The following is a 57,671-nucleotide window of genomic DNA, read 5'->3' on the forward strand; positions in this document are numbered from 1 at the left end:
CCACCCAGCCTCCCGCCGCCCACCGCGGCCGATGCGAGCACGGCGCGTCCGGTGATCGTCACCCATCCGCTCGACCGCAGCGTGAGCGCGGGATCGACCGTGCAGTTCAGCGTGCGTTCGACCGGAAGCGGACTCGGCTACCAGTGGCGGCGCAACGGCACGCCCATCGCGGCGGCCAACGGCGCGAGCTACGGCTTCGCCGTCACGCTGGCCGACGACGGCGCACGCTTCGACGTGATCGTCCGCAACGCCGCCGGCAGCACCACCAGCGATGCGGCCACGCTGCGCGTGCAGGCGGCGGTGGCGCGCACGCCGGTGGCAGGCCATCCGCGGCTCTGGATCCGCGACCAGGACCTGCCGCGGCTGCGAGCCTGGGCCAACCCTGCCAACCCCCTGTTCGGCGCGGCGAACGGCAATGCGCTGTACCGGCTCGCGATCACCGCGCGCGACCGCATCGAGTCGGGCGTGGTCCCCGCGCAGGACAACGGCGGCAGCACCTACACCCCCTACGCCACCGAGAGCTACGCGGCGCTGATGGCCTTCATGAGCCTCGTCGACACCGACCCCGTGCGCAACCCGCGCTGGATCGCGGCGGCCAAGACCGCGCTGTTCGCCGTCATCGACCAGGCCGACCAGGGCGTGGGGCCCGGCAAGTTCCGCAGCGACTCCTTCGCCGCCTCCGACCGCGGGCGCTGGAGCGGCGAGGCCTTCCCGCTCACGGTGGACTGGCTCTATCCCGCGCTCGGCGCGGACGAGAAGCGGCGCATCCGGCGCGTGTTCCTGCGCTGGTGCGCGGAAAACCGCGACGGCTACCCGTCCGTCACCTACTACCACAGCCATCCCTCGTCGGTGCCCGCGGGCGCCGCGCGCCGCAACAACCCGCTGCTGCTGGACCTGGGCGATCCGAAACGGAGAGCGGTCCGTTTCGCGATGAACAACTACCTCATGGCGCACGCGCGCAACATCTTCATGATGGCCAACGCGATCGACCCCGCGGACGACCGGGCCGACCCGGCGCTCGCGAACGACGCCGACGGGCGGCTGGGCGACTTCATGCACGAGGCGATCGGCACCCACCTCTACATGACCGACTACGCCTACCGCAACGACGGCTTCGGCGGCATCAGTCCCGAGGGCATGGAGTACGGCGAATCGATCGGCTTCTACTACGGCCTGATGCTGGCCATCCACACCGCCGGGATGGACGACACCACGCTCCACGGCGACAAGGTCTCGCTCGACAACCATCCCCTCCTGTCGAGGCTGATGCCGGGGTTCTTTCACAGCCTGAGCACGCGCAAGGTGGCCAGCCCCTACGGCCAGGTCTACCAGCCGGCCTGGTTCGGCGATGCGGAGCAGCTGTACTTCATGGATCCGATGCGCGTGATGGGCCCGCTGTCGCTCTACAGCCGCTACGCGGGCCGGGCCGACGCCCTGGAGAGCGCCAAGTGGCTTCAGTACACCGCGGCGCCGAACAACCCGGGCAGCCTGGCGGCGCATGCCAACAACGACGACAACATCATCCAGTCGATCTTCTACTTCCTGATGTTCGACCCCGGCCAGCCTGCGCCCGCCGACCCGCGCGGCGCGCTGCCCACCGACCACTTCGCGCCCAGCCTCGGCCGCCTGCAGGCGCGCACGAGCTGGAACGACGGCGCCGACGTGCGGCTCGTGAACCTCAAGCTCAGCTACAACACCATCGACCACCAGCACGGCGACGGCAACATGTTCGACTTCTGGCGCAAGGGAGAGTGGCTCACCAAGGAGCTCTCGGCCTACGGGGCCGGCGCCGCGATGTCGCACTTCAAGAACACGCTGGCGATCCAGAACAATCCGCTGGCCCCGGTCGGCGGCTACCACGCGCCCTTCCTTGCCCAGGGCAGCCAGTTCATCGGGGGCGCGCACGACGGCGATCCCGGCGTGCTCGTGCGCGGGGTGACGAACGACTACCTGCTCTTCACCGGCGACGCGACCAACCTCTACAACCATGGCGGCAGCGGCGCCGCGGGACGCGAAGTGAGCCATGCCAGCCGCACGCTGATGTGGCTGAAGCCGGACACCGTGGTCGTGATGGACCGCGCCAGCACCACGCGCGACGGCCGCTTCAAGCGCTTCTGGCTCAACCTGCCGAGCAACGGCGCGGCGCCGGTGCGGGTGGGATCCGCCGTGGCCGCGACCACGCCGGGCGGACAGCAGTTGCACGTGAACACGCTGCTGCCCGAGCCGGCGGGCGCGAGCACCGCCATCGAAGGGCCGGCCTTCACGCCGCCCGACCAGTTCTGGAAGGCCACCCTCGATCCCATGTCGGCGGACAAGACGAACTGGACCGGCGCCTGGCGCCTGCGCGTGGAGGCGGCCGGCCATCCGCGCGCCGTCAACTTCCTGCACGTGCTGCAGGGCACCGATGGCGGCGTGGCGCCCCAGCCGACGCAGCGAGTCCAGAGCGACCAGGGCAGTGCATTCAGCGGCGCGGTGGTGGGCGGGACGGCCGTGCTGTTCGCGAGCGACCTCTATGCGCCGGTGACGTCCAGCTCCTTCGTGCTGCCGGCTTCCGCGACGCGCGTGCTGGTCACCGGCCTGGTGCCGGGTGGCGGGTACACGGTGAACAGCAGCGCGGTGGTCAACGGCCGCCGCTTCGACCTGGCCAGCGGTGGCGCGCGGCAGGCCAATGCACTGGGCGTACTCGAGTTGGAATGAATCGCCCCGGGCGGCATGTACGCCACCCGGCGTATTTGCCCGGCGGGCCCTGGCCCGCAGACTCTTCTCCACCATTTCACACCCAGGAGAAGAGTCCCATGCAACAACGCCGCTTCACCCTCAAGGCGCTCACGGCCGCCGTCGCGCTCGCCAGCCTGCCTGCCGTCTCGGCCTTCGCGGCCGACACCATCAAGGTCGGCGTGCTGCATTCGCTGTCGGGCACCATGGCCATCTCCGAGACCGTGCTCAAGGACACGGTGCTGATGGCCATCGACGAGATCAACGCCAAGGGCGGCGTGATGGGCAAGAAGCTCGATCCGGTGATCGTCGACCCCGCCTCCAACTGGCCGCTGTTCGCCGAGAAGACCAAGCAGCTGCTGGGCCAGGACAAGGTGTCGGTGATCTTCGGCTGCTGGACCTCGGTGTCGCGCAAGTCGGTGCTGCCGGTGGTCGAGGAGATGAACGGCCTTCTCTTCTACCCCGTGCAGTACGAGGGTGAAGAGCTCAGCAAGAACGTCTTCTACACCGGCGCCGCGCCCAACCAGCAGGCCATTCCGGCGGTCGACTACCTGATGAGCAAGGAAGGCGGCGGCGCCAAGCGCTGGGTGCTGCTGGGCACCGACTACGTGTACCCCCGCACCACCAACAAGATCCTGCGCGCCTACCTCAAGAGCAAGGGCGTGAAGGACAGCGACATCGACGAGAAGTACACCCCCTTCGGCCACAGCGACTACCAGACCATCGTCGCCGACGTGAAGAAGTTCTCGCAGGGCGGCAAGACGGCGGTGGTGTCGACCATCAACGGCGACTCCAACGTGCCCTTCTACAAGGAACTGGGCAACGCCGGCCTGAAGGCCAAGGACGTGCCGGTGGTCGCCTTCTCGGTGGGCGAGGAAGAGCTGCGCGGCGTCGACACCAAGCCGCTGGTCGGCCACCTGGCCGCATGGAACTACTTCATGTCGATCAAGAACCCGACCAACACCGCCTTCATCAAGCAGTGGAGCGACTACGCCAAGGCCAAGAACATCGCCGGCCACAAGGACAAGCCGCTGACCAACGACCCCATGGAAGCCACCTACATCGGCGTGCACATGTGGAAGCAGGCGGTCGAGAAGGCCAAGAGCACCGACACCGACAAGGTGATCGCTGCCATGGCCGGCCAGACCTTCACCGCGCCCTCGGGCATCGTCTCGAAGATGGACGAGAAGAACCATCACCTGCACAAGAGCGTGTTCATCGGCGAGGTGCAGGCCGACGGCCAGTTCAAGGTGGTGTGGAAGACCCCGGCGCCGGTCAAGGCCAAGCCGTGGAGCCCCTACATCGAGGGCAACGACAAGAAGAAGGACGAGCCGGACGGCAAGTCCAAGATGTAAGGGACGGGCGCATGCTGCTGCAGCGAATCGTTCAGGGAGTGTTCGCTGCGGCGGCAGTGCTGTGCGCGGGCCAGGCCGCGGCCCTCACCGCGGACGAAGCGAAGGCCATCGCCTCGGGTGACACCGAGGCCCGGGTGGCCGCGCTGAACCAGGCGGTGACGAACGCCGATGCGAAGACCGCGGCCTTCATCCAGGCCATGGCGGACGATGCCGTCCGCTACACGGCGGACAAGGTCTTCGTCGTGAAGAACGACAAGGGCTATGACCCCGTCACCGGTGCGGAGCTCAAGCTGCCCGACGACGCCGAAGAGGTCATCAACAACAACCTCATGCGCAGCGCACTCGACGCTGCGCAGGCTGCGCTCAAGCTCGCGAGCCCCGACGCCGCGGTGCGTGCGGAAGGCGCCAAGGGCCTGCTGAGCTCGCCCGACGAATCGCGGCTGCCGCTGGTCGAGAAAGCGCTGGCGGCGGAGTCTGACGCCCGCATCAAGGCCACGCTCGAACTCGTGCGCGCTGCGAGCATGCTGTCGAGCCCCGACAAGGCGCGCCGCATCGAGGCCATCAAAGCGCTCGGCGAAAGCAAGAGTCCCGACACCAAGCTGTTGCTCAACGAGCGCCTGGGCGAGGAGCAGGACCCCGAGGTGAAGTCCGCCATCGTCACCGCCATCGCTTCCATCGACGCGTCGCTGGTCTGGGGCGAGCGCATCGGCGCCGTGTTTAGCGGCATCAGCCTCGGCTCCGTGCTGCTGCTCGCCGCGCTGGGCCTGGCCATCACCTACGGGCTGATGGGTGTGATCAACATGGCGCACGGCGAGCTGATGATGATCGGCGCCTACGCCACCTACGTCATGCAGGGCGTGTTCCAGCGCTACATGCCCGAGGCCGCCTTCGGCTGGTACCTCGTGGCCGCTATCCCGGTCGCGTTCATGGCATCGGCGCTGGTCGGCGCGGTGCTGGAGCGCGGCGTGATCCGCTTCCTCTACGGCCGGCCGCTCGAGACCCTGCTGGCCACCTGGGGCATCAGCCTGATGCTGCAGCAGCTCGTGCGCTCGCTCTTCGGCGCCCAGAACGTGGGCGTCGAGAACCCGGGCTGGATGAGCGGCGGGCTCACCATGCTGAGCAACGTGACGCTGCCCTGGAACCGCATCTGCATCATCATCTTCGCGGTCCTGGTCCTCCTGGCCATGGGCTGGCTGATCGGCCGTACGCGACTGGGCCTGTTCGTGCGCGGCGTCACGCAGAACCGTCCCATCGCCTCCTGCATGGGCGTGAACACGGCGCGCATCGACACCTATGCCTTCGCGCTGGGCTCGGGCATCGCGGGCCTGGCGGGCTGCGCGCTCTCGCAGATCGGCAACGTCGGCCCCGACCTGGGCCAGAGCTACATCGTCGACTCCTTCATGGTGGTCGTGATGGGCGGCGTGGGCCAGCTCGCCGGCACCGTGTACGCGGCCCTGGGCCTGGGCGTGCTCAACAAGTTCATCGAAGGCTGGGCCGGCGCCGTGCTGGCCAAGATCGCGGTGCTGGTCTTCATCATCATCTTCATCCAGAAGCGGCCGCAGGGCATCTTCGCAGTCAAAGGGCGGAGCGCCGAGGCATGAGCGGGGTCGTACTTCCTTCCAAGGCGCCGCTCCTGAGCGGCAAGGGCTGGACGGCCTTCTTCGTCGCCCTGATCGCCGTCTGCGCGCTGGCGCCGGTGCTCAACCTGCTGGTGCCCGCCGGCAGCGCGCTGCACATGAGCGACTACGCCGTTGCGCTGGTCGGCAAGATCATGTGCTATGCCATCTGCGCGCTGGCGATGGACCTGATCTGGGGCTACACCGGCATCCTCTCGCTGGGCCACGGCCTTTTCTTCGCGCTGGGCGGCTACATGATGGGCATGTACCTCATGCGCCAGATCGGCCGCGACGGCAACTACAAGAGCGACCTGCCTGACTTCATGGTCTTCCTCGACTGGAAGACGCTGCCCTGGCACTGGACCTTCAGCGACAGCTTCATCGCCACGCTGATCCTGATCGTCGCGGTGCCGGGCCTGGTCGCCTTCGTCTTCGGCTTCTTCGCCTTCCGCTCGCGCATCAAGGGCGTGTACTTCTCGATCATCACGCAGGCCATGACCTTCGCGGCGATGCTGCTCTTCTTCCGCAATGAGACCGGCTTCGGCGGCAACAACGGCTTCACCGACTTCAAGCGCATCCTGGGCACGCCGATCGCCACCCAGGAGATGCGCATGACCCTGTTCGCGCTCACCGGGCTGACGCTGCTGGGCTTCTTCCTGCTGTCCAGATGGCTGATCGCCAGCAAGTTCGGCCGCGTGCTGCAGGCCATCCGCGATGCCGAGTCGCGCGTCATGTTCTCGGGCTACAACCCGCTGCCGTACAAGCTCACGATCTGGGTCATCTCGGCCGTGATGTGCGGCGTGGCCGGTGCGCTCTACGTGCCGCAGGTCGGCATCATCAACCCGGGCGAGATGAGCGCGGCCAACTCGATCGAGATCGCCATCTGGGCCGCGGTCGGCGGCCGTGCCACGTTGATCGGGCCGATCGTCGGCGCCTTCATCGTCAACGGGGCCAAGAGCTGGCTCACGGTGGCCTATCCGGAGTACTGGCTGTACTTCCTGGGAGCGCTGTTCATTGCTGTCACGCTGTTCCTGCCGAACGGCATCGTGGGCCTGGTGAAGAAGTGGGCCGGACGGGAGAAGCGGGTGCCCGCCGAGGAGCCGAAGCAGCGCGCCGTCGCTGTGGAGCAGGGCGCAGAGCCGGCATCGCTGCCGGTGCAGGCCGAAGGAGCCCGAGCATGACGCCCGACCTGATGGACGCAGGCGCCGAGCGCCTCGCCAGGCACAGTCACGACAGTGACTTCGGCCAGCTCACCGCCTCGGGCGGCCGCGAGGCCGGCTACGGCCGGCATGCGACGCCGGGCGAGGTCGACCTCACCCACGGCCGCATCCTCTACCTGGAAGACGTGAGCGTGAGCTTCGACGGCTTCAAGGCCATCAACAAGCTCTCGCTGGACATCGCCCCCGGCGAGCTGCGCTGCGTGATCGGCCCCAACGGCGCCGGCAAGACCACGATGATGGACATCATCACCGGCAAGACCCGGCCCGACGAGGGCACCGTGTTCTTCGGCAGCACCATCGACCTGCTGCGCCACAAGGAAGCCGATATTGCGCAGCTGGGCATCGGGCGCAAGTTCCAGAAGCCGACCGTGTTCGAGCAGCTCACCGTGTTCGAGAACCTGGAGCTGGCGCTCAAGACCGACAAGGGCGTGAAGTCCTCGATGCTGTTCAGCCTGGACTCCGCGCAATCCGACCGGCTGGCCGAGGTGCTGCACACCATCCACCTGGCCGACAGCGTTTCGCGCATGGCCGGCAACCTGAGCCATGGGCAGAAGCAATGGCTGGAGATCGGGATGCTGCTGATGCAGGACCCGAAGCTCCTGCTGCTGGACGAGCCCGTGGCCGGCATGACCGACGAGGAGACGGCGCGGACCGCCGAGCTGTTCCTGCACCTCAAGGGCAAGCATTCGCTGATGGTGGTGGAGCACGACATGAGCTTCGTGCGGACCATCTCCGAGATCGTGACCGTGCTGTGCGATGGGTCCGTGCTGGCGCAAGGCACGCTGGACGAAGTGCAGGCGGACGAGCGGGTGATCGAGGTGTACCTCGGACGCTAGCGAGCAAGACAGAGACACGACATGCTCAAGGTCAAGAACATCCACCAGTACTACGGCGGCTCCCACATCCTGCGCGACGTGAGCTTCGAGGCTCACCTCGGCAAGGTCACGGTGCTGCTGGGCCGCAACGGCGTCGGCAAGACCACGCTGCTGAAATCGCTGATGGGCCTGGTCCCCATCAAGAGCGGCAGCATCGAGTTCAACGGTGCGGCCATCCAGAAATGGACGCCCTACGAGCGCGCCCGCGCCGGCCTGGGCTTCGTGCCCCAGGGCCGCGAGATCTTCGCGCGGCTCACGGTCGAGGAAAACCTGCGCATGGGACTGGCCTATCGTTCCGCCGGCACGCCCATTCCCGCCGAGCTGTACGAGCTGTTCCCGGTGCTCAAGCAGATGAAGAACCGCCGCGGCGGCGACCTTTCCGGCGGCCAGCAGCAGCAGCTCGCGATCGCTCGGGCGCTGGCGCCGGGGCCCAAGGTGCTGGTGCTCGACGAGCCCACCGAGGGCATCCAGCCCAGCATCATCAAGGACATCGGCCGCGTGATCCGCATGCTGGCCGACCGCGGCGACATGGCCATCGTGCTGTGCGAGCAGTACTACGACTTCGCCCAGGCGCTGGCCGACGACTACCTGGTGATGGAGCGCGGCGAGGTGATCGCGCGCGGCCTGGGCAAGGACATGGAAGCCCAGGGCGTGCGGCAGCTGGTCGCGATCTGAGCCATGCGCGATCTCTGACGAGTCCATGTCAGGCCGCAGCGCGAAGGCGTTACGCTAGCGGCCGTCGCACTTCGCTCCGTCGCCGCCTTGTCCACACGTCCGCCCCGCCTGCCTCCGCGAGCACCTTGCCGGGAGGCTGCATGGAAGCGCTGATCGCGCTGATGGTCGACCATGTCCTGGCCGTGGTCTTCATCGCTACCTTCGCCGCCCGGGTGGGCCTGCCGGTGCCGGCCGCGCCCGTGCTGGTGGTGGCCGGCGGCATCGCGGCGATCGCCGAGCCGGTGCTGATCGTCGCCATGGTCGGCGCGACGCTGCTGGCCAATGTGCTGGGCGATGCCGTCTGGTTCTATGCCGGGCGGATCTACGGCTACCGCTTCATGCGGCTGCTGTGCAAGATCTCGATCTCGCCCGACTCCTGCGTGCGGCGCAGCGAGTCGCTGATCACCCGTTGGGGCGGCCTGTCGCTGGTGGCGGCCAAGTTCGTGCCGGGCGTGTCGGTGGTGGCGCCGCCGATGGCCGGCGCGCTGGGCATGAGCTCGCTGCGCTTCCTGGCCTTCGAGACGGTGGCTGCGCTGCTGTGGGCCGGCGTGTTCCTGTGCCTGGGCTGGGTGTTCCGCGAGCAGATCCAGGCGGTGCTCGATGCGCTGGCCAATGCCGGCGGCGTGGCGACCGCGGCGCTGGTGGCCGTGCTGGCCGCGATGCTGGCGCGCCGCTGGTGGCGCCGGCGTTCCTTCCTGCGCGCGACAACCATGCCGCGCGCCACCATCGAGGAACTGGCCGCGCTGATGGGGCAGGAGATGCCGCCCGTCCTCATCGACGTGCGCGGCGAGGCGGGCGTGCAGGTCGATCCGCGGCGCATCCCCGGCGCGCTGGCGATCCCGCTCAAGACCCTGCAGCAGCGCGGCGAGGCGCTCCCCTTCGATGCGGGCCAGCGCGAGATCATCCTCTACTGCAACTGCCCCAACGAAGTCTCCGCCGCGCTGGCCGCCCAGGCGCTCATGCGGCGCGGGCTGATGCGCGCGCGGCCGCTGGCGGGCGGCCTGGAAGCCTGGGTGGCGGCGGGTCATCCGACCGCGCCGCATTGAGCGGGCGCGGTCCGGCCGGTCCGGCTCAGTGCTGGAGGATCTTCGAGCGGAACTGCTGCGCGCGCTCCGAGCGCGCCGACGGGTTGCCGAAGAACTCTTCCTTGGCGCAGTCCTCCACGATCGCGCCGCGGTCCATGAAGAGGGTGCGGGAACAGCTCGAAATGCTGGAACACCATGCCCACGCGCGAGCGCAGCTTGTTGAGGTTGATCTTCGGGTCGCCCACCGACACGCCGTCGACCGTGATGCGGCCCTGCTGGAAGGGCTCCAGCGCGTTGACGCACTTGATGAGGGTGGACTTGCCCGAGCCCGATGGCCCGCAGACCACCACCACCTCGCCCTTGCGAACGGTGGTGCTGCAATCGTTCAGCACCTGGAAGGCGCCGTACCACTTGTCGACGTGACTGATCTCGATCATGGCTTGTCCTGGCGGGTGAGGAGTCGGTGGAGGGTGTTGGCGACGACCTGCGTCGCCTTGCGCAGTTCGTCCAGCGGCACGCGCTCGTCGGCGCGGTGGCCGTTGGCTTCCAGGAGCGTCTCGGGGCCGGCGCCGTACATCACGGTGGGAATGCCGGCCTCGCTGTAGAGGCGCGCGTCGGTGTAGAGCGGCACGCCGATCGGCGTCACCGGCTTGCCCATCACCGCGCTGGCTTCCTCGCACAGCAGATCGGCAAGCGCCTGCGCGCCCGGCGCGGGCGCGAAGGGCCGGGCCAGCAGGATCCGGCGGATGTCGGCCGAGATGCCGGGCAGGGGGCGGCAGGCGGCTTCGATCACCTCGCGCAGTTCGGCCTCCACCGCTTCCGGCGATTCTTCCGGGACGATGCGGCGGTCGAGGCGCAGGCTCAGCACATCGGACACCACGTTGGTGTTGATGCCGCCGCTGATCAGGCCCACCACCAGGGTCGGGTGCGTGATGCCGGGCGTGCGCGAAGGGCGCTGGACGAGGGCGTCGCGGTGGCGGTAGAGCGCCGGCAGCAGGGTCGCGGCGGCCTCGATCGCATCGTGGCCGGTGTCGGGCCGTGCCGCGTGCGCCGACTTGCCGCGCAGCGTCACCTCCAGGTGAAGGCAGCCGTTGTGGGCCACCACCACGTGGTGCGAGAAGGCGGCCGACAGCACGCAGTCGGGGCGGCTCAGGCCCTGGGAAAGGATCCATCCCGGGCCGGTCATGCCGCCTGTTTCCTCGTCGTAGGTGAGGTGCAGCTCGACCGTGCCGGCCAGCGCGGTGCCCGAGGCGGCCAGGGCCTTGAGCGCACGCAGCGCGAAGGCATAGGTCGTGAAGTCGGACTTCGACACCGCCGCCCCGCGGCCGTAGAGCCAGCCTTCGCGCACCTCGCCGCCGTAAGGGTCGACGCTCCAGCCGTCGCCGGGCGGCACCACGTCGCCATGCGCATTGAGCGCCACCACGGGGCCGTCGCCGAAGCGATGGCGCACGATCAGGTTGGTCACGCTGCGCATGCCGTGCGCGGCGGCGGATTCCGCCGGCACCGGGTGGCGCTCGACCTCGAAGCCCATGGCCTCGAGCAGGCCGGCGGTGAGCTCGGCATGCGGCGCGCAGTCGCCCGGCGGGTTGTCGGACGGGCATTGCACGAGGCGGGCGAGGGTGCGCACCTGCTCGTCGAAATGCGTGTCGATGAAGTGGCGCAGCGTCTCGCGCGCGTGGGTCGGTTCGTTCATGGATGTCAGAGGAAGCGGTCGATGCGGAAGGGAGTGATGTCGATGTCGGTGCGGCCGCGCACGATCAGGTCGGTGACGAGCCGCGCGGTGACCGGCGCCAGCGTGTAGCCGTTGGAGGTGACTGCGTTGAAGAAGCCCGGCACGCCCGGCACCTCGCCGATGATCGGCGCGCCGTCGATGTTGACGTTCATGCCGGCCCAGCAGCGCACCACGTGCAGGCCGCTCACGGCCGGCAGCACCTGGCGCGCCACCCACAGGTTGCCCTCGATGCTGGCGCGCTCGGCGCGGTTGAGCCGCATGCCGGCATGGAAGGCCGCGGTCCAGCCGCCGCCGATGATCAGGCCGCCGCTGGCCGCCTGCTTGAGGCTCAGGTGCCGGTCGGCATGCGCGACGAGGTGATCGACCCGGGGCGGCGCGGGCTCGGTGACGATCATCTGCAGCGGCGCGCCCTTGACCGGGATGTTGACGCCCAGCATCTGCCCGATGGTGCTCGACCACGCGCCGCTGGCATTGACGATGCGGCCCGCATGGAGGGTGCCGCGCGAGGTGTGGACCACGAAACCCGCGCCGTCGCCCGGCCGGCGCTCGATGTGCTGCACGTCGCAGCCGCGCAAGAGGCGCGCACCCCGCTGCTGCGCGCGCCGGGCGACCGCGTAGGTGGCGCGCAGCGGGTTGATCTTGCCCTCCATCGGGCAATGGGCCGCGCCGAGCAGTTGCTCGGAGAGGGCGGGCGAAAGCCGCCGCAGCCCGGCGCCGTCGATCACCTGCGTGTCGATGCCGTGGCTGCGCTCGAGCGCGGCCTTGGCCTCCAGGAAGCGCATGCCGGCCTCGCTGTCGGCGACCATCAGGCCGCCGGTGATCTTGACCTCGAGGTCCTCGCCGCAATCGGCCTCGATCTCCTGCCAGAGCCGCACCGACATCGGCCCGAGCGGCAGCGTGGCGGCCGCGGGGCCGCCGCCGGCCTGGGCCTTGGCGCCGAAGTCGAAGGACAGCAGCTGCACGTGCAGGCTGCCCGCGTTCGCGCCCGAGGCTTGCAGGTTGGTGTCGTCCCGGTCGGCCACCGTCACATCCTGGCCGGCCTGCGACAGGTAGTAGGCCAGGCAGGAGCCCAGCACCCCGGCGCCGATCACCAGCACGTCGGTGCGCTGGGGCGTGAAGGGCGCATGCTCCACCGGCCGCGCGAGGTTCGGCGTGATGGCGGGCTTGTGGCCGCCCCACTCGGGCTTCTCGAAGCCGAGCGCGCCGGCCGGCACCGGCTTGGCGGGCGGGCGCGGCGCGAAGTACTGCTCCACCTCCGGTGGCCGGCCGGTGAGCTCCCCCACCAGCCGGGCCGCCGTCACCGCGCAGTAGCGGCCCTGGCAGCGGCCCATGCCCAGCCGCGTGTTGCGCTTGATCGCGGCCAGCGTGTCGCGGCCGGCGCGGATCTGCTCGCGCACCGTGCCGAAGCGGATCTCCTCGCAGCGGCAAAGCAGCGTGTCGTCGGGGACGGACGCCAGCGTGACCGGCGGCGCCGCGTAGATCGACCACAGGGCCTGCTGGAAGCGTTCGGCGCGGTGCAGCGCGTCGATCGCGTCGGCGGGCTCGGGCGCATGCAGCCCCAGCTGGCGCGCCGCCGCGCAGCCGGCCAGGCGGCCCCGGGCGAGGGCCACGCGCGAGCCGCCCATGTCCGCGCCATCGCCGACCACGTAGACGCCCTCCAGGCTGCTCGCGCCGTCCTCCCGCGTCACGGTGGCGGGGTAGCCGAGATGGCGGTCGACCAGCCGGTGCCTGCAGCCCAGCATGCGGGCCAGTTCGGTGGAGGGGATGAAGCCGTAGCCCAGGCACAGGGTGTCGGCCTCGAAGCGGCGCGCGGTGTCGGGCAGGGCGCGGCCGTGGGCGTCGAGGCGCGCGGCTTCCACCGCCTGCAGCGAGCCCTGGCCTTCGGCGGCCGCGACCGCGTGGCCCCAGAGCACCCGCACGCCGCGGGCACGCAAGGTTCGCAGGTAGCGCCAGCCCTGGTGCAGCAGGTCGGGCGCGGTGCGCGCCGCCGTCAGCATCTGCCGCCACTGCCGCAGGGAAGGGCGCGGGGCCGACTCCAGCACCGCGACCACGTCGGCGCCGCCGGCCAGCAGCTCGGCCGCCAGCTGAAGATTCAAGGGCCCGTTCCCGGCGATCAGCACCCGCCGCCCCGGCGCCACGCGGTAGGCGCGCGCCAGGGTCTGGCCGGCGCCCGTCGTCATCACGCCCGGCAGGGTCCAGCCGGGGAAGGGCACGGGGCGCTCGTAGGCGCCGGGGGCGATCACCAGCTGCCGGCACGCGATGACGTGGGCGCGCCCGTCGATCAGCGCGCCGACCTCGCGCGGCGAGAACGCGGCCCACACCTGCGCGCCCTGGGCGATCTGCACGCCGGCGGCCAGCGCCTCGCGCTCGAGCGCCAGGCCGTCCGCGAATTGCCGGTCGGGCGGCGCCTCGGCCCGCTGCGAGGGCGCAAGCGGCTTGTAGAACTGGCCGCCCGGTTGCAGGCGCTCGTCGAGCACCAGCACCCCGGCGCCGGCCCGGCGTGCCGCCAGCGCCGCCGACAGGCCGGCGGGCCCGGCACCGATCACCAGCAGGTCCACGTCCCGCTGTTCCGGTGCCGAGGCCGCCGCCGGCGCCAGCGGATGCAGCGGGTCCGAGGGCGTGCCGGCGGGCATGGCGGAGCGCACCTGCTGGCCCTCGGCCACCTTCGTCAGGCAGGCGCGCTGGCTGGCGCGGCCGTCCACCGTCACCAGGCAATCGAAGCAGGCGCCCATGCCGCAGTACAGGCCGCGGCGCTCGCCGCTGCGCGTATGGCGCATTTCGCGGATGCCGCCGGCCGCCAGCGCCGCCGCGATGGTCTCGCCCTCCAGCCCCTCGACGGGCTGCCCGTCGTACCAGAAGCGCACGGGGCGCCCGGTCGCGGCGATGGAAGGGTGGGTCAGTCTGGCGCTCATGTCTGGGATGCGGGAATCACGCGAAAAACCACGTTGACGCGGTTCAATGTATACGTATACTACACGTATACAAATACCGCGTCACCCGATTTTTCATCCAAGGACGAGCCCATGACAGCGTTCCGAGGCACCTACACGGTGCTCATCACCCCCATGACGGCGGCCGGCCAGGTCGACGTGCCTGCGCTGCGCAAGCTGGTCGACTGGCAGATCGAGGAGGGCATCCACGGGCTCATCCCGCTGGGCAGCACCGGGGAATTCCTGTCGCTGACCCAGGAGGAGCGGCAACTGGTGATCGAAACCTGCGTGAGCACCGCCGCAAGACGCGTGCCCGTGCTGATCGGCACCGGCGCGGAGTGGACCGACGAATGCGTGCGCCTGAGCCGCGAGGCCGAGCGCATGGGCGCCGACGGCGTGATGATCATTCCGCCCTTCTACAGCACGCCCACCGACGACGAGCTGTTCGAGCACTACCGCAAGGTGGGCGAGGCCATCGGCATTCCCATCATGGTCTACAACAACCCGGCCACCGCCAACGTGGACCTGAAGCCGGAGCTGGTGGCGCGCCTCTCGCGCATCGACAACTGCAAGTACATCAAGGAGTCGACGCTGGAGGTCACGCGCGTGCGCGACATCATCGAGCTGTGCGGCGACCGCATGACGGTGTTCGCCGGCATCCTGGGCTACGAGTCCTTCTGGCTCGGCGCGCAGGGCTGGGTGGCGGTGTGCTCCAACCTGATCCCGAAGATGTCGGCGCGCCTGTTCGAGCTGGTGGCCGACGAGCGCGACATGCCCGCGGCGCTCGCGCTCTACAGGAAGATGCTGCCCATCGTGCGCTGGGTCGGCGGCCACCGCTACGTCGCTGCCTCCAAGGACGGCCTCACGATGATGGGCCTGCCGGTCGGCAAGCCGCGCGCCCCGCGCCTGCCGCTGCCCGAGGCCGACGCGGCCGATCTGCGCCTTGCGCTCGACCGCCTTCAGCTTCTCGATTCGATCCGCGCCTGAGCGCGTGCCCCGCTTCATTCGCCGCCTCCTCCACTTCCCCAAGGACATCACCATGAAACTGCTTCCCGCTCTCGTGTCGGCCTCGGCTCTCTTCCTTTGCGGCGCAGGTGCCGCGCAGGCGCAGGCCTGCAAGTCGCCGGTGCCCGATTCGGCGCTCGTCAAGAAGGGCACCCTCGTGATGTCGGTCAACCCGACCCTGCCGCCGTTGCAGTTCGTCGACCAGACGGGCGCCCTCAAGGGCATGCGGGTGGAGCTGGGCGAGGCGATCGCCAAGCGCCTGTGCCTGACGCCCGAGTACGTGCGCATCGAGTTCTCCGCCATGATCCCCGGCCTGCAGGCCGGCCGCTGGGACGTCATCAACACCGGCATCTTCTACACCGAGGAGCGCGCCAGGCTGATGCAGATGCTGATCTACGAGGACCAGGCCATCAGCATCAGCACCGCCAAGGGCAACCCGCTGAAGATCGCCAAGGCTGACGACCTCTCGGGCAAGAGCATCGGCGTCGAGATCGGCGGCTTCGAGGAGCGCAAGGCGCGCGAGCTCGACAAGCAGCTCACCGACAAGGGCATGAAGGGCATGACCATCCGCACCTTCGAGAACTTCGCGATGGCCTTCCAGGCCCTGCGCGCGGGCCAGGTCGAGGTGGCGCTGTCGATCGACTCGACCAGCGCCGAATACCAGAAGCGCGGCGACTTCGACCGCGTGCTGCACGGCCTGTTCCCGACGCCGGTCGCGCTCGCCACCCGCAACAAGGAGCTGGCCGGCGCCATGGCCAAGGTGCTCAACGACATGAAGGCCGACGGCAGCTTCCAGAAGCTGTTCGACCAGTACGGCGTGAAGGCGGTCGACGGCGCCGTGGCCGTCAAGGGCCCGGCGGGCTGAGCGTCGCGCGCTGACGCCATCGAGCAACCCAAGGAACACTCATGGGACAAGGCTGGAGCTGGTCGGGGTTCACCGACTACCTGTTCAATCCGTACCTGCTGAGCGGCGCCGTCACCACGCTGTGGCTCACGCTCGCCGCGATCGCGGGCGGCCTGGTGGTGGGCTGTGCGCTGGCCCTGGCGCGCCTGTCCAGCCGGCGCTGGCTCAATGCGCCGGCGCACTTCTACATCTGGGTGTTCCGCGGCACGCCGCTCCTGGTGCAGCTGATCATCATCTACACCGGCCTGCCGCAGCTGGGGCTGAAGCTGTCGGTCATCGAGTCGGCCCTGCTGGGCCTGATCCTCAACGAGGCGGCCTACCTGGCCGAGATCGTGCGCGGCGGCATCCAGTCCATCCCGGTGGGGCAGACCAACGCGGCGCGCGCGGTCGGCTTCAGCAATGCGCAGACCATGCGCTACATCATCATGCCGCAGGCCATGCGGCTGATCGTGCCGACGCTGGGCAACAGCATCAACGGCCTGCTCAAGACCACCTCCATCACCTCGGTGATCTCGATGGAGGAGCTGCTGCGCCGCACCCAGGTGCTGATCCAGGAGAAGTTCATGGTGCTGGAGCTGTTCCTGGTCGCCGCCCTCTACTACCTGCTGATGACCACCGCCTGGGACTTCGTGCAGCGCCGCATCGAGCGCCACTACGGCCGTGCCTACGGCAACGCGGGCACGCCGGCGGCGGTGCCGCCCGAGGCCGCGCTCGAGCAACGCTAGGAAACGCCATGACCCGCTACGACCTGATCCTGCGCAACGCCGACATCGCCACCGTCGGCGACCGCTACCGCGCCGACATCGGCGTGCGCGAGGGCCGCATCTGCGCCATCGCCCAGGGCCTGGAGGGCAGCGCCGCGCACGAGATCGACGCCGGCGGCCGCCTGGTCACGCCCGGCGGCGTGGACGGCCACTGCCACTTCGACCAGCCCACCAGCGACGGCTCGCGCTTCGCCGACGACTTCTACACCGGCACCCGCTCGGCGGCCTGCGGCGGCACCACCACCGTGCTGCCCTTCGCCGCGCAGCAGAAGGGCCACAGCGTGCAGGCGGCGGTGGACGACTACCACCGCCGCGCGGAAGGCAAGGCCGTGATCGACTACGCCTTCCACCTGATCGTGTCCGACGCCACCCGCGACGTGACGCAGCGCGAGCTGCCGGCGCTGATCGAGAAGGGCTACACCTCCTTCAAGATCTACATGACCTACGACGACCTCAAGCTGGACGACCGGCAGGTCATCGAGGTGCTCGCGACCGCGCGCCGGCATGGCGCCATGACCATGGTCCACGCCGAGAACGCCGACTGCATCGCCTGGCTCACCGAGCAGCTGCTCGATGCCGGCCTCACCGCGCCGCGCTACCACACCAGCTCGCGGCCGATGGCGGTGGAGCGCGAGGCCACGCACCGCGCCATCGCGCTGGCCGAGCTGGTGGACACGCCGATCCTGATCGTGCACGTCTCGGGCCGCGAGGCGGTCGAGCAGATCCACTGGGCGCGCGGGCGCGGGCTGCCGATCCATGCCGAGACCTGCCCGCAGTACCTGTTCCTCAGCGCCGAGGACCTGGGCCTGGACCACGAGGACCCGATGCACGGCGCCCGCTGCATCTGCAGCCCGCCGCCGCGCGACAAGGCCAACCAGCCCTTCATCTGGAACGCGCTGGCCAGCGGGCTGTTCACCATCGTCTCGTCCGACCATGCGCCCTTCAACATGCAGGGCGCGGACGGCAAGCGGGTGGCGGGCGAGAACGCCTCCTTCGACCGCATCCCCAACGGCATCCCGGGCGTGGAAACGCGGCTGCCGCTGCTGATGAGCGAGGGCGTGCTGGCCGGCCGCCTCGACATTCACCGCTTCGTCGAACTCACCGCCACCAACCCGGCGCGCCTGTATGGCCTCTATCCGCGCAAGGGCACCATCGCGGTGGGCAGCGACGCCGACTTCGTGGTCTGGGACCAGTTCGGCGAGGGCGAGGAGAAGACCATCGCCAACGGCATGCTCCACCATGCCGCCGACTACACGCCCTACGAGGGCATGAAGCTGCGCGCCTGGCCCGGCATCACCGTCTCGCGCGGCCGCGTCGTGTGGCAGGACGGCGAGTTCCGCGCCGAGCCGGGCAGCGGCCAGTTCCTGCCCTGCCTGCGGCCGCGCGCGCCGAATGCGGGCAACCCGCTGGACAAATGGCTGTAGGCTCGGTGTCCGCCAGGGGGCGGGCCTGATAAGCTTTTCGCGCCTCCCCGTGGAACATCCTCTTTTCCGCATGCCCAGCCTTCCCAGTCCGGCGCAGCCCGCCACCATCACCATCGCGCCCCTGGAAGTGCGCTCGGCCAGCCTGGCCGAGCAGGCCTACGAGCGGCTGCGCACCCTGATCCTCGACCGCCAGATCTCGCCCGGCAGCCCGCTGCAGGAAGCCCGGCTGGCGGAGGACCTGCGCATCTCCCGCACACCGATGCGCGAGGCGCTGGTGCGCCTGGCCGGCGAGGGCCTGCTGGTGCGGCGCGACGCGCGCTCCTATGCCGTGCGCGCGCTCGGCACCAAGGAATACTTCGACTGCATGCGCGCGCGCGAGGTGATCGAGTGCGAGGCCATCGCGCTGGCGGTGGGCAAGATCACCGACGCCGAGATCCAGACCCTGGAGGACGAAATCCGGGCACTGGACAGCGGCGAGCACAGCGAGACGGAGCATTTCCACTTCGACGACCGCTTCCACATGCTGATCTCCACGGCCAGCGGCAACGTGGTGTTCCCGCGCCTGGTGGAGGAACTGCGCGTCAACGCGCGGCTCTTCCGCCTGCACAGCCCGCTGCACCGGCAGCGCGAGAACCACGACGAGCACGGCGCGATCGTCGAGGCGCTGCGCGCGCGCGACCCCGAGCGCGCGCGCGAGGCCATGCGCGCCCACCTGCGCAGCCTGCAGGAGGACGTGCGGCGCGCGCTCATCGAGTGAGCGGATCCGTGCCGTCCTCCGTGCCCAGCGGCGGCGCCACCTCCTCCAGCGGCTTGCGCTCCGCATCCACCCCGAAGCGCAGCGCCATCAGCCCGGCCACGATCACCAGCCCGGCGCCGATCGCATAGCCGACGGCCACCGCGCCGCGGCTGCCGGTCTCGATCAGTGCGCCGAACAGCACCGGTGCCGCGAAGCCTCCGGCCCCGGTGCCCACCGCATAGAAGATCGCGATCGCGATCGCGCGCATCTCCAGCGGGAACACCTCGCTCACCGTGAGGTAGGCCGAGCTGGCCGCCGCCGAGGCCAGGAAGAACACCCCCGACCAGGCCAGCGCCTGGCTGCGCGCATCGAGCCAGCCCTGCATGAAGGCCCAGCCGGTCAGGGCCAGGCCGATGCCGGAGCCGACGTAGGTCAGCGCGATCATCCGCCTGCGGCCCACGTGGTCGAACAGCGGCCCCAGGATCAGCGGCCCCAGCACGTTGCCGAGCGCAAAGGGAAAGATGTAGAGCGCCACCCGGCCCTCCGGCACGGCGTGGAAGCGCGTCAGCACCAGCGCGTAGGTGAAGAAGATCGCGTTGTAGAAGAAGGCCTGCGAGATCATCAGCGCCAGGGCCACCGCGCTGCGCTGCGGGTAGCGCCGCGCCAGCACCTGCACCACCTCGCGCCAGCTGGGGCTCGCGCGCTGGCCGTAGCGCACGCGGCCCAGCGGCACAGGCAACGGCCCGTGCTGCGCCGCGACCTCCGCCTCGATGCCGGCGACGATGCGCTCGGCCTCCTCGGTGCGCCCCTGCGCGATCAGCCAGCGTGGGCTCTCGGGCACATGGCGCCGCACCAGCAGGATCGCCACCGCCAGCACCGCGCCCAGCCCGAAGCCCGCTCGCCAGCCCCACACCGGCCCGAGCACCTGCGGGTCCAGCAGCCACAGGCTCAGCCCCGCGCCCAGCGCCGCGCCGATCCAGAAGCTGCCGTTGATCGCCAGGTTCACCCGCCCGCGCACGCGCGCCGGGATCAGCTCGTCGATCGCCGAGTTGATGGCCGCGTATTCACCGCCGATGCCCAGCCCGGTGAAGAAGCGGCACAGCGCGAAGAAGGCGAAGCTGGGCGAAAAGGCGGTGGCCAGCGTGGCCAGCGCATAGACCGCGAGCGTGATCAGGAACAGCTTCTTGCGGCCGAGCCGGTCGGTCATCCGCCCGAAGAGCAGGGCGCCGATCACGGCGCCGCCGATGTAGAGCGAACCCGACCAGCCGATCTGCGCGGCCGTCAGCGCCAGGGTGTCGGGCCGCTCCAGCACGCCGCCGATGGAGCCGACCAGCGTCACCTCCAGCCCGTCCAGCACCCAGGCCACGCCCAACGCGATCACCACGCGCCAGTGCCATCGCGACCAGGGCAGGCGGTCGAGGCGGGCCGGGATGTCGCTCGGGACACCCGTCATCGAGGCGGCTTCACAAGGCAGGCCATGGCGCAAGACTAACCCAGCGCGATCGCGGTGCAGGCCGACAACAGCGTGCCGGCGCTCTACGAAGGGAACGCATGGTCAAGCCTTCCCCGAACCCTCGTGGACCCGTTGCTGAGTGGTCGCCACCTTGCAATCGCACTCCTCGCGCTCGCGTCATACGAGTGCTGCACTGGCCAACTGTCAAGAGAACCCTACGCCCCAACCGGTGTATTCAACGCGAATCCGACCTCGCGTCGCGGTTCCAAACGGCCGCAACCCCGCGCGGCGCGCGTGTAGGACATGGCCTACGTACGCCTTTAGGGCTACCGTTAATGAAGTTGCATTAATTATGAAATGAAACCGTGTCTGCCAAACGATTAATCCTATTTGCCTCGTCAATCGATATGGACGCCCGGATGTCGCTCGGCTGTGACTTTGTGCATGACTTGGATCATTCATTTCGCCTCGCCAAAAAATTGCCTCACTGACAATAGCGTCCATTGAAGCAAGGATGGACGCAGTAGAAGGCAACATGAAATCTCTTGTCGCAGCGAGCAGCGGCGACGAATCCCCCTAAAGCGAGTACCGAAGTACTCAATGAACCGATGACAAATCGGTTCGACCTCTGCCTATCGGCAGGTCGTACGACCCCTGTGCGACGCCTGCCCGCCAGCGCGGCGATGAGCGCTCCTTTTTCGACGATTTGTTCGGCAATTTCTTTTGCGCCTTTTGCAGGCGCAGGAATTTCTTTTTTCCATTTATCTGGAGTTCGGTGTGAAAACCCTCGACAAATGCGCACTCCTGCTGTTCGTGGCGACGGGCGCGCTCGCCGGTTGCGGTGGCGGCGGCAGCGGGTCCGGCGGCGGCTTCGCGTTCCCTCAAGGCTCGGATGCGCCGTCGCCGGCGGCCGCGCCGGCCGGCACGGCAAATACGACAACGATGCAGGCGACGACCGTCATGGTGGCTGACGAAGCCAGCGGCACGACGTCGACGATCAACTCCGCTGCTGCCGCCGCCGCCGGCAAGATGGCGGAACTCGGCAAGCTCGATGCGAGCTGGGTCAAGGTGGCCGAGGAAGGCCAGACCTTCAGGCTCTCGTCCTTGACGGCCGTGCAGTACGGCGCGAATTCGGCCTGGCTGACCAAGCAGCTGTCCGGCACTGTGGTGTGCAGCAACGGCACCTTCGGGCGCGATCCGATCGAGTACGTGGCCAAGGCTTGCTATACGCAAACGCCCTCGGCACCCCCGCCGCCCGCCGCGCCTGCTGCCGGCATCTTGCTCGCGCGGGAAGGCGGCTCCTTCACCGTGCCAGCGCCGACCCTGGTGAAGTACGGCGCCGACTCGCGCTGGATCACGCGCTCGGTGACCGGAACGGCCGCCTGCACGAATGCCTTCTTCGGCGGCGACCCGGCGTTCATGACGGCGAAGACCTGCGTTTCTGCCGGTGCCGCGCCGGCACCAGCCCCGGCGCCCGCGCCCGCGCCCGCGCCTGCACCTGCACCTGCACCTGCACCTGCCACTGCCCCTGCGCCCGCGCCCGCCGCCCCTGCGCCCGCCCCCGCGCCGTCACCCATCACCGGCGACGTGGTCGACAGCAGCGGCGCGATCGTGGCGAGTTCCTACGACAGCATCGCCTACAAGTTCGGCCAGGCCGAGGGCGTGGCCTACCGCTTCGGCCCGGTGGCGACGAAGACCGGTGTCGACACGCTGCCTCAGCGCGGCGACGTGGGCGCGATCAACCACGGCCCGGGCAACGACCTGTACTACCAGCTCGGCGCGGAAAACAACGCCGCGGACAACCTCTACGTGAGCATCCACGGCGCGGCGATCGGCACGCCGGCGAGCGGCAGTTCGCTGTCGACCTCGTTGGGATGGTTCCAGTCGCAGGCCACCGATCGCGTGACCTTCATGCAGCGCCCGCAGCTGCTGTGGCAGGACAAGCGTCTGCTGCCCACCGCCGTCGACGACTACTACCGCGCGGGCGTGCTCTCGCCCAACGACCCGGCCGACCTGCCGATCGTCGAAGACCGCGGCGAGAACGCGGCGGACAGCCCCTCGACGCGCCTGTCGCTGGTCGCGACGCAGGGCAGCCCGACGAAGCCGGCCACGATCTTCACGGTGGGCACGTACACCGCGCAGAACCGTGCCAGCGTCAAGCTGGCCCTGGGCAAGGTGCCGACCGCGATTTCGGTGACGGGCGGCGGCGAGTTCGCCTTCGTGACGGTCTGGGACACGGTCAATCGCAAGGGCCAGGTCGCGGTCGTCTCGCTGGGCGGCAGCTGCCAGGGCTGCACGCTCGACGGCGCCAAGTACGACTGGTGGCACGACTGGATGGACATGGTCCACCCCGGCTTCTTCAACCAGGGCAACTACATCTTCATGAAGGTGCTGGGCTACGTCGACCTGCCGGCCAACATGAAGGCGCCGACCTCGATCAAGGTGACGACCGGCATCCATCCCTATGCGGCCGTCGTGTACACCGGCAGCGGCGCCCTGTCGGGCATGGCGAAGGAAGCCTCGCCGATGGCCAACAACCGCGCCAGGCTGCTGCCGGGCGGCGAGTACTACGAGAAGTACGCCAAGGGCGGCATCGCGGTGATTGCGTCCAAGTCGGAGAAGACGGTGGCCTTCATGGACCTCGGGCCGCTCTTCAAGTACACGAACGACATGTACCTCGGCAGCGCCGCGAGCAACCTGGAGACGCAGAAGGTCGGCCTCGCGGCCAACCAGTGGCCCTACCTGCTGGCGGACCGCCCGCAGGCGGCGCCGACGGTCATCAAGACCGTCACGCTGGCCGACAAGCCGACCAGCGTGCTGACGACCTCGACCTACAACCACTGGAGCAAGGACGACCGCCGCCGCATGGCGCCGCCGAACGACATGTACTGGGAGCCGAACCCGCACTACGCCCGCGCATGGGTGGCGACGGAGGGCGGCAGGCTGCACATCTTCTCGCTGGGTGCGTACGTGCAGGGCGCCAAGCCGGCGGTGGGCACGCCCGCGGAGATCGTGGAAGTCGGCGCGGTGACGGGCCTGGGCAACAACGTCACGCACCTGGCGGCGGCCAAGGACTATCCGGACCAGGCCGATCCGATCAACACGATGCTGATCTTCACCGACCGGGCCAACCGCAAGTGGGGCTGGGTGAAGTTCGCCGCCGACGGCAACAGCGGCACGATCCTGCGCACCATGGAGGATTCGCGCGTCGACCCGATCATGGTGACCATGTCCGACAACTACTCGACCAAGGGCAACATCGTCAGTGTGGCGAACTACAGCGGGCAGAGCATCGACAACTACCGCTTCGGCGACCTGGTGTACCCCGACAGAAACTTCTGCTGGTCGGTCGGCGTGTGCCCCACGATGACCCTGCGTGGCGAATACGCCGGCAAGCTGGCGCTGCCCTTCAAGCCCTTCGCGGTGCACGCGTCGAACGTGCCCTGAAAGATCGCGGCGCGCCGCCGAGAACGGCGGCCTTTCGAGCCGGCATCGCCGCAGCCATCAGGTCTGCGGCGCCACGCTGCCGGCGCGGTCCTGCCGTGCGGACAAGAGGTCCCGCCACCGGTACCAGGTGGCCACGGCCTGCATGCCCGGCACACGAAGGCCGTGCAAGGGGATGGGCCTGAAGCTCGCGCCGGACATCGGGCCCGCAGCGACGGCGCTGCCGCAGGCCATGGCCGCCACCAGCCTGCCGAGCAGCTGCGAGAGCGCCACGCCGCGGCCGCCGTAGCCGATGGCGAAGAAGACGCCTGGCGCGAGCTCGCCCAGGTGGGGGAAATCGTCCAGGGTGACGGCCACCTTGCCGGACCAGCGGTGCTCGATGGCCACGTCCTTCAGCATGGGATAGGTCGCCGCCAGGAGGTCTTCCAGCCCCCGAAAAGATGCCGGCACGTCGCGGCCCAGCAGGTCCCCCCGCCCGCCGAAGAGCAAGCGGCCGTCGGGCGTGACGCGGAAATAGTTGGTGAGCTTTCGCGTATCGGTCAGCAGATGGCCTTGCGGCAGAACAGCAGACCGCTGTGCGTCGGTCAACGGTGCCGTCGCAATCACGGAAGAGGCCACCGGGACGATGCGCTGCGCCAGGCGGAAGCCGAGTTTCTCGAGGTCCGTGTACGCGTTGGTCGCAAGGATGACCCGCCTCGCCTTGACCACTGCGCCGCGCGTCACCAGCCTGTAGCCGTCGCCGGACCGATCGATCCGCTCGACCGGCGACTGCCCGTGGATGCGCACCCCGGCCTTCTGGAGCGCGGACGCCAGGCCGCGCGCGTAGTCCAGGGGGTGGATGCCTGCCGCCCGCGGGTCGACATAGCCGCCGCGGTAGACCGCGGTCCCGCTGACGCGGGCCATCTCGTCGTACTCGAGGATGCGCGGCACGTCGTCGCCGGCATGCGCGCGCAGCCATTGCACATCCTCGCGCAGCGCGGCCAGGGCGGCCTCGCTGCTGGCTGCGGTGAGGTGCCCGCAGCGCCTGAAGCTGCAGGGGATGCGGTGCGTCGTCACGATGGACTCCAGGGTGTCCACCGCCTCCTGGATCAGCCCATGCAGGCCGAGCGTGGTCTCGGCGCCGTACTTCCGGGCCAGCGCGGCAAAGCCGGTCTTGTAGCGCAGCACGGCCATGCCGCCGTTGCGGCCGCTGGCGCCCCAGCCGGGCGCGTTGGCGTCCAGGACCAGGCACTCCCGACCCGCCTTCCACAGGTGGTGGGCCGCGGAAAGACCCGTGAATCCCGCGCCCACGACGGCCGTCTCGACGTGCACGTCGCCTGCCGGCGCGGCGCCTTGGATTCGCGGGCTGGTCGCCGTGTGCTCCCAGACGGAGGGTGAGGCTGCAATGGGCATGGGGTCGCCGGCGCGCATTTTCTCCGTCACTCCTTGCCGAAGACCATCAGGTCCTCGGTACGCCAGGTCACGGCGACGTCCTGACCCGGCTGAAGCTGCGCATGCATGACCCCCGCGCGGTTCTGCTCGCACGCGAGGATCTCTCCCACGGCCGTGTCGACGTGGATCGACAGACGCTCTCCGCCGAACACGATCTCCCGCACGCGGCCCCTGAGGCCGTGCGCCCGCGGCTCGGATTCGGCCGCAAGCGGGGACAGCAGGGTCTTCTCCGGCCGCAGCACCGCATGCACGGCGGCGCCGACCGCCAGCTCCTCGCGTGCCGCCGCCAGGCCGCTCATCTCGTGACCGAACGAGAGCTCGAGCCGGTCAGGGCCGGACGCGGTGATCTGGGCCGCGATGCGGTTCATCCTGCCGACGAAGTCCGCCACGAAGAGCGTTCGGGGCGCGTTGTAGCTGGATGTCGGCGTGTCGTACTGCTCGACGCGCCCCGCGTTCATGACGGCGATCCGGTCGGCGGTGGACATCGCCTCGTGCTGGTCGTGGGTGACGAAGATGGTGGTGATGTTCAGGCGGCGCTGCAGCTGTCGCACCTCGACCTGCATCGCCTCGCGCAGCTTGGCGTCGAGCGCGCTGAAGGGCTCGTCGAGGAGCAGCACCGTGGGCCGGGTGACGATCGCGCGGGCGAGCGCAACGCGCTGCTGCTGGCCACCGGAGAGTTCCGAGGGCATGCGGTGGCCGAGGGCCGCCATGCGCACCATGCCGAGGGCTTCCCCGGCGCGCTCCTGCGCATCCTTGGCCGGGACTCCCCGCATGCGCAGGCCGAAGGCGACGTTCTGCAGCACGGACAGGTGGGGAAAGAGGGCGTAGCTCTGGAACACCATGCCCAGGTCGCGCTTGTGGACGGGCTTCGCGAGGATCGACTTGCCGTCGACGAGGATGTCGCCGCCGGTCGGTTCCGTCAGTCCGGCGATGCAGCGCAGCAGCGTGGATTTGCCGCAGCCCGAAGGCCCGAGCAACGCCACGAACTCTCCGGCACCGACCTCGAGGTCGATGCCGGCGACGGCGCGGTGGTCGTGGTATTCCTTTTGAAGGTGGCGGATCGTCAGTTGGCCGCTGGCGGCGCGCTGGCTGGACAGGAGGGATTCCATGGCATCACCTGGAGGTAAACATGAGGTTGCGGACGCCGAAGCGCCGCTCGAGGATGAAGAGCGCAACCACCGCGATGAGGATCTGCAGCGTGGAGACGGCAGCGACCGCCGGGTCGTGGTTGTAGACGAGGTAGCTCAGGATCGAGACCGGCAGGGTGGTCGTCCGGGTGTTGCTCAGCAACAGCGACACGGCGACCTCGTCGAGCGACATGAGGAAGGCGAAGATCCCGCCGGCCATGAGGCCGGGCTTGAGCAGCGGCAGCGTGACATGGAAGAACACGCGGGCCGGCGAGGCGCCGTGCACGGCCGATGCCTGCTCGATCTCGGGATTCGCGCTCGTGTAGACGGCGAACACGGTCCGCATGATGTAGGGAATGATCACGACCGAATGCCCCGCCACCAGCGCCCAGAAGCTCGAGAGTCCCAGCTTCGCGTTGAGGAACAGCAGGCCGATGGCCAGGATGATCGCCGGCAGGCTCAGGGGAGAGAGCATGAAGGCCTGGATCAGCCGCCCCCCCGGCAGCCGTGCCCGGACGATGGCGAGCGTCGCCGGGACGGCCAGCAGTGCCGCGAAGAGCGTCGAGACGCAGGCGAGCCGCAGGCTGTTCCAGATCGCCTGCATGAAGGTCGGGTCGGCCAGGACCTTGCGGAACCACCGCAGCGACAGACCCTGCGGCGGGAAGGCCACGAACTCGCCGGGCGTGAAGGCCGCGGCCACGATGATGAGGATCGGCGCCAGGAGGAAGGTGGTCATCACGCACAGATAGATGCGCATGGGCCATGAGAATGCGTTCATGCGGACCTCCGGAGAGAACGGCGCCGCAGCATGGACTGCAGCCCCAGAAGGAGCATCACCGTGAGCAGCAGGGCGATGCCGAGCGCGGCGGCGGTGCCCCAATCGCCGACCGTGGTCAGGCGCTGGTAGATCAGCAGCGGCAGCACCATCGTCGAGTTGTCGCCCAGCAGCATGACGGTCACGAAGCTGCCGATGGTCAGCGTGAAGGTCATGATCGAGCCCGTGATCACGCCCTCGATGCTCAGGGGCAGGCTCACGTAGAGCAGGGTGCGCAAGGGCGACGCGCCGAGCACGGCTGCGGCATCCTCGATGCGCGGGTCCAGTGTCTCGAGCGTGGAAGCGATGGAGATCACCATGAAAGGCAGCAGCACGTGCACCAGCGCGATGACGATGCCCGGCCACGTGTACATGAGATCGAGCTTCGGCAGGCCGAGCGCGGTGCAAAGGCTGTCGATCAGGCCGTTGCCCCCGATGAGGATCATCCATCCGTAGGAACGCACCACCACGTTCACCAGGAGCGGCGCGACCAGGGTGAAGATCAGCGCCGCCTTGAGTCCGCCGGATGCGCGCGCCACCGCGTAGGCGAAGGGGTAGCCGATCAGCAGGCAGATCGCGGTGACGGCGACGCCCAGCATCACCGTGTTGCGCGCGACTTCGATGAAGTACGGATCCGTCGCGACCCGCATGTAGTTCTGCAGGCTCAGCGCTCCGTCGCCCGGTTTCAGGCTCTCCGTCACGTTGAAGGTCAGCGGGCCGACGAAGAAGATGCAGAGGAACAGCAGCACGGGCGCCGTCAGCGCCCACGGAAGCCAGCGCCGCAGTGGCGCCGCGCGGCGCATGCCGGCGCGGGGGCGCTGGGTCGATGCGGCCGGCGCCTCGTTCGGCGCCAGCGCGGCAGATGCGGGGACGATGCACATGGCCAGCCTCCGCTATCGCTCAGGCCGCGGCCGCCTGCCTTGGGGAGACCTTGCCGTTGGCAATGTCGTCGCGCACGGCGGCAGCCTCGCGCTTCGCCAACGGGCCGTATCCGCCGCCGCCGGCGGTCTCGACCACCAGGCGGTCTCCCGCATGCAGGGTCGTCACGGCCTTCGAACGAATGGTCTCGACACTGCCGTCCCGGCGCGCGATCCAGGAGTGGGCCGCGGCGCCTGCCTCGCCCCCGAAGATCCCCTGCGCCGGGTGGAAGTGCCGCTCGCCGCGGTGCGACAGGCTCACCCCGTCGGCCAGGATCTCGTACTCACGCACGGTGCCGAGCCCGCCACGGTACTGGCCCGCCCCGCCCGAGTCCTTGCGAAGGGCCACCTGGCGGATGCGGATGGGTGCCTCCAGCTCCATGGCTTCGGCGGGGAGGTTCATGCAGTTGGTCATGTCGGTCTCGATGACGTCGACCCCGTCGTGGCCCAGCGCCGCGCCGGAGCCCGCCGCGACCAGGTCGCCGACGACGAAGCGCCGGCCCTGGTGGATGCCGCCGAAGGCCATCACGACGAGTTCCGAGCCGGAGGGCGCGGGGACGCGTTCCGGCAGCGCCTGGGCGAGCGCGGCGATGATGCAGCCCGCCACGCGCTTCATGGTCGCGGAGCGCGCATTGACCGGCGCGGGCTCGGTCGGGTTGACCAGCGATCCCTCCGGCAGGCTCAGGCTGATCACGCGCTGGCAGCCGCCGTTGTTGGGGATGTCCGGATCGGTGAGCGCGCGCACGGCGTAGAAGGCGGTCGACTGCATCACCGAGGGCACGCAGTTGATCGGGCCGCGCGTCTGGGGGCTGGTGCCTTCGAAGTCGAAGTGGATCGAATCGCCACGGATGGTGACGGCCACCTGCACGCGCACCGGCTTGTCGAGATCCACTCCGTCGTTGTCGAGGTAGTCGACCGCGACGAAGGTGCCTTGCGGCAATGCGCGCAGCGCCTGGCGCGTCAGCAGCTCGGAACGATCGAGGAGGTCGTCGAAGATGGCGCACAGCTGCTGCGCGCCGTAGGCGCCTGCAGCTTCCTGGATGCGCCGGGCCCCGACCTTGCATGCGGCGATCTCGGCATTGAGGTCGCCCATGAACATGTCGGGGACGCGCACGTTCCGCCGCAGCAGCGCGATCAGCGTCTCGTTGTAGGCGCCGCGGTCCAGGAGCTTGAGGGGCGGTATGCGAATGCCCTCCTGGAAGATCTCGGTCGAATTCGTGGGCACCGAGCCGGCGGTCATGCCGCCCACGTCCTGGTGGTGCGTCACGGCGGCGGTGAGCGCGACGACGCGGCCCTCCGCGAAGACCGGCATGACCACCGCGATGTCCGGCAGATGGGAGCCGCCCAGGTACGGGTCGTTCAGGATGTAGGCATCGCCGTCGTGCATCTCGTGCACCGGGAAGGTCGAGATGATCTGCGCGATCGCGGGCACCAGGCTGCCGAGGTGCGCCGGAATCGCGCATGCCGTCGCGATGGCCGAGCCGTCCGCCGTGAACATGCCGGCCGATGCGTCCAGGCCTTCCTTCACGATCGGCGAGAAGCTGCTGCGCAGCAGCGTGAGCTCCATCTCGTTGGCGATGCCGTCGAGCTTGTTGCGCACGACCTCGACGGTGATCGGGTCGGGCCGGGCCGTGTGCTGGTCGGGGACGATGAATTCTGCTCTGCTGTTCATGGCTTGCTCTCGGTGTGGTGCGTCACGACCATGTGGCCCGACGCGTGGATCGTGGCGGTCCATCCCGGCTCGATGAGAACCGTCGTGTCCAGCTGCTCGATGACGGCCGGGCCGTCGACGGCGTCTCCGGTGCCAAGCGACGCGCGCGCGACGACGGTGGCGCGTACCGGCGCGGCGAAGCCGGCGACGCGGATGAGGCGATGGCTTCTGGCGGCGGGCTCAGGCGCGTCCTTGACGACTTCCGGCGCGGACGTGGCGGCCTGGTGGACGGAGCGGACGTTCACGATCTTCACGGCGGCGCGCGTGCTGTGACCGTAGGTGCGCTCGTGTTCGGCCAGGAAGTCCTCGTAGAGCTGCGCCACGGGGCCTGCCGGAGCGCCGCCGTCGATGGCGACCTCGAGGTGATAGGACTGGCCGACGTAGCACAGGTCCGCGCTGTGCTGGACGCGAACCTGCCCGGGCGCGAATCCTTCCTGCATCATGAGCTGCGCCAGGCGGCCGTCCAGCTCGGCGAATGCGGCCGACAGCGCCTCGGCATCCACAGCCTCCAGTTCGCGCGGGAACGCGGCGGAGAGCTCGTGCTGCACCGGCGCCGCCAGCAGCCCGTAGGCGCACAGCACGCCGGGATGGCGGGGAACCAGGACCTCGCGAATGCCCAGTTCGCTGGCCATGGCGGTCGCATGGACTGCGCCGCCGCCGCCCAGCGGCATCAGCGAGAACTCGCGCGGGTCGTACCCGCGGCGGATGGATGCCAGGCGCACGCCTTCCACCATCTGCGCGTTCACCACGCGGTGGATGCCGAGTGCGGCTTCCTCCACGGAGATGCCCATGGGGCGCGCGATCGCCTCCTCGATCGCCCGGCGGGCACGCGCGGCGTCCAGCACGATCGAGCCGGCCGCGAAGTTGTCCGGGTCGATGTAGCCCAGCACCACGGAGGCATCCGTCACGGTCGGCCGCTCGCCGCCGCGGCCGTAGCAGGCCGGGCCCGGATCGGACCCCGCCGATTCGGGGCCGACGCGCAGGCTGTTGCCGGCATCCAGCCAGGCAATGCTCCCGCCGCCGGAGCCGATGGCGTTGACGTCCACCATCGGCACGCGCACGGGAAAGCCGTCGATGAGTCCTTCGCTCCTCACGAGCGGCTTGGCGCCGCAGATGAGGGAGATGTCGCAGCTCGTCCCGCCGATGTCGGCGGTGATGAGGTTGCGGCGGCCGGCTTCCTCGCCGACCATCCGCGCGCCGATCACGCCGGCGGCCGGACCGGACAGGAACAGGCGGACCGGCCGGAGCCGCGCGACCTCGGCGGAGCAGAGGCCGCCCCGGGATTGCATCACCAGCAGCGGGACCGGCACCTTCGCGTCGGCGAGATGGCCTTCGAGGTTGGCGAGGTACCTGTCGAGGACCGGCTTCACGTAGGCGTCGAAGGCCGTGATGGTCGTGCGTTCGTATTCGCGGAACGCGGGATCGACTTCGCTCGACAGAGACACCATCAGGTGGGGATGGCGCTCCAGGGCCAGCTCGCGCACCCTGCGCTCGTGGGCGGGGTTGACGAAGGAGAACAGGAAGCAGACCGCGATGGCCTGGGCGCCTTGGGCGACCAGCGAATCGATGGCGGCGATGACCTCTTCCTCGTCCAGCGCCTCGACCACGGTGCCGTCTGCCGCGACCCGTTCGCCGACCTCGCGCCGCCACATGCCAGGGGCGAGGAACCCGGGCGTCTCGGGCTTGAGCACCATGTCGTACATCCGGTGGCGCAACTGACGCCCGATCTCGATCACGTCGCGGAAGCCTCGCGTGGTCACGAGCCCGACCCGCGCGCCCTTGCGCTCCAGCACCGCGTTGGTCCCTGCGGTCGTGCCGTGCGCGAAGCGGCCGATGCTGGACGGCGCCACGCCCCATTCCTCCGACATGCGCGCCAGCGCATCGCGGATGGCGCGGCTCGGGTCGGCCCGCGTGGTGGGGATCTTGGTCAATCTCAACTGGCCGTCCGGCGCGACGCACACGACGTCGGTGAATGTCCCGCCGACATCGATGCCGACCTGGTAGCCGCGGCAGCGGAGCTGCACAGACAAGTCACTCATTTTGATTCCTCTGGATGTGGTTGCCGGCGCGCTTACCGCATCTCGCGATTCCACCTGTCGATCCAGGCTGGAAACTGGTCCAGGACCCGGTCGTAGGGCACGAACACCATGTCGGCCGTGGGCGTGATGCGCCCCTTCAGGGTCTCCGGATACTCGACCGTGCTGTTCGTGATGCCGTAGCCGAGCGTCTGCGCATGGCCGAGCTGGGCCTTGGCACCGAGGGCGCAGTTGATGAAGTCCCATCCCGCCTCGGAGCTGTTCTTCACCTTCGCGAAGGACACCGCGGTGCCGAGTGATTTCGGGCCCGGGTTGTAGTAGCCGGCCCAGGCGTTGCCCTTCTCGATGAAGTCGTGGGAGCGCCCGTCCCAGTAGACGAGGATGTCGACCTGCTTGTTGGCGAAGAGGTTGATGGCCTCCGACGGCTCCGTCCAGAACTTCACGACGCTGGGCATCATGGCCTTCAACTTGGCGAAGCCGGTGTCGACGTTGCCGCCGTAGGCCTGGGACACGAACCAGATGAAATCGGGTCCCCACGCATAGGTGCCCGCCGGCATCGAGACGCGCTTGCCGTACTTGCCGGCGGCGATGTTGTCCAGAAGGGTGCGCCAGTCTTTCGGAAGCTCGCCGACCTTGGACTTGTCGTACAGCACGCCCAGCGCCGCGGTATGCACCTGCACGGCCTGGTCCTTCCAGACCTCGTAGTGCGACGCGGGGATCTGCTTCAGGTTGGGAAGCTTGTCCCTGCGCAGCGGCTCCAGCATGCCCGCGCGGATGGCGCGCATGGTGTCTGCCTGCGCCAGGGTGATGATGTCGATCGGCGGCTCGGACGGATTGGCGCGTATGCGGTTCATCCAGGCGGCCGGGTCACCGAGCTGGATCGCGATGTCGTTCTTCGTCGCGTCCTTGTAGCAGGCGCCGAAGTTCTTCTCGATCGACTGCTGCCAGATCCCGCCGAAGGCGCTCACCACGAGCTTTTCGGCGGCGAACGAAGTCGTGAAGGATGCCGCCAGGAGGAAGGCGGACACGAGCTTGGAATGGAATCTCATCGTTGGATCTCCTGTGGGTGGGGATGATTCAGGCCTGCTCGGCCAGGGCCAGGGAACGCGCACGGCGGTAGAGCCACCAGCCGTAGCTGGGCGGCCAGACGGCGCTGAACTTGTCGATGCCGCCGAGTTCGACCGCCGCCTTCAGCGCCCAGTTGGGATCGAACAGGGCCTCGCGCGCGATCGCGACCAGGTCCGCCATGCCGCGCGCCAGCACGCTCTCCGCTTCCTGCGCGGTGCGGATCAGGCCGACGGCCATGGTCGGGATGCCCTCGCATTCGCGGCGGATCTGCCCGGCATACGGAACCTGGAACATCGGCGAACGCGCGACGATCCTGGCCGTCGGCGGAAGCCCGATGCCGCCGGAGGAGCAGTCGATGATGTCCACGCCTCTCTTCTTCAGTTCGCGGGCGAGGACCAGCGTGTCCTTCATCTGCCAGCCTTCGCTGTCGTTGCCGCTGTCGTCCACGCAGGACAGGCGGAACGAGAGCGGTTTCTCCTCGGGCCAGTTCGCGCGCACGGCTTCGGCGATTTCGAGCGCGAAGCGCATGCGGTTCTCCAGCGACCCACCGTAGCGGCCGCCGAGTTCGTTGCCGAGCGGCGAGAGAAAGGAGTGGATGAGGTAGCCGTGCGCGGCATGCACTTCGAGCATGTCGAAGCCTGCGCGTGCACAGCGCCGGGCACCGGCGGCGAACTGCTCCACCACCTGCGCGATGTCGGACTCCGTCATCTTCTTCGGGCGGTGCCAGCCCACGGCCTTGGCGTTGTCCGACGGCGCCAGCGGCTGCCAGGCGGGGTCGCCGCGCTCTGCGTCCGCAGCGCCCAGCGGACCGTAGCCTTCCCAGGGGCGCTGCCTCGCCGACTTGGGCCCGCAGTGATGCAGCTGCGCCGCGGGCACCGCGCCGCAGCTGCGCAGCAGTTCCGCGATCTTGCGCAGCGCGGGAACGAAGTCGTCGGACCAGACACCCATGTCCCCGTAGGTGTTGCGTCCTGCCGCATCGACGCAGAGCGCTTCGGTGAACACGCACCCGAATCCGCCGACCGCGAACTTCGCGAGGTGCTGAACGTGCCAGTCCGTCGGCAGGCCGTCCTTGGCCTTGTACATCTGCATCGGCGAGAGGACCATCCTGTTGGGCAGCGTGACGGAGCGCAGCTTGAACGGCGTGAGCAGCAGCGGCTCTTGATCGAAGTTCGGTGGCATCGGAGTTCCTGTGGGTCAAGCGATGCCGGGACTCTAGGCAATGACGCGGCCGCGAGCCAATCGCATTTCCCGATGCGGCTCATAAGCGCGGCTTGCTGCGCGCAAACCCGCATGGGACCTGGAGCCGCAGGCGCGTAAATTGCAGCCGCGGCCTGCATTGCATCCACTTCGAACGACTCGCACATGGACATCCGACATCTCCGCACCTTTGCGACCGTGGCCCGATTCGGCAGCGTGACGCGGGCCGCGGAGGCACTTCACATCACGCAGCCCGCCGTGAGCGGCCAATTGAAGAACCTGGAGGAAACGCTCGGGCTGAAACTGTTCGCGCGCACCACTTCGGTCATCGAACTCACGCAGGCGGGGCAGGATCTCGTCAGCGTGGCGGAGGCGGCGCTGGATGCCTTCTCCAGCTTTACCCACAAGGCGAAGGCACTGCGAGGCCAGATCGAGGGTCGCCTGAAGATCGGCGTCGTCATGCTCGATCCCGATCTCATCCGCGTGGGACAGTTCATGCGCGAGATGGTCATTCGCCACCCCGCCCTGCGCATCGACCTGCAGGTGGGCCGGATCGGATGGTTTCATTCGGCGCTCCAGGCGGGCGACATCGATGCCGCCATCACGCTGGGCAAGACGACGCCGCAGAACACGTCCGCGCTCGTCATGACCGAGCTGGCCTTCAGGCTGGTGGCACCTGCGAGCTGGAAGAGCCGCATCGAAGGCGCTTCGTGGTCCGACATCGCCTTGCTGCCCTGGATCCGCACGACGAAGCCCAGCGCGAACCATGAAATGGTGGACAACATCTTGCGCGAGCAGGCGATCAAGCCCGTCGAACTCGTCGAAGCCGACCATGAACTCCTGATCAAGTCGTTGGTGGCGGCCGGGGTCGGTATCGGTCTCATTCGCGAGGACCTGGCGAGTACCGGTGTCATGAAGGGCGAGCTGGTGTTCGTGTCGGAGCTGCGCGAGCACAGCCGCCTTTCATTCGTCTATCCCATTAGCAGAGACGGGGATCCGGCGATCCTCGCCGCCGTCGAGGCCCTGCGGGCCGTGTGGCAGCTTGCGTGACGGATCGAAGAGAAAGACCGCCGCCGGGGAGGAAACTGCCGGGCGTGAGTGACGATATCCGCCTGCAGGACGCCGCGAGGTGCGGGCTTGGTTGGACGTGGTTAAACGTGGTTAAACGCGGCCAAGGCTCGCCACCCGCCAGCTGGCGGCGGACGGGGGTGGCGGGCCTCCCCAATCGACGGGATGACGCGGCGCCGCGCCGGGCGTAGTGTTGCGCCGCGTGCCTGCAATGGACGCCCGTTCACGTCACCCCGTACGGAGGCTGTATGGATGCTGCGGAAAGCTTCAAGGACAAGACCTTCGTCGTCAGCGACCCCGATGCGCGGCTGCGCCGTGACGACGACCTGATGGCTTTCGCCCTGGCTGCGGGCGGCCAGGTCCGCACCATTCCCCAGGGCAGCCAAGTCAGGATCACCGAGATCCGCGTCGTGGAAGCGGGCAGCCAGAGCATCATCGTCTTCGGCCGCGCTGCGTCGGCGGATGGCATCCAGGCGCTCGGCTGGACCTCGACGCGCAACCTGGATGGCAAGTTCATGAACGAGACGATCGGCATCGTGCGGCCTGAACCAGGCGCAAGCCGATTCGGGCCGAACGCCGCCTGGTCGAACGGCGAGTTCCTGGGGCAGCTCGACCTGGTCTCGATCGTGGACAGCCGACTCGACATCGAGCGCCTGGCCTTGAAGACCATCGACGCCTACATGGCGCTGGTCGCGGCGGCAGCGGGTGAGGGCGTACCCATCACGCTCAACAGTGGATTCCGCTCTTATCCGGAGCAGAAGTTTTTGCACGATGGATTCGTGCGCGGGTTGCCAGGCTTCAATACTGCCGCGAAGCCGGGCTTCTCCAAGCATCAGAACGGCATTGCGTTCGACATTGCCGTGGCTGGCGGGGATGGCAATCCGACTTACGAGTGGCTGAAGCGGCGCGCGACGGGGTTTGGCTTCGTACGCACCGTGAACAAGGAGCCGTGGCACTGGGAGCTGGATGAGCCGAAGGCACAGGCGGCGAAGGCTCGGGGGACGTTCAAGACGCCGAATGTGACCGTGTGAGTGGGCAGAACGCGGGCCGGAGTTCGGCTGGTCTGCATGCAGCGGGAAGCAAGATCGGAGATCAACCGGCGACCGGAAGGTAAAGAGCAGCAATCGATGACATCGCAACAGGCGCTCCTCGAATTCATCGCCGCCCTGCTGAAGTTTTCGGCGGTTCCGGCGGCTGCATTCGAGCTCATGTCCAAGGAGCGGCGCGCCAGGACAGAGTCATGGCTGGTCGGGAGGCTGCCGAAGCTGATCAAGGCGTTCCTGGTCACTCTGGTTGTTCTGAACGTGTGCGTGGCCTTGCTGGTCAAGGCGGGTCCCTACCTGTTCCTCCTCTTCTTCTTGTTTGGAGGCCTCATTTCGACCGTCATGATGTTGAGCCTCAAGGAGGATCAACTTTTCGCCTACCTGGCGACGGTTTTTGCTTTCATTGTTGCCGGGATGGTTGCAGCGGCGCTCGAGAAGTGGGTGATTCCAGAGGCATGGATCGTGACCATGGGCCGTCCGTTCGAGGCCGTTTCGGCGTGGGCGAACACCAATCCGTACGTCGATTGGTTACTGCCCGACTACTCGGGGCAAGCCTTCCTGGAGAACTTCCGCAGCTTTTTCAGCAGCCTCGAGCACTGGCTGTGGAGCTGGCTCGCTTTCGTGTGGAGCACCTACTTTTTCTTCGCCAGGGGCGTCATGGTGCTGATGGTCGCCCTGATCCAGTTGCTGCTCGCGGTCGGCGTCGTCGCTGGCGCGATCGTCGCCGTCGGAGGTCCCCTGTATCTGTTCATGAAGTTCTCGGACTACACGCGACTGAAGCTTGACATCGACAAGGACCGCATTCCCGTCGGCGCGTTCTTCTTCTGGGCCACGGGGGAGACAATCGAGTTCGGCTTGAAAGCGTACGTGGCATTGTGGAAGGCCTCGCAGTGAACCCATCGACACGCCCACCCGCCGGGCCGCAGCATGGAGCGCGAACAAGCTAACTGCTGGGAGCGAACGCAGTGCGAGGCGCTCTGTGAGCCCCCGATGGTGCGATTGCACCGACATTCGTCCCATGCTTGCGAGACTGCATTGCAGCGTTTGCGGTCTGTCGACTCGCCCAACTCAGCGACCTGAAGCTGTCGCTCAACTTTGAAGCTGAACCGGGAGCGGCGGCTTCACGTGTTGGGATTGCTGTCTCCTCGCCAGATATTCGCAGGCTCCAGGCCGGAAATGGCCCAGACGCTCTTGGCACTGCACTGGTCTGCAACAAATTGCTACCATCTTCGCAAGAAAAGGGCGGATACCGCCTAAGGAAAGAATGTGGGTTCGCCTGTTTTAATCAGTGACGTCGAGGATGTTCTTGCCTTGCGGGGTCTGGAGACTCCAGACTTGGCGCTACTCCAGGCAACGCATCAGAGCTACCGCGCGCTGCTTCTTCAGCCGTCGGGTCCTATCTACGCGGATACTCAGCGAATTGGCCCCCTAAACTTGGCCGGCGCGGCCGCCCAGGCCGACGCCTTCCTTACGCTGGCTGCACAACGCGGCGACCAACTCGTGGTCATCCCAGAGTACTTCCTTCCAGTGAGTTCCTTGGCCAAGGCGGCGCAGGGCGGGCCCTTCCCCGCTGAGGGCGCCCTTTGGGTGCTTGGGTGCGAAAGCATGACGCCCGCGCGGCTCGCAAGCTTCAAGGAGGACTGCGCCGGACATTGCGACGTCATCTACGAAGAGGACCCCGCTCCGGCAGTTCAGGGCAACTACTTCGACCCTGTCGCCTACTTCTTCATAACCCGGGACGCCGACAAGAACTTCAAGCGGGTCGTCTTGTTCCAGTTCAAGACCGCGCCTTCACGCGACAACCACGGCTTTGAGAACAAGCAATTGCGCTGCGGCCGAGCCATCTACCGGTTCCGGGGCAAGGACGGCTACATCAAGCTTTCGACAATCATCTGCTCCGACGCGCTGGACCTCGGCGAGGACGCTGATGCGAACAAGAAGCTGTCGGACAGAACCGTCCTCATCCACATCCAGCTGAACCCAAAGCCCAGGCAAACCGACTACCGCCGGTACCGGAGTGAGGTTTTCCGGCGCAGCCCGGTCACGACCGACTGCGACATCATCTGCCTGAACTGGGCTCAGAACGTCGTCCAACACGACGCGCCAGACCATGCGCCGCATGAGTGGAAGAACGAGAGCGGCTCGGCCTGGTACTTGCCAGAACGACGCTGCTCGGTAAAGGATGACGAGGTTGCCAGCAACGAGGCCAAGGGCCTGTACTACACCCGGCATGAGAAAAAGCGGCACGTCCTGCATTTCCATTATGACGAGGCCATTTTTGCGCTGACGGTACCCAAGGTTCTGCAAGGCGGCGCCGCGGTCCACGACGTGCTCATCGGCCCGCAACTTGATACGCGGTTCACCTGGAACGCCGACGCTGGCACATGGCTGGAGAGCACAAGCTGCCCAGAGACGGGGTGGAGCGCCATCATCAACGCGAGCCCGGAAGTCACCGCAGCGTTCCAAAGCCTGACTGACATCAAGGACCGGCTGCATATCGAACGAGCCATCTCCCTTTCATGCGGTCCTCACACCATGAAGGAGCAGTGGCACCGCGTGGACAACCTGGACGTGTGCCGCATCCCAGAGACCGAAGTCGTGGGTCGCGCCACGCTTCAGCTCGACCGGGATGCCGCAGCCACTGAGGAACGTCAGAAGCGCATCAACCGCGTTACGGTCCTGGGACACATCCTCCAGACGGCGACATTGCCGCCGCAAATCAAGGACCTTGCCGGCGGCGGAGCCTCTATCAGCTGGTCCCCCAAATCGCCCAACACCAACGTGACCAAGGTCGGTGCTCGTCCGGCCCTGGTGGCCTACCTCGGCACGAACCCGCCGCTGGATGTGGTCAAGCAGATTAGCGAAAACGCGTTCGAACTTCTGCGACGAGAGAACAAGGGCAACGAGACCCGCGTCGCCATCTGCTATCGCACAGTCGCTGGGGACACGAAGTTCTTCGACATCAAGCAGCAGATTCAATTTACCTACGATGGAAGCAGCATGGCGTCCATCACAGGGGAGTAGTGACATGCCTGAGATGCAAGCTGCGCGCGAATCGCTGAATCGCCTTCTCGTCGGGCTTCACGATGTTGACGATTCCGTCGTGCGCGGCGAGAAGAAGCTCGGCGAGCAGACCTACGCCGTTGCCTACGTGGACTTCGCCGATGACGTGGTGGAGCGCTCGCTGCACCTGCGCGAGTTCCAGGAACGCGTCCTCGCTGACGACTTCTTCGACACGCCTGGTGACCTGCGCTGGAACAAGTACCTCTACTTCGTCGCTGGCCCCAACTCAAAGTCGAATCCTCAGTTCGCTGCGGCGAAGGCTGCAATCGAGGCGGACAGGGACTACGCGCGCAAGCGCGTCATCTCGCAGGATGACCTTGAATCCCTGCTTGGAGGGCCGAAGCTGTTCGATGCTGCGGAACACGGAAGCACCTATGACGTGCTGACGGATTGGCGGCAGCGACTCTCAGCGGGCGGGCTCGATCTGTTGCTTGACGCTCCTACCCCTCGCACCGCCGCAGTGGAGAAGATTGCCCAGCGCGCAGCAGGCGGGACTTCGACGGCAAAGCAGCGGGTCAAGGAGCTAAATGCCGCCGACACACCGCTGGCGACGTCAAAGCTGCTGAGCTTGAATATTGCGTCGTTCCGGCCGATACACAACGGCAAGAGCTTTGACTTCGGCGACGTCACGCTGCTCGTGGGCGCGAACGGGAGCGGGAAAACGTCTTTGCTCGAGGCCGTCGAGTACTTCTACTGCGGGGACAACCGCAGAAGCGCGGCCGTCGGGCCGGTTCGCCTCAAAGCAACGCTGGTGCCTAGCATGGGCGGCAGCACCGTCGAGCTTTCATCCACTGGAGACGGACCGCGCATCAAGGCTCGAAATCTTGCTTGGTACAACCGCAAGGAGCACAACGTTGCCGACATCGTTGACAGCTTTTCGCTCTACAACTTCCTTGACACCGATGCAGCGTATCGCTTGTCCGGTAAGCTGAAACCAGATGACATCACCACTGAGCTGAGCCGGTTGTTGGTCGGCTCGTCAGCTGCGACGACGTTCGACTACTTTCAGAAGATTCGCGCCGACGTGGACAAGGCCTGGGACAAAGCGCAGCGCCGCGCCGATGGGGTGCAGGCGGAGTTGACGGTCTTGGAGCGGCGGCTGAAGGAGTTACAGGGCAAGCCGTCCACGGCGAAAACGCTGACGGACGCCTATCGAGCTGCGCTGGCAGGTCTCGGTTGGAAGCGGCCATCTGAAGCCAGCATGCCGACGTCGAGGGAAGGTCAGGAGCTTCTCGCCGCGCTGGCGCACGTGCAAGCGCTGGTCTCCCTGGGAGGCGCAGCTCGAACCATCAAGGATGTCGAGCAGCGCTCGGTGCAACTGGAAGCCGCGGTCAGCAACGCAAGGCCGGTCGAGACGCAGCTCGCGGTGCACGTTGGGGAAGAAAAGCAACTCGTCTCGAAGATTGAGGAGCTTGAGGTCATCGTCAGAAACCTGGGCCGCTGGATTGCCTATGAGTCCGTTGGTTTTCATGACGTGCGCCGGCGATACAAGTCGGCCCGCGAGGTTATGGAGCAACTAGCCACGCGTCTTGGAGGCTTGGTCGTCGGTGACCTGCCGCAGGTACCGCAGCAGTACGCGCCTCTCCAACTGCATGATGCCGTGCAGGCCGCGGGCGAAGCGACCACTGCCGCCCAAGTGAGGTTCACGCGCGCCCAGCAAGCCCTGGATCTTCATGGCAGGGCCGCGTCGGCCCGCGCTGCGGCGGCCGCGAAGCTGAAGGGCGCAGCGATGGAAGCGCTCAAGTCGTCGGAGAACCCGGATATGTGCCCGGTCTGCCGCACGGTGCACGCTAGCGGCGCATTAATGCATCTCATCGAGGATCTCACCTCAGGGCCGGAGACCACTGAGGAGGTCAAGGCTCTTGCGGAGTCGCTGCGCCTGGCAGGAGACGAGGCGAACGAAGCGCGGCGGGCGGCGAGCGCGGTTGAGCTCTGTCAGAAGTATGCGGCGCAGTTGCAGCTTAAGGGGACCACGCCCATGGAAGTCGTTGAAGAACTGGTTGCGTTGCGCGAGCGGGCGAACCAAGCGCAGCAGGAACTCCAGCGCGTCACCAAGGAAGGGCAGGACCTGCGCAATGAAGGCTTCTCAAGCACCGAGGCCGACCTGGTGTGGGGTCGCATCTCCGGGCTGTTCGAGCTTGAGTCGGACGATTTGACTGCCGACATCGCGTCTGCGGAACGCAATCGTCAGTCGGAATCGGTGGAAGCGAACCAAAAGGAACTTGTCGAGTGCCGCCGCAACATCGAGGCTCTTGCCCGTTCCATCCTAGACTTCGCTCAGGCTGTCGACCTGGACGGCTGGGTCACACGTGTAGCAATCATCGGCACGTTCGCATCGCTTGTGGCGCTGCGAGATGAGTTCCTCTCCGCGACAAGCAATGCCTCTGGGCTTCGTTCCTACCTTGACGTTGGAGACGATGTCCCGCTCGTCGAGGTCCAGGCACGCATCGCTGCCGTGGCCTCCGCGTTCAAGCAAGCTGATGAAGCGTCACGCAGCGATTCGGAAAGCTCGGCCGAGCAGCGGGACTTGCCGAAAAAGATTCAAGACTGGAAGCTCAGCCTTGGGAAGTATCGCAACGAGGAGACGGCGCTGCTTGAGGCCGGCAAGATCCTGGACGACCTCATTGAGAACGCTTCGCTGGAAAACGCTACACGGGAGGCGCTTGACGCCATCGGCGACCAAATCAACGAGGTGTTCTCGCGCATCCATTCGCCGCGAGAGTACGAGTACGTCGGCAGCCCCGACGTTCTTCTGCAGACCGCGGATGGACATGACGCCCGCACGCTGGACCAGGTCAGCACCGGGCAGCGTTCGGCATTTGCTTTGTCAATCTTCCTTGCCAGGAATTGCACGGCCGCGTCAGCGCCGCCAGTCCTGCTTATCGACGACCCAATTGCGCACGTCGACGACCTCAATGCGTTGTCGTTCCTTGACTACCTGCGCGACCTGGCTGTGAACTCGGGTCGGCAAATCTTCTTTGCGACGGCAGACACTCGAGTGGCATCCCTGTTTTCAAAGAAGTTCAGCTTCCTGGGAGAGTCGTTTAAGACCATCAGTCTGGTGCGCAGCCCTCAGGTTGAGGAAGACGCCGCGGCAGGCTGACCCCCTGTGTCCGGCGCGTTGGCTCGACGAACATAGTGCGGCCGCAGCCCCGGACGTCAAGATCGTTCGGCGGCGCTATCCGTGGTGCCGGGCCTGTGCGTCAAGGACGTTGATTTCCGTCACCGGCGATCTGCGTCCGCGACGGCAAAGGCGGCAAGGATCGGGTCTTGATGCTGCCGTAGTCCTTGCTCGTGGTCGTCAGGGCACAGTTGTCCAGCAATGAGGTGCCCCCAAGCAGTCGCTGGTGAACTTCCGCAACCAGTCTGACCCGGACGTTCGTGTCAACCGCCCGCAGATGCCTTCGTCGTTCCACTGCACCTTCTAGACAGAATTGGAGCTTTGCTTCGAAGCGCCGCCCAGCCGAAGTGCGTGATCTCGCGAACCACGAGACCTACCTGCGGGAACCCACCCATTGGGCCCGCGACGACTTGCATGGTTGCTTGCAGAAGCCCGGCATGCACGAGGAGGCTGACGCCCTCGAAATCGTGATCGTCAGTCAGGATGCACGGAAGGGGACCAAGGGCGATCCTGCGTAACAGCGAGAGGGACTCCGCGTAGTTCATCTGTCCTCTCGATGCAGTTCTGAGCGCCCAAATAATCCTGAATTGGGATATTCTAAAACAGGATGTACTTTCGCCCGCGTGTCGCGCGGCCTCCATCCAACTTACAAGAAGCTTTCCAGCCTGCTGGCCGAGGCGCGTGCCGCTGCTGGGCTGACGCAGGCTCAGGTTGCGGAGCGGCTGAAGCGGCCCCAGTCGTTTGTCTCGAAGTACGAGAACGGCGAACGCCAACTGGATGTCGTCGAGTTCATCGGGGTGTGCAAGGCCATCGGAATATCCCCGGCGGAAGCGGTCAGTCGGGTCTCTTGAGCTGACTCAGGCCTGCACGTTGGCCTCTGTGCCTCGCATAAATACGGCTTCCAACGCCGTCACCGGTAAGCATCCTCGCAAGCCGATCGCCACCAGGGCCGCTCGGTCCAATGGCGCGTTGGCTTTGCGCAGCATCCCATGCCGCCCCGCGAACTGGACCTCCGACCACTCGTTCTCCCCGGTGCGCAGCAGCCCTTTCAGGCGCAGCAACCCGGCCGGCGCATCGCGCAGCCATGCGCGAAGCGTGCCTGCATCGAAGACCTGTGCGGGCCGGCAGGACCAGGTATCGAACAACGTGCCGTGGTCATGGGCATGCGCATGCGAATGGTCTGCGTGGTCCTCGTGCGTGCAGCCCGGCTCGGCACAGGTGCCCCGTGCGCCTGCCAGCGACAGGCCATCGAGCAGCACCATCGGCAGTTGGGCCTGCGAGGTCTCGAACCGCGGTGTCTTCCCCGCTGTCGCAGAAACCCAATCGCGCACCCGCGCCAGTTCATCCGCCCCGACACGGTCGGTCTTGTTGACCACCACCAGATCCGCCGCCCGCACCTGCCGCTCCAGCGTATCGGTCAACAGCGGATCACGCACCTGCGCCAGCACCGCCCCCGCGTCCACCAGCACGATCACGCCTTCCAGCGCCAGCTCCGGCGCCGCCATGCCCAGTTGCGCGATGCGCCACGGATCGGAGACGCCACTGGCCTCGATCACCACTGCGTCGAAAGGCGTTGGCGCCTCCAGCACCTGGATCAGCGCGCGCGAGAGGTCGTCCCCGATCTGGCAGCACACGCAGCCGTTGGTCAGCGCGATGGTGTCGCCGCTCGCGCCCTCGATCAACGCGGCATCGATGTTCAGCGCGCCGAAGTCGTTGACCAGCACGGCCATGCGCCGGCCCTTCGCCTCGCGCAGCCAGCGGTTGAGCAGGGTGGTCTTGCCGGCGCCCAGGAAGCCGCCGATGACGGTGAGCGGGATCCTGGCCGCAGGCCTCGTCGTCATGCAATGCCTCAGTGGCGCCCGGCCTCGAACACGCGCCCCGAGAGGACCGTGCCCCACACGCGCACATCCTTGAGCTTCATCGGCTCGACCTCCAGCGGATCGTCCTCCAGCACGCAGAAGTCTGCCCGCTTGCCGCATTCGATGCTGCCGATCTCGTGGTCCAGCTTCAGGGTCCACGCCGCGCCCAGCGTGATGGCACGCAGGGCCTGCGGCACGCTGATGCGCTCGTTCGCGCCAAGCAGGCGGCCCTTGGGCGTCACGCGGTTGACGGCGCACCATGCGGTGAAGAAGGGGCCGAGCGGCGTGACAGGCGCGTCCGAATGGATGGCCAGCGGCACGCCGGCCGCGAGCGCGCTGCCGCAGGCATCGAGCCGGTTCGCGCGGTCCGGCCCCATGGTCATCTCGTAGTGCTGGTCGCCCCAGTACCAGATGTGGTTGGCAAACAGGTTGGCGCTCAGGCCCAGCGCGGCCATGCGGCGGAACAGGGGCGCGTCGATCATCTGGCCGTGCTGCAGCGTGTGGCGGTGGCCGGGGCGTGGGGCGCGCGCCAGCACGCGCTCGATGGCGTCGATGGCGGCCTCGCTGGCCTCGTCGCCGTTGGTGTGGGTGTGGATGGTCAGGCCGGCGCGGTGGTACGCCTCGAAGTCGGCCTCGTATTGCGACGGCGCGGTGACCCAGATGCCGTTGGGCGCGCCGTTGAAGTGGCCCGGCCAGCGCAGCCTCGCGGAAAAGCCCTGAATGGAGCCGTCCAGCATCATCTTCACCAGGCCGTAGCGCAGGCGGTCGGTGTTGCGCGGGATCAGGCTCAACACGTGCTCCGCGCCCTGCGGTGCGCCATGGGTGCCGTGGAAGGCCTGGAAGGCGGGGAGGATGCGCACGCGGCAGTCGTCCTCGGCGGTCACGGTCTCGAGGACGCCGCAGTCCTCGGGGGTGAGCTTGTTGACCAGGTCGGTGGCGGTGGTCACGCCCTGCATGCATGCCAGGCGGCCGAAGGAGCGCACGCCGTCGGCGGTCATGGGCGCGAGCAGGCCGGCGTTGCCGATCTTGCGCAGCACCAGGAACATGGCGGCGGGCTCCTGCAGCTCGCCGGTGGGTTCGCCCTCGTTCGCGTCGCCTGCTGCGAACTTGACCACGCCTTCGACCTCGTTGTCCCGCGTGATCTCGGCCAGCGCGAGCATCGCGGTGTTGACGTTCATCAGGTGGCCGTTGGCATGGCCGATGACGATGGGGCGGGTGGCGCTGGCGCGGTCCACGTGCGCGACGGTCATTCGCTCGCCGCCGAAGTAGATGGGGTCGAAGCCCCAGGCGATGAGGGGTTCGCCCGGCGGCTTGCCTTGCTCGTCCATCTTGCGGGCGACCTCGGCCAGGCGCTCGACCACCGCGTCCATGGAGCGCAGGCCGCTCCACACCTGGCCCTCGGGGTCGCGGCGGTCGAACCAGCCGAGGTACGTCCAGTCCCACATGCTGCCTTCCTTGAGGTGGCAGTGGCCCTCGACCAGGCCGGGCATCAGCACCTTGCCGGCAAAGCGCTCGTCGAGCGTGAACTCGCCCCAGGCGCGGATCTCGTCCAGCGTGCCGACCGCCAGCACGCGCCCCTCGCGCACCGCCACGTGGGTGGCCTCGGGCTGCATGGGGTTCATGGTGATGATCTTGCGGGCGGCGTAGACGGTGATGGCGGTCATGGGGTCGGTGGAAGGAGCGACGGAAAGGATGGACGGATGGTGCGCCGGTTTCAAACCGGCTGCAGGCGCAGGGGCGGGCGCGGCTGACCCTCGAAGATGTCGACGCGGCGGCAGCGCACCCAGTGGTCGGGCGCGACCTCGCGCAGCGGTGGCAGCTCTGCCCGGCAGGCCGGCTCGGCCACCGGGCAGCGGCCGGCGAAGCGGCAGCCGGGCGGCGGGTCGATGGGGCTGGGCGGGTCGCCGGTGAGCTTGATGCGGTTGGCGGCGCGCCGGCGGCCGCCGGCCACGGTGGGCACGGCGGACATCAGGGCCACGCTGTAGGGGTGCAGCGGCCGCGCGAAGAAGCTGCGGCGCGGCGCGCGCTCGACGATCTGGCCCAGGTACATGACGGCGATGTCGTCGCACAGGTGCTCGACCACCGCCATGTCGTGCGAGATGAAGAGGTAGGTCAGGCCCAGTTCGCGCTGCAGGCGGGCGAGCAGGTTGAGGATCTGGGCGCGGATGGCGATGTCGAGCGCGGAAACGGGCTCGTCGCAGACCACCAGCTCGGGGTTGGTGGCCAGGGCCCGCGCGATGTTGATGCGCTGGCGCTGGCCGCCGGAGAACTGGTGCGGAAAGAGCTGCTGCTGCTCGGGCCGCAGGCCGACCGCCTCGAAGAGCTCGGCCACGCGGGCCTCGCGCTGGGCAGGGGTGCCGATCTTCATCAGCTCCAGCGGCGCGCGCACGGCCGAGCCGGCGCGTTCGCGCGGGTTGAGGGACGAGAACGGGTCCTGGAAGATGATCTGCATGCGCGAACGGGCCCGGCGCAAGGCCTCGCCTTCGAGCGTGCCGAGGTCGGTGTCGCCCAGCTGCACGTGGCCGCCGGTGATGGGCGCGAGGCGCATCACCGACAGCGCGGTGGTGGTCTTGCCCGAGCCCGATTCGCCCACCACCGCCAGCGTGGTGCCGCGGCGGACCTGGAAGGAGACGCCGTCCACCGCCTTCACCACCTCGGGCTTGCGGCCCCAGCTGGCCTTGCGCGGGAAGTGGACCTTGAGGTCGTTGACGGTCAGCAGGGTGTCTGTTTCTCTGGCGGTCATGCGGCCTCCTGGAGGGTGTGTTCGGCGTCGGCATGCAGCCAGCAGGCCGCGCCGTGGTGCACGCCGGGGTGCAGCGGAATGGCTGGCGCACGCAGGTCGAACATCGGCGGCACCTCGGTCGCGCAGCGCGCCAGCGCATGCGGGCAGCGTTCGCGGAAGGCGCAGCCGCTGCCCAGCTCCCAGATGGAGGGCACCACGCCGGCGATCTCGGGCAGCTCCTCGCGGTCCTCGCCCAGGCTGCTGCTGCCCAGCTCGGGCAGGCAGTCGATCAGGCCGCGGGTGTAGGGGTGGCCGGGGTTGCCCAGCACCTGCTCGGTGCTGCCCTGCTCGATCACGCGGCCGGCGTACATCACCATCACGCGGTCGGCCATCTCGGCCACCGCGCCCATGTCGTGGGTGATGAGCAGGATGGCGGTGCCCTTCTCGCGCTGCAATTCGCGCAGCAGGTCGAAGATCTGGGCCTGGACCGTCACGTCGAGCGCGGTGGTCGGCTCGTCGGCGATCAGGATGTCGGGCCGGCAGGCCAGGGCCATCGCGATCATCACGCGCTGGCGCATGCCGCCGGAGAGCTGGTGCGGGTATTCGTCGACCCGCCGCTCGGGCGCGGGGATGCCGACCTGCTTGAGCATCTCGATGGCGCGCTGCCGCGCCGCGTGGATGTTCAGGCCGGCATGCAGCTGCAGCGATTCGGCGATCTGGTCGCCCACGGTGAACACCGGGTTGAGCGAGGTCATCGGCTCCTGGAAGATCATCGAGATGCGGTTGCCGCGCACCTCGCGCATGCGCGCCTCGCTGGCCTGCACCAGGTCCTCGTCCTGGAACAGCACGCGGCCGCCGCTGATGCGGCCAGGCGGGGAGGGGATCAGGCGCAGCAGCGCCAGCGCGGTCATGCTCTTGCCGCAGCCGGATTCGCCGACCACGCACAGGGTCTCGCCGGGGGAGAGCGCGAAGTCCACGCCGTTGAGCACCAGGGCCTGGCCTCGGCGGGTCTTGAACTCGACGTGCAGGTCCTCGACCTTCAGCAGGGGGTGTTGGCTGTTGGGCATGGTCAACGCTCCCGGAGCTTCGGATTCAGTGCGTCGTTGAGGCCGTCGCCGATCAGGCTGACCGCGAGCACGGTGAGGAAGATGGCGGCGCCCGGAAAGGCCACCGCCCACCAGCAGGACAGCACGTACTGCCGGCTCGACCCGATCATCAGGCCCCAGCTCATCTGGTTGGGATCGCCCAGGCCCAGGAAGGACAGGCCCGCCTCGAACAGGATGGCCGCGCCCACCGCCAGCGTGGCCGAGACCACCAGCGGCGGCAGCGCGTTGGGCAGGATCACCTTCCAGATGATGCGGGCGTCGCTGGCGCCGATGGCGCGCTCGGCGCGTACGAACTCCAGGCCCCGGTACTTCATGAACTCGGCGCGGGTGAGGCGCGCGGTGGAGGTCCAGCTCACGATGCCGATGGCCAGCGTGACGGTGACCAGCGAGGGCGAGAACAGCGTCACCACCACCATCGCGAAGAGCAGGGCGGGCAGCACCTGGAAGAACTCGGTCAGCCGCATCAGCGCGGCATCGACCTTGCCGCCGTAGTAGCCGGCGAAGGCACCGAGCGTGATGCCGATGGCCACCGACAGCAATGCCGCCACCGCGCCGACCAGCAGCGTGGCGCGGCCGCCGTAGATCAAGGTGGTGAGCACGTCGCGGCCGAGGTAGTCGCTGCCGAGCCAGGCGTCCTCGCTGAAGGGCGGGGTGAGCGGGGCGGAGCGGATCTCGAAGGGGTCGGCGGGGTAGACCCAGGGGCCGGCGATCGCGACCAGCAGGATCAGCAGCAGCATCACCATGCCGGCGATGGCGGAGGGGTTGCGCATGAACATGCGCAGGGCCTCGGTGCCCGGGTGCTCGACCCGCGGCATCGGGCGGGCCGCGGGCATGGCGGCGGCGGGAAGGATGGCGGTCTTGCTCATGATGTCTTGATGCGCGGATCGATGAAGCGGTAGCACAGGTCGGTGACCTGGTTCATCACCACCACCACGATGGAGGAGAACAGCAGCACGCCGAGGATGGTCGGGTAGTCGCGGCGCAGCACGGAGTCGAAGGCGAGCCGGCCGAGGCCGGGCCAGTTGAAGACCGTCTCCACCAGGATCGCGCCGGCCAGCACGTTGCCGAACTGCAGGCCCAGCACCGTCACCACCGGCAGCAGGGCGTTGCGCAGCGCGTGCTTGTAGAGCACCACGCGGTCTGCCAGGCCCTTGGCGCGCGCGGTGCGGATGAAGTCCGAGCCCAGCACGTCGAGCATGGAGGAGCGCGAGAGCCGGCTGTACTGCGCCAGGTACACCAGGCCCAGCGTGACGGTGGGCAGCACCAGGTGGTGGGCCACGTCGAGCACGTCGGCGATGCCGCCGCCGGTGGAGTCGATGCTGCGCATGCCGGCCACGGGCAGGATGGGGATCATCGACGCGAACAGGATCACCAGCATGATCCCGACCCAGAACACCGGCGCCGCGAAGCCCACCATCGACAGCACGGTGATGAACTGCGAGAGCAGGCCGTTGGGCTTGCGCGAGGAGAGCACGCCCAGCGCCGTGCCCACCAGGAAGGCCAGCATCACCGCGCTGAGCACCAGGAGCAGCGTGGCCGGCACGCGCTCGAGGATCATCGAGGTGACGGGCAGGTTGAAGAAGTAGCTGTAGCCCAGGTCGCCCTGGATCACCTTGCCGAGGTAGACGCCCAGCTGCACGGGCAGCGGCTTGTCCAGCCCGTACTGGGTGCGCAGCTGCGCCATGAGCTCGGGCGACATGCCGCCGCTGGCGCCGGCGATGGTTTCCACCGGGTCGCCGGGCGCGGCATGCACCAGCACGAAGTTGAGCACCACCACCGCCAGCACCAGGGCCAGGCCCTGCAGCAGGCGGGATGCGATGTAGCGCGGCATGCCGTGCTCCTTTTTCCTGGTTGCTGCTTACTTGAACGAGATCTCGTCGAAGGGCGACATCGGGCCCCAGATGCTGGCGGGCACGTTCAGGAGCTTCTTGCTCGCGGCCGTGTGGTAGGGCACCTGGTTGATGAAGACGATGGGCAGCTCGTCGGTGACGATCTTTTCGAAGGTGGCGTAGTAGGCCTTGCGCTTGGTCGGGTCGATGATGCCGCCGGCGGTGTTGAGCAGCTCGTCCACCTTCGGGTTGCTGTAGCTCTGGGTGTTGGTCCACACCACCGGCTTGATGTTGGTCGACAGGTAGGTGCGGTGCACGCCGATGATCGGGTCGCCCCAGTTGAAGACCAGGTCCATCGACATGTCGAAGTCGTGCGAGGCCATGCGCTTGGCCCAGGCCGGGAAGTCGGCCGAGGCGCGCACCTCGACGGTGATGCCGATCTTCTTGAGCTGGCCGCGGATGTACTCGGCCACGGTCTTCTGCTGGTCGTCGGCGCCGGGCAGGTAGTCGATGGTGAGCTTGAAGCGCTCGCCGCCGGCGCCGGCCTTGTAGCCGGCGGCGTCGAGCATCTCGGCGGCCTTCTTCAGGTCCACCGGGTAGCGCACCAGGTCGGTCACGGCGAAGGGGCTGCTGGCGACGATGGGGCCGTCGGCCGGCGTGGCGAAGCCGCCCATCAGTGCCTTGGCGATGAAGTTCTTGTCGATGGCGGTGGCGATGGCCTTGCGCACCTGCAGGTCCGACAGCGGCTTCTTCGTGAGGTTGAAGGCCAGCCAGTTCAGCGCGCCGATGCCTTCGTAGCCCTTGGGCGTGAGCGTGACCTGCGGGTTGCTGGCCAGGCGCTTGAGGTCGGTGGGCACGCTGGCGAAGGGCAGCATCTGCACGTCGCCGCGCTCCAGGCCCAGCATCAGGCTGGCCATGTCGGGCGTGATGTTGACGATGACCTTGTCGAGGTAGGGCTTGCCGGGGAGGAAGAACTTGTCGAAGCGCTCCAGCACGATGCGCTGCGCGGCCTTGAACTCCACCAGCTTGAAGGGGCCCGAGCCCACCACGTCGGCGCTGTTGCGCGGGTGGTTCTTCAGGTCCTGGCCGTCGCCGTAGATGTGCTTGGGCAGGATGGGGCACAGGGCAGGCGACATGGCCAGCACGATCGCCGGGTGCGGCGTGCTCATGCGGATGATGGCGGTGTACGGATCGGGCGTGTCCACCTTCTCGACGGGGCCCATCATGGTGGTGAAGGGGTGGTTGGCCTTGATCGCCATGATCGAGAAGGCGACGTCGGCCGAGGTGACGGGCTTGCCGTCGTGGAACACCGCGTTCTTGCGCAGGTTGAGGGTGAGCGACTTGCCGTCCTCCGCGAGCTTCCACGATTCGGCCAGGTAGGGCTGCGGGTTCCACTTGTCGTCGAAGCGCAGCGGGCTCGCGAAGAGCTGGGTCGAGGGCAGGGCGGTCGCGATGCCCGACTGCACGGCGCCGTTGAGGTGGCGCGGGGTCTGGGTGTTGCCGATCACCAGCGTGCCTCCGCGCTTGGGGGCTTCGTCGGCGATGGCGGGCAGCGCGGCCAGCGTGCCGGCGGCGAGCAGGGCGGAACCCAGCAGCGCGGCGCGGCGGGTGAACGGGAAGGGGGACATGCGTGACCTCGTGATGTTCGACGGGGGGAACGTGGGCCGTCGTGGCCCGAGGTCGAAGATAGGCAAAGGCCGCCCGGCGGCGAAGAGCCACGGGGCGGCGACTTGCAGGGCCAGAATGTGCGGGTTTGCCCGGGGGTGCACCAAGCGGATGCGTGTGCCCCAAGCTGGGACGCCAACCGTTGTCGCCGGTGCTGGACCTCGGCCGCACGCAGGCCGCGAAGGGCAGTGCAGGGCCCGTCGCAGTCCTGGCCAAGTGCTAGTCTGGACGTCTGGTCCCGGCGATCAAGCGGTCGACCGCTTCGCTTCGTGCCCTCGCCGACTCAGCAAGAGTTATCTGAATTTCCATGGCTACGCGTTCAGGTCGGTTGCGCAGTCGAACTTCCAGAGTCTATGGACCAACTCCTGAGCGCGTTCAATGCCGATGACTGGCGTCGAGAGCTCCAGTAGCTTCGAAGACAGGTCCGCATCGCTCAATGGTTCTTCGGGATCGCCCTTCCTGTTCGGCTGCAGATGACTGAGTCGGCGGCCGTCGTTCATCTCGAATTCGATCCTCGCGGCACGCTGATTTGGGAAGGCGGCGTCGAGCTCCGGGTCCACGGCCACCTCCATCCGTTCCATCAGAGCGCGCGTCGCTGGATCGTCGAGGCGCGCCGGCTCGTAGGCTGCCATGCGCACGCTTCCATGCACGAGGGCCGACGCGACCACGTATCTGAGGCTGAAGCGCGCCTCGTTGGCGGTTGCCGGCCGCTCGTAGCAGGCGATGTCCAGCGCGGGCCGATACGTACCGATCCGGATGCGCAAGATGTCCTCGGCTTTCACCTGGTACCTTGCCTGCAACGCGAGCGCCCCGTCGATCGCCGCGAAGGTGTGGCCACAACCGATATGGTTCTTGAAGGTGAGCCTGGCGATGTGAAAGTCCTCGCCCAAGGTCGAGGCGACGCGGGTCCAGTCAGGGCCATCGCTCATGGCCTGCCCCAGCCCCGCTTCGCCGTCGAGGATGTCGAGCGAACCCGTCAGCCCGCTGGCTGCCAGGTCGGCGGCAAGCACGCCCGCCTCGGCAGCGCGTCCTGCGTGCAGAGGCTTGGACATCGAGTCCATGCGAAACGCCTGCTGCAGTCCTGCCGCGAAGGTGCCCGCGGTGGCGAGCGCGTGGGCAAAGGCCTGAGCCTCCAAGCCATGGATGGATGCCGCCGCTGCGGCGGCACCGAACGTGCCTACGGTGCCGGTGCTGTGCCAGTACTTGTAGTGCGAACGCCCCAACACGACACCAATGCGGGTCGAGACCTCGTAGCCGACGACGACGGCACGCAGGAAGGTCGCGCCATCGACCCCGGCGGACTGTCCGGCTGCGAGCGCCGCAGCGATGGTGGCCGCACCCGGGTGGTACATCGCGTCGCGGAAGCTGTCGTCGACTTCGGCGGCATGCGCCGCCGTGCCGTTGATCAAGGCTGCGGTTCGGGTCGTCGCGCGACGTCCCAGCGCCAGCCGCGCCTTGCCGCGATCGAGATCCTCGGACAACGCCTGCTCCAGCAGTCGCACCGGTGGCGTCGCCAGCCCGGGAAAGAGCGAGGCGTGCCAGTCGATGACCGCGCGCTTCGCGTGGTGCGCGATGTCCTCGCGCAGCGGTTGAGCATTGAGCGCTTCGGCGCTGCTGGCCAGCGCTTCGATCGCCGTCATGCCGCCTCGCCCGCGAGCACCGCGACCCCGTCAACCGCGCGCACGCCCTGTCCCTCGGGCAGGACGAAAACCGGGTTGATCTCGGCTTCGATCAAGCGCTCACCCAGTTGCGCGGTCATGCGGGAGAACGCGACGATTGCCGTGGCCAGTGCGTCCACATCGGCCTTGGGCCGTCCGCGGAAGCCATCGAGCAAGGGCCAGGTCTTGAGTTCGCGCAACATCTCCACGGCCTGTTCGCGCCCCAAACCACCCTCGGCGGGCAGCAATCGCATCGTCGTGTCCTTGAACAGTTCGGCGGTGACGCCCCCCATGCCCACGAGGATCGCTGTGCCGAGCGGGTCCCGATGCATGCCCAGGATCACTTCGGTGCCGCCGGACACCATTTCCTGCATCAGAAAGCGCTGCGGCACGATGCCCGTCTTCTCCTTTACCTCGGCGGCCATCGCGGTCAGACGCGCACCCACCTGCTCGGCCGCGAGGTTGACGGCCACGCCGCCCACGTCGCTCTTGTGCGTGATCTCGCCCGAGAGCACCTTCAGCACGACACGGCCACCGAAGGCGCGCGCTGCCTGCTCCGCTTCCTGCGGCGTCGTGACGATGGTCTCGGCGGCGCAGGGCACGCCGAAGCGAGCGAACAGCTGCTTGGCTTGCGCTTCGTCGAGCGAGCCCGTCGGCAGGTCCGCGACAGGCACCGCTTCGCCAGCCGTTGCCTCGGGATGCGCCTTCCACCGCGCTTGCCGAAGCATGCCGTCGAGGGCCACCGTACAGCTCTCGGCGGCCGGGAACGCGGGCACGCCGGCTTGCGTCAGGATGGCAGCGACCTCCGGCGCATGCGGGCTGACATAGGCGATCACCGGCTTGTCGCTCGCCGGCAGACAGTCCTTGATCGCATTCGCCATCAGCTCCGGCATGGCCAGGCTGGACGAGCCGACGATGATGCAGAGCGCGTCGTAGCTGGGACTGTCGAGCAGCGTCCTGATCGCGCCGCGCAGCAGGTCCGGTTGCAACCCGGCGAGCGTGACGTCGATTGGGTTGCGGTCGAGCGCGGCGTGGTCGCCGGTCTGCAGCGCGCGCAGCCGCGCCGCCGTTTCCGCGTCGGGCGACGGGGTTTCGAAACCGGACACGCCCAGGCTGTCGGATACCAAGGTGCCTGCGCCACCTGTGGAGGTGAGGATGGCCACGCGGTTGCCGCGCAATACGCGCCCGGTGGCAAGGGCCGCCGGAATGTCCAGCAGCTCGCCGAATGTCTGCGCCCGGATGATGCCGACGTCCTTGAACAGCGCGTCGTACATCCGATCAGCGCCGGCCAACGCACCCGTGTGCGAGACGGCAGCCCGGGCACCCGCCTCGGAACGCCCGATCTTGAAGGCCACCACGGGCTTGCCCGCACGCGCCGCCTTGAGTGCAGCGGCACGGAACTTCTCGGGGTTGCGGACGCTTTCGACATACAGGGCGATGACCTTGGTGTCGGGATCGTCCGCCAAGTGGTCGACGAAGTCCGCGATGTCGAGGTCGACTTCGTTGCTGGTCGAGATCAACTTCGACAGGCCGATGCCGCGCGGTGCGGCGCGCGACAGCAGCGCGCCGAGGATGCCGCCGCTTTGCGACACCACCCCGATCGAGCCCACCGGGAAGTGCTCCATCTCCAGCGCGCCGCTGGCGGAGAGGACGATGTTGTCGGTCAGGTTGACCAGGCCGATCGTATTCGGGCCGAGGATGCGCATCGGGCCGGCGGCTTCGATCAGCTGCTGCTGGCGACGCGCGCCCTCGTTGCCGGTCTCGGTGTAGCCGCTGGCCAGCACAATGGCGGCCGCGGTGCCGCGCGCCGCCAGGTCACGCACCGCCACATGGGCTCGCTCGGCGCCGAGCAGGACGATGCCCACATCCGGCACGCCGGGCAGGGACGCAATATCGGGGTAGCAACGCAGGCCATCGATGGTTTCCACGCGCGGGTTGACCGGGTAGATGTCGCCGGTGAAGCCGTGCTTGCGCAGGTAGGCGACCGGACGACCGGCCGTCTTGGCGGCGTCGGCCGATGCGCCGATCACGGCGACGCTGCGAGGCTTGAGTAGTCGTGCAATCGATTCGAGTCCGCTCATCTCGTGCTCCCGTTCTTCTCGGCGCTCTTGGCAAGGAAGGCCATCACCGATTCGCGATGCTCGGTGCTGGTGTAGCAGATGCCTTGCGCCTGGCTCCCCTGGGCGAACACCTGGTGCGCCGACATCTCGAAACTTTGGTTGAGGATGGTCTTGCCCAAGGCGAGCGCCGTGGCGGAGCCCTTGCTCATCTCGCGAGCCCAACGCTGGGCATCGGCCACCAGGGCACCGGCATCGGTCTTGCGATCGGCGATGCCGAGTTTGAGGGCCTCGTCCACCTCGACCTTGCGGCCGCTGAAGATCAGTTCCTTGGCGCGGGCGAGGCCGACGCGGCGTGGCAGGAAGTACATTCCGCCGCCGTCCGGGACGATACCGCGATTGATGTAGGACCAGGTGAAGCTGGCCGCTTCCGACGCGATGATGAAGTCGCAGGCGAGCGCCGTGTCCGCGCCCAGGCCCGAGGCGGCGCCATTGACGGCGGCAATCGTCGGCTTGGGCATGGTGAGCAGAAGCGTTTGGGTGTGATGCACGCGCTGCTGCCGCGCCCAGCCGTTGAAGCCGACCTCGCCTGCAGGGGCTTGCATGCGCCGCTCCATGCCAGCGACATCGCCGCCTGCACAGAAGCCTTTGCCACGTCCGGTCAGCACGAGGGCGCGGATCGCCTTGTCGTGGTTCACGTGCTCCAGCGCGGAGATGAATTCGGTGCGCATGTCATCGCTCATGGCGTTGCGCTTCTCCGGACGGTTCAGCCAAAGCGTTGCGACGCCGTCGGCAACCTCGAGTTCGATCAGTTTTGCAGTCATGTTGTCTCTCCTGGGTGGTCAGTCGGTGGTGATCTTGTTTTCCTTGACGACCTTGCGCCAGCGCGCTTCCTCGCCCTTGGCGTAGCGGTCGAACTCTTCGGGGGAGCCGCCGTTGATCACAAGGCCCTCGCTCTCCACGCGTTTGCGGAAGGCATCGGTCTGCACCGCCTTCTTCGCCGCGGCATTCAGCTTGCCGATCACGTCCGGCGGCGTGCCGGCCGGTGCATACAGGCCGTACCAACTGTCGGCGGCGTAGCCGGGAACGCCGCTCTCGGCGACCGTGGGGACCTTGGCGAGCGACGGGGTGGTGGAGCGCGCGGCGGTGGTGACGGCCAGGGCGCGCAGCTTGCCACTTTCCACGAACGTGCCGACCGCGGCCGCGGTAGCGAACATCACATCCACCTGGCCACCCAGCAGATCGGTGATAGCCGGTCCTGCGCCGCGGTACGGGATGTGCGTGATGTCGGTCTTCGTCAGGTTCTTGAAAAGCTCTCCCGCCAGATGCGCGGAAGTACCTGCGCCCTGCGAGGCGAACGAGAGCTTGCCGGGATTGGCCTTGGCGGCCGCGATGACGTCGCGCACCGACTTGAGCGGGCTGTCGGCACGCACGACGAGCACGTTCGGCGAGACGCCTACCAGCATCACGGGCGCAAAGGCCTTCTCGTGGTTGTACGGCAGCTTCGACTGCAGGCTCGGGTTGACGACGTGCGCGACGGTCGCCATTACGAGCGTGTAGCCGTCGGCCGGGCTCTTGGCGACCATGTCGGTGCCGATGATGGTTCCAGCGCCCGGCTTGTTGTCGATGATCACGGGCTGCCCAAGCTCCTGCCCCATGGTGATGCCCATGGTGCGGGCCACCAGATCGGTGCCTCCGCCGGGTGCGAACGGCACGACGATTTTGACGGGCTTGTCCGGAAACGCAGCGTAGGCGGGCGACGCGATGGTGACTGCCGCGGCAGCGACCACGCAGGAAAGAAGGGCTTGAAGCTTGGCGTGTGCCGCTATCAGCATGCTGTGCATGAATTTGTCTCCGTGTCGGAAAAATGCGTGACGATTGAAAGTCGATGGCGGCGCAAGGGGCTCTTCTCATCGGCCAGCCGAGCTTAGGGTCGTCCCGACTTTTTCGCATCCCCCTGATTCCATCCTTTGGAAATCTGAGCTAGGCTCGACCGATGTCCGCCGACTCAAACATTCCAGAGGCACCCGCACGGCGGCGCCATCACGAAGCGCCGACCCTGAACCGTTCGCTTGAGCGCGGCATCGAAGTGCTGAGGGCCTTCCGGCCGGGCGCCGATCTTCTGGGGAATGGGGAGATTGCTGAAAGGACCGCTCTGTCGCGCGCGACGGTAAGCAGGCTGACGCAGACCTTGGTGGAGTGCGGGATGCTCGAGCACGTTCGGGGCCGGCGTGCTTATCGGCTGGCTGCGCCCGTTCTCAGTTTTG

42 protein-coding genes and 2 pseudogenes (1 of these 44 running past the window's edge) are annotated in these 57,671 nt (G+C 67.9%); 20 read left to right on the forward strand and 24 right to left on the reverse strand.

Translation table 11 applies throughout. The annotated features are described in order from the left end of the window. From A8M77_RS36200 to A8M77_RS23655, 7 genes and pseudogenes are all read left to right on the forward strand, one after another. A pseudogene (locus A8M77_RS36200) lies at positions 1-2,697 on the forward strand (immunoglobulin domain-containing protein); the annotation flags it as partial. A gap of 98 nt (positions 2,698-2,795) precedes the next feature. After that, entirely contained in the window at positions 2,796-4,070 is a 1,275-nt protein-coding gene (urtA, locus tag A8M77_RS23630) for an urea ABC transporter substrate-binding protein (protein ID WP_086923957.1), read from the forward strand. Positions 4,071-4,081: 11 nt separating this feature from the next. Continuing rightward, the gene (urtB, locus tag A8M77_RS23635; RefSeq protein ID WP_086923958.1) at positions 4,082-5,671 is read left to right on the forward strand and encodes an urea ABC transporter permease subunit UrtB; all 1,590 of its coding nucleotides are present in this window, start codon (positions 4,082-4,084) and stop codon (positions 5,669-5,671) included. Beyond that, on the forward strand, positions 5,668-6,867 hold the full coding sequence (gene urtC, locus A8M77_RS23640; protein WP_086923959.1) for an urea ABC transporter permease subunit UrtC: 1,200 nt from the start codon (positions 5,668-5,670) through the stop codon (positions 6,865-6,867). Before urtB ends, urtC begins: the two co-directional genes overlap by 4 nt. Next, a complete protein-coding gene (gene urtD, locus A8M77_RS23645) occupies positions 6,864-7,742 on the forward strand; it encodes an urea ABC transporter ATP-binding protein UrtD (protein ID WP_086923960.1) in 879 nt (292 codons plus the stop codon). The genes urtC and urtD overlap by 4 nt, the downstream gene beginning before the upstream one ends. A 21-nt stretch (positions 7,743-7,763) precedes the next feature. Further along, entirely contained in the window at positions 7,764-8,456 is a 693-nt protein-coding gene (urtE, locus tag A8M77_RS23650; protein ID WP_086923961.1) for an urea ABC transporter ATP-binding subunit UrtE, read from the forward strand. Between the two features lie 140 nt (positions 8,457-8,596). Next, on the forward strand, positions 8,597-9,541 hold the full coding sequence (locus tag A8M77_RS23655; protein ID WP_086923962.1) for a VTT domain-containing protein: 945 nt from the start codon (positions 8,597-8,599) through the stop codon (positions 9,539-9,541). A gap of 143 nt (positions 9,542-9,684) precedes the next feature. On the opposite strand, the pseudogene A8M77_RS23660 reads toward A8M77_RS23655, so the two are convergent. The 3 genes and pseudogenes from A8M77_RS23660 to A8M77_RS23670 all read right to left on the reverse strand — a co-directional run. Continuing rightward, positions 9,685-9,957, reverse strand: a pseudogene (locus A8M77_RS23660) (ATP-binding cassette domain-containing protein); the annotation flags it as partial. Then, positions 9,954-11,213 carry a M20/M25/M40 family metallo-hydrolase gene (locus A8M77_RS23665; RefSeq protein ID WP_086923963.1) on the reverse strand — a complete coding sequence of 420 codons (1,260 nt, stop codon included), beginning with the start codon at positions 11,211-11,213 and terminating at the stop codon, positions 9,954-9,956. The gene A8M77_RS23665 and the pseudogene A8M77_RS23660, both read right to left, overlap by 4 nt. Before the next feature lie 5 nt (positions 11,214-11,218). Further along, entirely contained in the window at positions 11,219-14,164 is a 2,946-nt protein-coding gene (locus tag A8M77_RS23670; RefSeq protein ID WP_086923964.1) for an FAD-dependent oxidoreductase, read from the reverse strand. A 111-nt stretch (positions 14,165-14,275) separates the two neighbouring features. Between A8M77_RS23670 and A8M77_RS23675 the strand changes: the two genes are divergently transcribed. The 5 genes from A8M77_RS23675 (at position 14,276) to A8M77_RS23695 (ending at position 19,036) form a co-directional block, all read left to right on the forward strand. Then, positions 14,276-15,169: a dihydrodipicolinate synthase family protein gene (locus A8M77_RS23675; RefSeq protein ID WP_086923965.1), complete on the forward strand. Its 894-nt coding sequence runs from the start codon at positions 14,276-14,278 to the stop codon at positions 15,167-15,169. A gap of 52 nt (positions 15,170-15,221) precedes the next feature. Continuing rightward, positions 15,222-16,052, forward strand: a complete 831-nt coding sequence (locus A8M77_RS23680; protein WP_086924019.1) for an ABC transporter substrate-binding protein — start codon at positions 15,222-15,224, stop codon at positions 16,050-16,052. Positions 16,053-16,093: 41 nt separating this feature from the next. Beyond that, on the forward strand, positions 16,094-16,816 hold the full coding sequence (locus tag A8M77_RS23685; protein WP_086923966.1) for an amino acid ABC transporter permease: 723 nt from the start codon (positions 16,094-16,096) through the stop codon (positions 16,814-16,816). Positions 16,817-16,824: 8 nt separating this feature from the next. Continuing rightward, the gene (gene hydA, locus A8M77_RS23690) at positions 16,825-18,279 is read left to right on the forward strand and encodes a dihydropyrimidinase (protein WP_086923967.1); all 1,455 of its coding nucleotides are present in this window, start codon (positions 16,825-16,827) and stop codon (positions 18,277-18,279) included. 70 nt (positions 18,280-18,349) lie between these two features. Then, positions 18,350-19,036 (forward strand): GntR family transcriptional regulator, encoded by a 687-nt coding sequence (locus A8M77_RS23695; protein WP_086923968.1) that lies wholly within the window; start codon positions 18,350-18,352, stop codon positions 19,034-19,036. Here the strand turns inward: A8M77_RS23695 and A8M77_RS23700 are convergent. Continuing rightward, entirely contained in the window at positions 19,026-20,468 is a 1,443-nt protein-coding gene (locus tag A8M77_RS23700) for an MFS transporter (protein ID WP_086923969.1), read from the reverse strand. The genes A8M77_RS23695 and A8M77_RS23700 overlap by 11 nt on opposite strands. A 597-nt stretch (positions 20,469-21,065) precedes the next feature. Then, on the reverse strand, positions 21,066-21,353 hold the full coding sequence (locus A8M77_RS35485) for a hypothetical protein (protein WP_143694745.1): 288 nt from the start codon (positions 21,351-21,353) through the stop codon (positions 21,066-21,068). A gap of 75 nt (positions 21,354-21,428) precedes the next feature. Between A8M77_RS35485 and A8M77_RS23715 the strand changes: the two genes are divergently transcribed. Continuing rightward, the gene (locus tag A8M77_RS23715; RefSeq protein WP_158100984.1) at positions 21,429-23,915 is read left to right on the forward strand and encodes a hypothetical protein; all 2,487 of its coding nucleotides are present in this window, start codon (positions 21,429-21,431) and stop codon (positions 23,913-23,915) included. A 57-nt stretch (positions 23,916-23,972) separates the two neighbouring features. Here A8M77_RS23715 and A8M77_RS23720 read toward each other — a convergent pair whose 3' ends face one another. Genes A8M77_RS23720 through A8M77_RS23755 form a run of 8 tightly spaced genes read right to left on the reverse strand, consistent with a single transcriptional unit; the run spans position 23,973 to position 34,195 of the window. Further along, a complete protein-coding gene (locus A8M77_RS23720) occupies positions 23,973-25,304 on the reverse strand; it encodes an NAD(P)/FAD-dependent oxidoreductase (RefSeq protein WP_158100985.1) in 1,332 nt (443 codons plus the stop codon). A gap of 26 nt (positions 25,305-25,330) precedes the next feature. After that, positions 25,331-26,452 (reverse strand): ABC transporter ATP-binding protein, encoded by a 1,122-nt coding sequence (locus A8M77_RS23725; protein ID WP_086923973.1) that lies wholly within the window; start codon positions 26,450-26,452, stop codon positions 25,331-25,333. A gap of 4 nt (positions 26,453-26,456) precedes the next feature. Further along, entirely contained in the window at positions 26,457-27,248 is a 792-nt protein-coding gene (locus A8M77_RS23730; RefSeq protein WP_086923974.1) for an ABC transporter permease, read from the reverse strand. After that, positions 27,245-28,165 carry an ABC transporter permease gene (locus A8M77_RS23735; RefSeq protein ID WP_086923975.1) on the reverse strand — a complete coding sequence of 307 codons (921 nt, stop codon included), beginning with the start codon at positions 28,163-28,165 and terminating at the stop codon, positions 27,245-27,247. Before A8M77_RS23735 ends, A8M77_RS23730 begins: the two co-directional genes overlap by 4 nt. Before the next feature lie 19 nt (positions 28,166-28,184). Further along, complete coding sequence (locus A8M77_RS23740) at positions 28,185-29,873, reverse strand: hydantoinase B/oxoprolinase family protein (RefSeq protein WP_158100986.1); 1,689 nt, start codon at positions 29,871-29,873, stop codon at positions 28,185-28,187. Next, positions 29,870-31,951 carry a hydantoinase/oxoprolinase family protein gene (locus A8M77_RS23745; protein WP_158100987.1) on the reverse strand — a complete coding sequence of 694 codons (2,082 nt, stop codon included), beginning with the start codon at positions 31,949-31,951 and terminating at the stop codon, positions 29,870-29,872. Before A8M77_RS23745 ends, A8M77_RS23740 begins: the two co-directional genes overlap by 4 nt. Positions 31,952-31,983: 32 nt before the next feature. Further along, positions 31,984-32,997 carry an extracellular solute-binding protein gene (locus A8M77_RS23750; RefSeq protein ID WP_086923978.1) on the reverse strand — a complete coding sequence of 338 codons (1,014 nt, stop codon included), beginning with the start codon at positions 32,995-32,997 and terminating at the stop codon, positions 31,984-31,986. A 28-nt stretch (positions 32,998-33,025) separates the two neighbouring features. After that, on the reverse strand, positions 33,026-34,195 hold the full coding sequence (locus A8M77_RS23755; RefSeq protein WP_086923979.1) for an NADH:flavin oxidoreductase/NADH oxidase: 1,170 nt from the start codon (positions 34,193-34,195) through the stop codon (positions 33,026-33,028). Between the two features lie 183 nt (positions 34,196-34,378). Here A8M77_RS23755 and A8M77_RS23760 point away from each other — a divergent pair, with 183 nt between their 5' ends. The 6 genes from A8M77_RS23760 to A8M77_RS23780 all read left to right on the forward strand — a co-directional run bounded on the left by A8M77_RS23760 (position 34,379) and on the right by A8M77_RS23780 (position 43,359). Further along, on the forward strand, positions 34,379-35,263 hold the full coding sequence (locus A8M77_RS23760) for a LysR family transcriptional regulator (protein ID WP_086923980.1): 885 nt from the start codon (positions 34,379-34,381) through the stop codon (positions 35,261-35,263). A gap of 266 nt (positions 35,264-35,529) precedes the next feature. Continuing rightward, positions 35,530-36,312, forward strand: a complete 783-nt coding sequence (locus tag A8M77_RS23765) for a M15 family metallopeptidase (protein ID WP_086923981.1) — start codon at positions 35,530-35,532, stop codon at positions 36,310-36,312. A gap of 36 nt (positions 36,313-36,348) precedes the next feature. Beyond that, positions 36,349-37,218: a hypothetical protein gene (locus tag A8M77_RS23770; protein WP_143694746.1), complete on the forward strand. Its 870-nt coding sequence runs from the start codon at positions 36,349-36,351 to the stop codon at positions 37,216-37,218. Positions 37,219-37,659: 441 nt separating this feature from the next. Continuing rightward, positions 37,660-39,348 carry a hypothetical protein gene (locus A8M77_RS36205; RefSeq protein WP_158100988.1) on the forward strand — a complete coding sequence of 563 codons (1,689 nt, stop codon included), beginning with the start codon at positions 37,660-37,662 and terminating at the stop codon, positions 39,346-39,348. Positions 39,349-39,352: 4 nt separating this feature from the next. Further along, positions 39,353-42,490: an AAA family ATPase gene (locus A8M77_RS23775; RefSeq protein WP_158100989.1), complete on the forward strand. Its 3,138-nt coding sequence runs from the start codon at positions 39,353-39,355 to the stop codon at positions 42,488-42,490. Positions 42,491-43,131: 641 nt separating this feature from the next. Beyond that, entirely contained in the window at positions 43,132-43,359 is a 228-nt protein-coding gene (locus tag A8M77_RS23780; RefSeq protein ID WP_086923984.1) for a helix-turn-helix domain-containing protein, read from the forward strand. A 6-nt stretch (positions 43,360-43,365) separates the two neighbouring features. On the opposite strand, the gene A8M77_RS23785 is transcribed toward A8M77_RS23780, so the two are convergent. From A8M77_RS23785 to A8M77_RS23835, 11 genes are all read right to left on the reverse strand, one after another. Continuing rightward, on the reverse strand, positions 43,366-44,349 hold the full coding sequence (locus tag A8M77_RS23785) for a CobW family GTP-binding protein (RefSeq protein WP_086923985.1): 984 nt from the start codon (positions 44,347-44,349) through the stop codon (positions 43,366-43,368). 8 nt (positions 44,350-44,357) lie between these two features. Next, positions 44,358-46,031: an amidohydrolase gene (locus A8M77_RS23790; RefSeq protein ID WP_086923986.1), complete on the reverse strand. Its 1,674-nt coding sequence runs from the start codon at positions 46,029-46,031 to the stop codon at positions 44,358-44,360. A 50-nt stretch (positions 46,032-46,081) separates the two neighbouring features. After that, positions 46,082-47,110, reverse strand: coding sequence for an ABC transporter ATP-binding protein (locus tag A8M77_RS23795; RefSeq protein ID WP_086923987.1), 1,029 nt, complete (start codon positions 47,108-47,110; stop codon positions 46,082-46,084). Then, entirely contained in the window at positions 47,107-48,156 is a 1,050-nt protein-coding gene (locus tag A8M77_RS23800) for an ABC transporter ATP-binding protein (protein ID WP_086923988.1), read from the reverse strand. The genes A8M77_RS23795 and A8M77_RS23800 overlap by 4 nt, the downstream gene beginning before the upstream one ends. 2 nt (positions 48,157-48,158) lie before the next feature. After that, entirely contained in the window at positions 48,159-49,061 is a 903-nt protein-coding gene (locus tag A8M77_RS23805; RefSeq protein WP_143694747.1) for an ABC transporter permease, read from the reverse strand. After that, positions 49,058-50,026, reverse strand: coding sequence for an ABC transporter permease (locus A8M77_RS23810; protein ID WP_086923989.1), 969 nt, complete (start codon positions 50,024-50,026; stop codon positions 49,058-49,060). The genes A8M77_RS23805 and A8M77_RS23810 overlap by 4 nt, the downstream gene beginning before the upstream one ends. Positions 50,027-50,053: 27 nt before the next feature. After that, positions 50,054-51,652 (reverse strand): ABC transporter substrate-binding protein, encoded by a 1,599-nt coding sequence (locus A8M77_RS23815; protein WP_086923990.1) that lies wholly within the window; start codon positions 51,650-51,652, stop codon positions 50,054-50,056. 348 nt (positions 51,653-52,000) lie between these two features. After that, on the reverse strand, positions 52,001-53,329 hold the full coding sequence (locus A8M77_RS23820; RefSeq protein WP_086923991.1) for an MmgE/PrpD family protein: 1,329 nt from the start codon (positions 53,327-53,329) through the stop codon (positions 52,001-52,003). Further along, positions 53,326-55,428, reverse strand: coding sequence for an acetate--CoA ligase family protein (locus A8M77_RS23825; protein WP_086923992.1), 2,103 nt, complete (start codon positions 55,426-55,428; stop codon positions 53,326-53,328). Before A8M77_RS23825 ends, A8M77_RS23820 begins: the two co-directional genes overlap by 4 nt. Then, positions 55,425-56,228 (reverse strand): enoyl-CoA hydratase/isomerase family protein, encoded by an 804-nt coding sequence (locus A8M77_RS23830; RefSeq protein WP_086923993.1) that lies wholly within the window; start codon positions 56,226-56,228, stop codon positions 55,425-55,427. The genes A8M77_RS23825 and A8M77_RS23830 overlap by 4 nt, the downstream gene beginning before the upstream one ends. Before the next feature lie 18 nt (positions 56,229-56,246). Then, the gene (locus A8M77_RS23835; RefSeq protein ID WP_086923994.1) at positions 56,247-57,248 is read right to left on the reverse strand and encodes a tripartite tricarboxylate transporter substrate binding protein; all 1,002 of its coding nucleotides are present in this window, start codon (positions 57,246-57,248) and stop codon (positions 56,247-56,249) included. Between the two features lie 152 nt (positions 57,249-57,400). Here A8M77_RS23835 and A8M77_RS23840 point away from each other — a divergent pair, with 152 nt between their 5' ends. After that, positions 57,401-57,671, forward strand: partial view of an IclR family transcriptional regulator gene (locus A8M77_RS23840; RefSeq protein WP_086923995.1) — the beginning only. 584 nt of this gene lie beyond the right edge of the window; the window shows 271 of its 855 coding nt (coding positions 1-271); its start codon is at positions 57,401-57,403; its stop codon lies off the right edge, out of view.

The sequence above is a fragment of the Variovorax sp. JS1663 genome (assembly GCF_002157355.1).
GTDB lineage: Bacteria > Pseudomonadota > Gammaproteobacteria > Burkholderiales > Burkholderiaceae_C > Variovorax.

Coding starts and splice junctions, on each gene's coding strand:
- A8M77_RS23825 (WP_086923992.1), bottom strand. CDS start 55,428: ATGAGCGGACTCGAATCGATTGCACGACTACTCAAGCCTCGCAGCGTC.
- A8M77_RS23795 (WP_086923987.1), bottom strand. CDS start 47,110: ATGACCGCCAGAGAAACAGACACCCTGCTGACCGTCAACGACCTCAAG.
- urtA (WP_086923957.1), top strand. CDS start 2,796: ATGCAACAACGCCGCTTCACCCTCAAGGCGCTCACGGCCGCCGTCGCG.
- A8M77_RS23750 (WP_086923978.1), bottom strand. CDS start 32,997: ATGAGATTCCATTCCAAGCTCGTGTCCGCCTTCCTCCTGGCGGCATCC.
- A8M77_RS23820 (WP_086923991.1), bottom strand. CDS start 53,329: ATGACGGCGATCGAAGCGCTGGCCAGCAGCGCCGAAGCGCTCAATGCT.
- A8M77_RS23735 (WP_086923975.1), bottom strand. CDS start 28,165: ATGTGCATCGTCCCCGCATCTGCCGCGCTGGCGCCGAACGAGGCGCCG.
- A8M77_RS23810 (WP_086923989.1), bottom strand. CDS start 50,026: ATGCCGCGCTACATCGCATCCCGCCTGCTGCAGGGCCTGGCCCTGGTG.
- urtE (WP_086923961.1), top strand. CDS start 7,764: ATGCTCAAGGTCAAGAACATCCACCAGTACTACGGCGGCTCCCACATC.
- A8M77_RS23835 (WP_086923994.1), bottom strand. CDS start 57,248: ATGCACAGCATGCTGATAGCGGCACACGCCAAGCTTCAAGCCCTTCTT.
- A8M77_RS23725 (WP_086923973.1), bottom strand. CDS start 26,452: ATGGAATCCCTCCTGTCCAGCCAGCGCGCCGCCAGCGGCCAACTGACG.
- A8M77_RS23815 (WP_086923990.1), bottom strand. CDS start 51,652: ATGTCCCCCTTCCCGTTCACCCGCCGCGCCGCGCTGCTGGGTTCCGCC.
- A8M77_RS23760 (WP_086923980.1), top strand. CDS start 34,379: ATGGACATCCGACATCTCCGCACCTTTGCGACCGTGGCCCGATTCGGC.
- A8M77_RS23775 (WP_158100989.1), top strand. CDS start 39,353: ATGCCTGAGATGCAAGCTGCGCGCGAATCGCTGAATCGCCTTCTCGTC.
- A8M77_RS23800 (WP_086923988.1), bottom strand. CDS start 48,156: ATGCCCAACAGCCAACACCCCCTGCTGAAGGTCGAGGACCTGCACGTC.
- A8M77_RS23715 (WP_158100984.1), top strand. CDS start 21,429: ATGGTGGCTGACGAAGCCAGCGGCACGACGTCGACGATCAACTCCGCT.
- A8M77_RS23755 (WP_086923979.1), bottom strand. CDS start 34,195: ATGCCACCGAACTTCGATCAAGAGCCGCTGCTGCTCACGCCGTTCAAG.
- A8M77_RS23790 (WP_086923986.1), bottom strand. CDS start 46,031: ATGACCGCCATCACCGTCTACGCCGCCCGCAAGATCATCACCATGAAC.
- urtC (WP_086923959.1), top strand. CDS start 5,668: ATGAGCGGGGTCGTACTTCCTTCCAAGGCGCCGCTCCTGAGCGGCAAG.
- urtD (WP_086923960.1), top strand. CDS start 6,864: ATGACGCCCGACCTGATGGACGCAGGCGCCGAGCGCCTCGCCAGGCAC.
- urtB (WP_086923958.1), top strand. CDS start 4,082: ATGCTGCTGCAGCGAATCGTTCAGGGAGTGTTCGCTGCGGCGGCAGTG.
- A8M77_RS23830 (WP_086923993.1), bottom strand. CDS start 56,228: ATGACTGCAAAACTGATCGAACTCGAGGTTGCCGACGGCGTCGCAACG.
- A8M77_RS23665 (WP_086923963.1), bottom strand. CDS start 11,213: ATGAACGAACCGACCCACGCGCGCGAGACGCTGCGCCACTTCATCGAC.
- A8M77_RS23745 (WP_158100987.1), bottom strand. CDS start 31,951: ATGAGTGACTTGTCTGTGCAGCTCCGCTGCCGCGGCTACCAGGTCGGC.
- A8M77_RS23655 (WP_086923962.1), top strand. CDS start 8,597: ATGGAAGCGCTGATCGCGCTGATGGTCGACCATGTCCTGGCCGTGGTC.
- A8M77_RS23765 (WP_086923981.1), top strand. CDS start 35,530: ATGGATGCTGCGGAAAGCTTCAAGGACAAGACCTTCGTCGTCAGCGAC.
- A8M77_RS23685 (WP_086923966.1), top strand. CDS start 16,094: ATGGGACAAGGCTGGAGCTGGTCGGGGTTCACCGACTACCTGTTCAAT.
- A8M77_RS23805 (WP_143694747.1), bottom strand. CDS start 49,061: ATGAGCAAGACCGCCATCCTTCCCGCCGCCGCCATGCCCGCGGCCCGC.
- A8M77_RS23740 (WP_158100986.1), bottom strand. CDS start 29,873: ATGAACAGCAGAGCAGAATTCATCGTCCCCGACCAGCACACGGCCCGG.
- A8M77_RS23720 (WP_158100985.1), bottom strand. CDS start 25,304: ATGCCCATTGCAGCCTCACCCTCCGTCTGGGAGCACACGGCGACCAGC.
- A8M77_RS23730 (WP_086923974.1), bottom strand. CDS start 27,248: ATGAACGCATTCTCATGGCCCATGCGCATCTATCTGTGCGTGATGACC.
- A8M77_RS23670 (WP_086923964.1), bottom strand. CDS start 14,164: ATGAGCGCCAGACTGACCCACCCTTCCATCGCCGCGACCGGGCGCCCC.
- A8M77_RS23700 (WP_086923969.1), bottom strand. CDS start 20,468: ATGACGGGTGTCCCGAGCGACATCCCGGCCCGCCTCGACCGCCTGCCC.
- A8M77_RS23695 (WP_086923968.1), top strand. CDS start 18,350: ATGCCCAGCCTTCCCAGTCCGGCGCAGCCCGCCACCATCACCATCGCG.
- A8M77_RS23680 (WP_086924019.1), top strand. CDS start 15,222: ATGAAACTGCTTCCCGCTCTCGTGTCGGCCTCGGCTCTCTTCCTTTGC.
- hydA (WP_086923967.1), top strand. CDS start 16,825: ATGACCCGCTACGACCTGATCCTGCGCAACGCCGACATCGCCACCGTC.
- A8M77_RS23785 (WP_086923985.1), bottom strand. CDS start 44,349: ATGACGACGAGGCCTGCGGCCAGGATCCCGCTCACCGTCATCGGCGGC.
- A8M77_RS23675 (WP_086923965.1), top strand. CDS start 14,276: ATGACAGCGTTCCGAGGCACCTACACGGTGCTCATCACCCCCATGACG.
- A8M77_RS23770 (WP_143694746.1), top strand. CDS start 36,349: ATGCAGCGGGAAGCAAGATCGGAGATCAACCGGCGACCGGAAGGTAAA.